This window comes from Sphingopyxis sp. H073, from assembly GCF_001468395.1.
In the GTDB taxonomy this organism is placed as follows: Bacteria; Pseudomonadota; Alphaproteobacteria; order Sphingomonadales; family Sphingomonadaceae; genus Sphingopyxis.
In genome coordinates, this window is sequence record NZ_LNSG01000014.1 from 1 (window position 1) to 54,166 (window position 54,166).

60 protein-coding genes and 1 riboswitch are annotated in these 54,166 nt (G+C 65.1%); of the genes, 34 read left to right on the forward strand and 26 right to left on the reverse strand.

Annotated elements, in window-relative coordinates; all coding sequences use genetic code 11:
• Positions 1 to 95: 95 nt before the first annotated feature.
• Both ATE64_RS19030 and ATE64_RS19035 read right to left on the reverse strand, forming a co-directional pair.
• Positions 96 to 611 (reverse strand): hypothetical protein, encoded by a 516-nt coding sequence (locus ATE64_RS19030; protein ID WP_197410185.1) that lies wholly within the window; start codon positions 609 to 611, stop codon positions 96 to 98.
• The gene (locus ATE64_RS19035; protein WP_058456826.1) at positions 605 to 835 is read right to left on the reverse strand and encodes a helix-turn-helix transcriptional regulator; all 231 of its coding nucleotides are present in this window, start codon (positions 833 to 835) and stop codon (positions 605 to 607) included. Before ATE64_RS19035 ends, ATE64_RS19030 begins: the two co-directional genes overlap by 7 nt.
• 67 nt (positions 836 to 902) lie before the next feature.
• On the opposite strand from ATE64_RS19035, the gene ATE64_RS19040 reads away from it, so the two are divergent.
• Genes ATE64_RS19040 through ATE64_RS19050 form a run of 3 tightly spaced genes read left to right on the forward strand, consistent with a single transcriptional unit; the run spans position 903 to position 3,315 of the window.
• Positions 903 to 1,874, forward strand: a complete 972-nt coding sequence (locus tag ATE64_RS19040; protein ID WP_058456825.1) for a site-specific DNA-methyltransferase — start codon at positions 903 to 905, stop codon at positions 1,872 to 1,874.
• On the forward strand, positions 1,871 to 3,073 hold the full coding sequence (locus ATE64_RS19045; protein WP_058456824.1) for a M20 family metallopeptidase: 1,203 nt from the start codon (positions 1,871 to 1,873) through the stop codon (positions 3,071 to 3,073). Before ATE64_RS19040 ends, ATE64_RS19045 begins: the two co-directional genes overlap by 4 nt.
• Positions 3,070 to 3,315 carry a GlsB/YeaQ/YmgE family stress response membrane protein gene (locus tag ATE64_RS19050; RefSeq protein WP_058456823.1) on the forward strand — a complete coding sequence of 82 codons (246 nt, stop codon included), beginning with the start codon at positions 3,070 to 3,072 and terminating at the stop codon, positions 3,313 to 3,315. Before ATE64_RS19045 ends, ATE64_RS19050 begins: the two co-directional genes overlap by 4 nt.
• Here the strand turns inward: ATE64_RS19050 and nadB are convergent.
• Both nadB and ATE64_RS19060 read right to left on the reverse strand, forming a co-directional pair.
• A complete protein-coding gene (nadB, locus tag ATE64_RS19055; RefSeq protein WP_058456822.1) occupies positions 3,312 to 4,898 on the reverse strand; it encodes an L-aspartate oxidase in 1,587 nt (528 codons plus the stop codon). The two genes, ATE64_RS19050 and nadB, sit on opposite strands and share 4 nt — an antisense overlap.
• A gap of 98 nt (positions 4,899 to 4,996) precedes the next feature.
• Complete coding sequence (locus ATE64_RS19060) at positions 4,997 to 5,920, reverse strand: ABC transporter ATP-binding protein (RefSeq protein WP_058456837.1); 924 nt, start codon at positions 5,918 to 5,920, stop codon at positions 4,997 to 4,999.
• A gap of 112 nt (positions 5,921 to 6,032) precedes the next feature.
• Here ATE64_RS19060 and ATE64_RS19065 point away from each other — a divergent pair, with 112 nt between their 5' ends.
• From ATE64_RS19065 to ATE64_RS19125, 13 genes are all read left to right on the forward strand, one after another.
• On the forward strand, positions 6,033 to 6,596 hold the full coding sequence (locus tag ATE64_RS19065) for a DUF4402 domain-containing protein (RefSeq protein ID WP_058456836.1): 564 nt from the start codon (positions 6,033 to 6,035) through the stop codon (positions 6,594 to 6,596).
• 43 nt (positions 6,597 to 6,639) lie between these two features.
• On the forward strand, positions 6,640 to 6,843 hold the full coding sequence (locus ATE64_RS19070) for a zinc-finger domain-containing protein (RefSeq protein ID WP_058456835.1): 204 nt from the start codon (positions 6,640 to 6,642) through the stop codon (positions 6,841 to 6,843).
• Between the two features lie 381 nt (positions 6,844 to 7,224).
• Entirely contained in the window at positions 7,225 to 7,785 is a 561-nt protein-coding gene (locus tag ATE64_RS19075; RefSeq protein ID WP_058456821.1) for a DUF4402 domain-containing protein, read from the forward strand.
• A 39-nt stretch (positions 7,786 to 7,824) separates the two neighbouring features.
• On the forward strand, positions 7,825 to 9,267 hold the full coding sequence (tldD, locus tag ATE64_RS19080) for a metalloprotease TldD (RefSeq protein ID WP_058456820.1): 1,443 nt from the start codon (positions 7,825 to 7,827) through the stop codon (positions 9,265 to 9,267).
• Positions 9,268 to 9,477: 210 nt separating this feature from the next.
• On the forward strand, positions 9,478 to 10,674 hold the full coding sequence (locus ATE64_RS19085) for a hypothetical protein (RefSeq protein ID WP_058456819.1): 1,197 nt from the start codon (positions 9,478 to 9,480) through the stop codon (positions 10,672 to 10,674).
• A 110-nt stretch (positions 10,675 to 10,784) separates the two neighbouring features.
• On the forward strand, positions 10,785 to 11,195 hold the full coding sequence (locus ATE64_RS19090) for a hypothetical protein (RefSeq protein WP_058456818.1): 411 nt from the start codon (positions 10,785 to 10,787) through the stop codon (positions 11,193 to 11,195).
• Between the two features lie 7 nt (positions 11,196 to 11,202).
• Positions 11,203 to 11,778, forward strand: a complete 576-nt coding sequence (locus ATE64_RS19095; protein ID WP_058456817.1) for a DUF924 family protein — start codon at positions 11,203 to 11,205, stop codon at positions 11,776 to 11,778.
• Between the two features lie 28 nt (positions 11,779 to 11,806).
• Positions 11,807 to 12,370, forward strand: coding sequence for a pyridoxamine 5'-phosphate oxidase family protein (locus ATE64_RS19100; protein WP_058456816.1), 564 nt, complete (start codon positions 11,807 to 11,809; stop codon positions 12,368 to 12,370).
• A complete protein-coding gene (locus tag ATE64_RS19105) occupies positions 12,370 to 12,600 on the forward strand; it encodes a DUF2007 domain-containing protein (RefSeq protein WP_058456815.1) in 231 nt (76 codons plus the stop codon). Before ATE64_RS19100 ends, ATE64_RS19105 begins: the two co-directional genes overlap by 1 nt.
• Positions 12,601 to 12,618: 18 nt before the next feature.
• The gene (locus ATE64_RS19110; RefSeq protein ID WP_058456814.1) at positions 12,619 to 13,311 is read left to right on the forward strand and encodes an endonuclease/exonuclease/phosphatase family protein; all 693 of its coding nucleotides are present in this window, start codon (positions 12,619 to 12,621) and stop codon (positions 13,309 to 13,311) included.
• Between the two features lie 162 nt (positions 13,312 to 13,473).
• A complete protein-coding gene (locus ATE64_RS19115; protein ID WP_003043080.1) occupies positions 13,474 to 13,812 on the forward strand; it encodes a P-II family nitrogen regulator in 339 nt (112 codons plus the stop codon).
• 17 nt (positions 13,813 to 13,829) lie between these two features.
• Complete coding sequence (locus ATE64_RS19120) at positions 13,830 to 15,299, forward strand: ammonium transporter (RefSeq protein WP_058456834.1); 1,470 nt, start codon at positions 13,830 to 13,832, stop codon at positions 15,297 to 15,299.
• Positions 15,300 to 15,599: 300 nt separating this feature from the next.
• Positions 15,600 to 17,960, forward strand: coding sequence for a TonB-dependent receptor (locus ATE64_RS19125; protein WP_058456813.1), 2,361 nt, complete (start codon positions 15,600 to 15,602; stop codon positions 17,958 to 17,960).
• A gap of 122 nt (positions 17,961 to 18,082) precedes the next feature.
• Here ATE64_RS19125 and ATE64_RS19130 read toward each other — a convergent pair whose 3' ends face one another.
• A complete protein-coding gene (locus tag ATE64_RS19130) occupies positions 18,083 to 18,664 on the reverse strand; it encodes a hypothetical protein (RefSeq protein WP_058456812.1) in 582 nt (193 codons plus the stop codon).
• Positions 18,664 to 19,092, reverse strand: a complete 429-nt coding sequence (locus tag ATE64_RS19135; RefSeq protein WP_058456811.1) for a VOC family protein — start codon at positions 19,090 to 19,092, stop codon at positions 18,664 to 18,666. Before ATE64_RS19135 ends, ATE64_RS19130 begins: the two co-directional genes overlap by 1 nt.
• Positions 19,093 to 19,133: 41 nt before the next feature.
• Here ATE64_RS19135 and ATE64_RS19140 point away from each other — a divergent pair, with 41 nt between their 5' ends.
• Positions 19,134 to 19,676, forward strand: coding sequence for a winged helix-turn-helix transcriptional regulator (locus tag ATE64_RS19140; RefSeq protein WP_058800187.1), 543 nt, complete (start codon positions 19,134 to 19,136; stop codon positions 19,674 to 19,676).
• Between the two features lie 24 nt (positions 19,677 to 19,700).
• Here ATE64_RS19140 and ATE64_RS19145 read toward each other — a convergent pair whose 3' ends face one another.
• The 9 genes from ATE64_RS19145 to ATE64_RS19185 form a co-directional block, all read right to left on the reverse strand.
• Positions 19,701 to 21,287 (reverse strand): GMC family oxidoreductase N-terminal domain-containing protein, encoded by a 1,587-nt coding sequence (locus ATE64_RS19145; protein ID WP_058456809.1) that lies wholly within the window; start codon positions 21,285 to 21,287, stop codon positions 19,701 to 19,703.
• Between the two features lie 95 nt (positions 21,288 to 21,382).
• Complete coding sequence (locus tag ATE64_RS19150) at positions 21,383 to 21,676, reverse strand: hypothetical protein (RefSeq protein WP_156416642.1); 294 nt, start codon at positions 21,674 to 21,676, stop codon at positions 21,383 to 21,385.
• A gap of 13 nt (positions 21,677 to 21,689) precedes the next feature.
• Positions 21,690 to 22,604 carry a sterol desaturase family protein gene (locus ATE64_RS19155; RefSeq protein ID WP_058456807.1) on the reverse strand — a complete coding sequence of 305 codons (915 nt, stop codon included), beginning with the start codon at positions 22,602 to 22,604 and terminating at the stop codon, positions 21,690 to 21,692.
• Positions 22,597 to 23,004 (reverse strand): hypothetical protein, encoded by a 408-nt coding sequence (locus ATE64_RS19160; protein WP_058456806.1) that lies wholly within the window; start codon positions 23,002 to 23,004, stop codon positions 22,597 to 22,599. Before ATE64_RS19160 ends, ATE64_RS19155 begins: the two co-directional genes overlap by 8 nt.
• Positions 23,001 to 23,435, reverse strand: a complete 435-nt coding sequence (locus ATE64_RS19165; protein ID WP_058456805.1) for a TIGR01244 family sulfur transferase — start codon at positions 23,433 to 23,435, stop codon at positions 23,001 to 23,003. The genes ATE64_RS19160 and ATE64_RS19165 overlap by 4 nt, the downstream gene beginning before the upstream one ends.
• Positions 23,436 to 23,488: 53 nt before the next feature.
• Positions 23,489 to 24,301 (reverse strand): sterol desaturase family protein, encoded by an 813-nt coding sequence (locus ATE64_RS19170; RefSeq protein ID WP_231729187.1) that lies wholly within the window; start codon positions 24,299 to 24,301, stop codon positions 23,489 to 23,491.
• Between the two features lie 75 nt (positions 24,302 to 24,376).
• Positions 24,377 to 25,435, reverse strand: coding sequence for an AraC family transcriptional regulator (locus tag ATE64_RS19175; RefSeq protein WP_058456804.1), 1,059 nt, complete (start codon positions 25,433 to 25,435; stop codon positions 24,377 to 24,379).
• Between the two features lie 15 nt (positions 25,436 to 25,450).
• Positions 25,451 to 27,226, reverse strand: coding sequence for a DNA helicase RecQ (gene recQ, locus ATE64_RS19180; protein ID WP_058456803.1), 1,776 nt, complete (start codon positions 27,224 to 27,226; stop codon positions 25,451 to 25,453).
• Between the two features lie 115 nt (positions 27,227 to 27,341).
• Positions 27,342 to 28,106 (reverse strand): SDR family oxidoreductase, encoded by a 765-nt coding sequence (locus tag ATE64_RS19185; protein ID WP_058456802.1) that lies wholly within the window; start codon positions 28,104 to 28,106, stop codon positions 27,342 to 27,344.
• A gap of 187 nt (positions 28,107 to 28,293) precedes the next feature.
• Here ATE64_RS19185 and ATE64_RS19190 point away from each other — a divergent pair, with 187 nt between their 5' ends.
• Positions 28,294 to 29,196, forward strand: a complete 903-nt coding sequence (locus ATE64_RS19190) for a LysR family transcriptional regulator (RefSeq protein WP_058456801.1) — start codon at positions 28,294 to 28,296, stop codon at positions 29,194 to 29,196.
• A 72-nt stretch (positions 29,197 to 29,268) separates the two neighbouring features.
• Here the strand turns inward: ATE64_RS19190 and ATE64_RS19195 are convergent, their stop codons facing one another.
• The 4 genes from ATE64_RS19195 to ATE64_RS19210 all read right to left on the reverse strand — a co-directional run bounded on the left by ATE64_RS19195 (position 29,269) and on the right by ATE64_RS19210 (position 31,652).
• On the reverse strand, positions 29,269 to 29,727 hold the full coding sequence (locus ATE64_RS19195) for a DNA starvation/stationary phase protection protein (RefSeq protein WP_058456800.1): 459 nt from the start codon (positions 29,725 to 29,727) through the stop codon (positions 29,269 to 29,271).
• A 120-nt stretch (positions 29,728 to 29,847) separates the two neighbouring features.
• A complete protein-coding gene (locus tag ATE64_RS19200; RefSeq protein WP_058456799.1) occupies positions 29,848 to 30,411 on the reverse strand; it encodes a hypothetical protein in 564 nt (187 codons plus the stop codon).
• 32 nt (positions 30,412 to 30,443) lie between these two features.
• The gene (locus ATE64_RS19205; RefSeq protein ID WP_058456798.1) at positions 30,444 to 30,773 is read right to left on the reverse strand and encodes a hypothetical protein; all 330 of its coding nucleotides are present in this window, start codon (positions 30,771 to 30,773) and stop codon (positions 30,444 to 30,446) included.
• A 228-nt stretch (positions 30,774 to 31,001) separates the two neighbouring features.
• A complete protein-coding gene (locus ATE64_RS19210; protein WP_058456797.1) occupies positions 31,002 to 31,652 on the reverse strand; it encodes a GGDEF domain-containing protein in 651 nt (216 codons plus the stop codon).
• A gap of 180 nt (positions 31,653 to 31,832) precedes the next feature.
• Here ATE64_RS19210 and purE point away from each other — a divergent pair, with 180 nt between their 5' ends.
• From purE to ATE64_RS19250, 8 genes are all read left to right on the forward strand, one after another.
• The gene (gene purE / locus ATE64_RS19215) at positions 31,833 to 32,330 is read left to right on the forward strand and encodes a 5-(carboxyamino)imidazole ribonucleotide mutase (RefSeq protein WP_058800188.1); all 498 of its coding nucleotides are present in this window, start codon (positions 31,833 to 31,835) and stop codon (positions 32,328 to 32,330) included.
• A 4-nt stretch (positions 32,331 to 32,334) separates the two neighbouring features.
• Complete coding sequence (locus tag ATE64_RS19220; protein WP_082657846.1) at positions 32,335 to 33,420, forward strand: 5-(carboxyamino)imidazole ribonucleotide synthase; 1,086 nt, start codon at positions 32,335 to 32,337, stop codon at positions 33,418 to 33,420.
• Positions 33,417 to 33,911, forward strand: coding sequence for a dihydrofolate reductase (locus tag ATE64_RS19225; protein ID WP_058456796.1), 495 nt, complete (start codon positions 33,417 to 33,419; stop codon positions 33,909 to 33,911). The genes ATE64_RS19220 and ATE64_RS19225 overlap by 4 nt, the downstream gene beginning before the upstream one ends.
• The gene (locus ATE64_RS19230; protein ID WP_058456795.1) at positions 33,908 to 35,086 is read left to right on the forward strand and encodes a dipeptidase; all 1,179 of its coding nucleotides are present in this window, start codon (positions 33,908 to 33,910) and stop codon (positions 35,084 to 35,086) included. The genes ATE64_RS19225 and ATE64_RS19230 overlap by 4 nt, the downstream gene beginning before the upstream one ends.
• Complete coding sequence (locus ATE64_RS19235) at positions 35,083 to 36,012, forward strand: bifunctional riboflavin kinase/FAD synthetase (RefSeq protein WP_058456794.1); 930 nt, start codon at positions 35,083 to 35,085, stop codon at positions 36,010 to 36,012. Before ATE64_RS19230 ends, ATE64_RS19235 begins: the two co-directional genes overlap by 4 nt.
• A 149-nt stretch (positions 36,013 to 36,161) precedes the next feature.
• Positions 36,162 to 39,188 (forward strand): isoleucine--tRNA ligase, encoded by a 3,027-nt coding sequence (gene ileS, locus ATE64_RS19240; protein WP_058456793.1) that lies wholly within the window; start codon positions 36,162 to 36,164, stop codon positions 39,186 to 39,188.
• The gene (gene lspA / locus ATE64_RS19245; RefSeq protein ID WP_082657848.1) at positions 39,185 to 39,721 is read left to right on the forward strand and encodes a signal peptidase II; all 537 of its coding nucleotides are present in this window, start codon (positions 39,185 to 39,187) and stop codon (positions 39,719 to 39,721) included. The genes ileS and lspA overlap by 4 nt, the downstream gene beginning before the upstream one ends.
• Positions 39,722 to 39,748: 27 nt before the next feature.
• Positions 39,749 to 40,168, forward strand: a complete 420-nt coding sequence (locus tag ATE64_RS19250) for a DUF3035 domain-containing protein (RefSeq protein ID WP_058456791.1) — start codon at positions 39,749 to 39,751, stop codon at positions 40,166 to 40,168.
• Between the two features lie 21 nt (positions 40,169 to 40,189).
• Here ATE64_RS19250 and ATE64_RS19255 read toward each other — a convergent pair whose 3' ends face one another.
• The 4 genes from ATE64_RS19255 to ATE64_RS19270 form a co-directional block, all read right to left on the reverse strand.
• On the reverse strand, positions 40,190 to 41,083 hold the full coding sequence (locus ATE64_RS19255; RefSeq protein WP_231729188.1) for a retroviral-like aspartic protease family protein: 894 nt from the start codon (positions 41,081 to 41,083) through the stop codon (positions 40,190 to 40,192).
• Between the two features lie 62 nt (positions 41,084 to 41,145).
• A complete protein-coding gene (locus ATE64_RS19260) occupies positions 41,146 to 41,814 on the reverse strand; it encodes a hypothetical protein (RefSeq protein ID WP_058456790.1) in 669 nt (222 codons plus the stop codon).
• A 29-nt stretch (positions 41,815 to 41,843) separates the two neighbouring features.
• Positions 41,844 to 43,772, reverse strand: coding sequence for a 1-deoxy-D-xylulose-5-phosphate synthase (dxs, locus tag ATE64_RS19265; protein WP_058456789.1), 1,929 nt, complete (start codon positions 43,770 to 43,772; stop codon positions 41,844 to 41,846).
• Between the two features lie 47 nt (positions 43,773 to 43,819).
• Positions 43,820 to 44,062 (reverse strand): hypothetical protein, encoded by a 243-nt coding sequence (locus tag ATE64_RS19270; RefSeq protein ID WP_058456788.1) that lies wholly within the window; start codon positions 44,060 to 44,062, stop codon positions 43,820 to 43,822.
• A 162-nt stretch (positions 44,063 to 44,224) separates the two neighbouring features.
• On the opposite strand from ATE64_RS19270, the gene ATE64_RS19275 reads away from it, so the two are divergent.
• A complete protein-coding gene (locus ATE64_RS19275) occupies positions 44,225 to 45,250 on the forward strand; it encodes a MipA/OmpV family protein (protein ID WP_058456787.1) in 1,026 nt (341 codons plus the stop codon).
• Positions 45,251 to 45,428: 178 nt separating this feature from the next.
• On the opposite strand, the gene ATE64_RS19280 is transcribed toward ATE64_RS19275, so the two are convergent.
• Entirely contained in the window at positions 45,429 to 46,319 is an 891-nt protein-coding gene (locus ATE64_RS19280; RefSeq protein WP_058456786.1) for a LysR substrate-binding domain-containing protein, read from the reverse strand.
• A gap of 133 nt (positions 46,320 to 46,452) precedes the next feature.
• On the opposite strand from ATE64_RS19280, the gene ATE64_RS19285 reads away from it, so the two are divergent.
• From ATE64_RS19285 to ATE64_RS19305, 5 genes are read left to right on the forward strand one after another with little or no spacing between them, the layout of a single operon-like run.
• Complete coding sequence (locus ATE64_RS19285; protein ID WP_058456785.1) at positions 46,453 to 47,079, forward strand: pyridoxamine 5'-phosphate oxidase family protein; 627 nt, start codon at positions 46,453 to 46,455, stop codon at positions 47,077 to 47,079.
• Positions 47,076 to 47,486 carry a VOC family protein gene (locus ATE64_RS19290; RefSeq protein WP_058456784.1) on the forward strand — a complete coding sequence of 137 codons (411 nt, stop codon included), beginning with the start codon at positions 47,076 to 47,078 and terminating at the stop codon, positions 47,484 to 47,486. The genes ATE64_RS19285 and ATE64_RS19290 overlap by 4 nt, the downstream gene beginning before the upstream one ends.
• Positions 47,487 to 47,492: 6 nt before the next feature.
• Positions 47,493 to 47,972 carry a nuclear transport factor 2 family protein gene (locus ATE64_RS19295; protein WP_197410186.1) on the forward strand — a complete coding sequence of 160 codons (480 nt, stop codon included), beginning with the start codon at positions 47,493 to 47,495 and terminating at the stop codon, positions 47,970 to 47,972.
• 28 nt (positions 47,973 to 48,000) lie between these two features.
• Complete coding sequence (locus ATE64_RS19300) at positions 48,001 to 48,222, forward strand: 4-oxalocrotonate tautomerase family protein (protein WP_058456783.1); 222 nt, start codon at positions 48,001 to 48,003, stop codon at positions 48,220 to 48,222.
• On the forward strand, positions 48,219 to 48,674 hold the full coding sequence (locus tag ATE64_RS19305; RefSeq protein ID WP_058456782.1) for a DMT family transporter: 456 nt from the start codon (positions 48,219 to 48,221) through the stop codon (positions 48,672 to 48,674). Before ATE64_RS19300 ends, ATE64_RS19305 begins: the two co-directional genes overlap by 4 nt.
• Before the next feature lie 135 nt (positions 48,675 to 48,809).
• Here ATE64_RS19305 and ATE64_RS19310 read toward each other — a convergent pair whose 3' ends face one another.
• Complete coding sequence (locus ATE64_RS19310) at positions 48,810 to 49,265, reverse strand: DUF6265 family protein (protein WP_058456781.1); 456 nt, start codon at positions 49,263 to 49,265, stop codon at positions 48,810 to 48,812.
• Between the two features lie 56 nt (positions 49,266 to 49,321).
• Here ATE64_RS19310 and ATE64_RS19315 point away from each other — a divergent pair, with 56 nt between their 5' ends.
• Together ATE64_RS19315 and thiC are read left to right on the forward strand one after the other, a co-directional pair.
• Entirely contained in the window at positions 49,322 to 50,032 is a 711-nt protein-coding gene (locus tag ATE64_RS19315) for a helix-turn-helix domain-containing protein (protein WP_082657849.1), read from the forward strand.
• A gap of 67 nt (positions 50,033 to 50,099) precedes the next feature.
• Positions 50,100 to 50,211: riboswitch (TPP riboswitch) on the forward strand.
• Between the two features lie 56 nt (positions 50,212 to 50,267).
• Entirely contained in the window at positions 50,268 to 52,160 is a 1,893-nt protein-coding gene (gene thiC / locus ATE64_RS19320; protein WP_058456779.1) for a phosphomethylpyrimidine synthase ThiC, read from the forward strand.
• Between the two features lie 20 nt (positions 52,161 to 52,180).
• Here thiC and ATE64_RS21340 read toward each other — a convergent pair whose 3' ends face one another.
• Positions 52,181 to 53,938, reverse strand: coding sequence for an ATP-binding protein (locus ATE64_RS21340; protein WP_167541784.1), 1,758 nt, complete (start codon positions 53,936 to 53,938; stop codon positions 52,181 to 52,183).
• Positions 53,939 to 54,166 lie beyond the last annotated feature (228 nt).

Below are 54,166 nucleotides of genomic sequence, written 5' to 3' on the forward strand. Positions count from 1 at the left end.
TGCTCGTCAGTCAGCCAATACAAATCACTCATCAGTCAGGCTCCTCACAGTGAGCCTGAATCACAGCGGCCTGCTCAAATCAATGGGTCCTGACCCTAGGCGGTGTGCGTCAAGCCTTGCTGGGGAGGGAAGCCGTAAATCAACTGGCCATTCTCGCAAACGAAGCGGGCTGGTATTTTGGGATTATTCAGGTCCCTCTTTCCTCGCTCCAACCAAGTTGCCTCCCACTTGGCAAAAAGTCCCTCAAGCTGAGGAGGAGACATGCGATAGACCGCAGACAACTCGATTCCACGATAGAAGGCGAACAGCCAATCGACTGACCTGAAGTGCCTCAAAATTGCATCGTTAAGATGATGGTGCGTCGAGAAGCTGCGGGTCAACGACAGGTTCATCGTCTTGATCTCAAACTCCCTTCCCGACCTGTCTATCGCGTCACTTCCCGCTCGACCTGCAACAATCGTCAAATCCAGCTCGATCAATAGCTGAAGAAGCTTCCCGCCGTTGTCCTGGAAAATGTCTGAAATCCCATGCGCGGAGGCGAGAGCCTGATACTCCCGTAACGCCGGGAACAAGCGATCGAGCCGCGCCTTGTCTTTATGTGGTTTCAGCATTCTTCTTGCCTTAGCAGTTCACTAACGCTGACGCCCAAAGCCACAGCCAAGCGCTCAATATTGTCCAGAGAGATGTTCCGCTCTTGCCTTTCGACCGAACCGACGAAAGTCCGATGCAAGTGAGCCAAATCCGCTAACGCCTCTTGACTCATACCCATCGATGAGCGCAGCCGACGCAAGTTCGTTGCCAGAATGTTCCTTGTGTTTCCACCCGATTTGTGCATGGTCACAGAGACGGCGCTTGATGCCTCTATGTCTACAGCATTTGAGTAGCAGTTAGGATGATTTTCGATGCAAAGTGCCTATCGAACTGAATTTGGTGAAGCTTTTTCAGGAGACTCACTAGATTTGCTTCGGCAGATGCAGAATGAAAGCATCGATCTTGTCATTACGTCACCCCCCTTCGCGTTACAGCGCGAGAAGGAGTACGGAAATAAAGATCAGGCAAGCTACATCGACTGGCTAACAGAGTTCGCCCAGCTTGTTTTTAAGAAACTGAAACCGAGCGGTAGCTTTGTGCTCGATCTTGGTGGCGCTTACCAAAAAGGCGCCCCTTCGCGTAGCTTATATAATTTCCGCGTGCTCATAAAGTTCTGCGACGAGCTTGGTTTTCATTTGGCTCAAGAATTTTTCTGGAACAATCCATCGAAGCTTCCGAGCCCCATAGAATGGGTGAATAAAAGAAAAATTCGAGTTAAAGACTCAGTAAATACAATTTGGTGGTTTAGTAAAACTGAATGGCCAAAGGCAGACATAAGCAAGGTTCTGGTTCCATATAGCGATCGAATGAAAAAACTTCTCGACAACCCTGATCGATATTATTCGGCTGCGCAGAGGCCGAGCGGCCACGGCATCTCAAAGGGCTTCGCTACGGACAATGGGGGTGCTATTCCGAGCAATCTCCTCAATATTGCAAACTCCGAAAGCAACGGTAACTATACGAAGGACTGTAAATTGATTGGGGCGCGGGTTCACCCGGCACGTTTTCCTGCCAAAATTCCAGAATTCTTCATAAAAATGCTGACGGACGAGAATGACTTGGTCGTGGATATATTCGGTGGTTCAAACACTACGGGTCGCGCGGCTGAAACTGAGGCCCGTCGCTGGATAAGCTGCGATTTGAACCCTGAGTATGTAGCCGCATCAGCACTGCGATTTTTGCCGAGCAGCATGTCCAAAGACGAAAAGTTCGACGTCTATACACGTATCGTGAATGGCGAGACTTTAGACTTACAGGACGATATGCCAATGGCTGCCGAATGAACGCTTCTAGTCCTTTTGTGGGGGACGCCGAAACTTTGCTCGGCGACCTCGTCGACCTCCGCCGCGCGATTCATCGCGAGCCCGAACTCGGGCTGCAGAACCCGAAGACGCTTGCGAAGATCAAGGATGCGCTCGCCGGGCTGCCGCTCGAATTTCGCGAGGGGCCATCGACGACCGGGCTGGTCGCGATCCTGCGCGGTCCCGCGAACGGGCGCACGGTGCTGCTGCGCGGCGATATGGATGCGTTGCCGCTGGTCGAGGAAACGGGGCTGGATTTCACGTCAGAGATCAGCGGCGCGATGCATGCGTGCGGGCATGATACGCATGTCGCAATGCTCGTCGGCGCGGCGAAGCTGCTCTGTGCGGCGCGCGACCGGCTGCCCGGCTCCGTGATGTTCATGTTCCAGCCCGGCGAGGAGGGGCATCACGGCGCGCGCTTCATGCTCGAGGACGGGATCATAGACCCGCTTCCCGACGCGGCCTTCGCGCTCCACATCATGCCCAATGCGCCGCACGGCATTTTCGCCGGGCGCGCGGGCCCGCTGCTCGCCTCGTCGGACGTGCTGTCGATCACCGTCAAGGGTGCGGGCGGCCATGCGTCGATGCCGCACGATGCGGTCGATCCGATCCCCGTCGCCTGCGCGATCGTCACCGCGATCCAGACGATGGTGACGCGCCGCATCTCGGTCTTCGATCCCGCGGTCGTGACGATCGCCAAGATCGCGGCGGGGACGACGAACAATATCATCCCCGAAACCGCCGAGATGCTCGGCACGATCCGCACGCTGTCGCCCGAACGCCGCGCGATGGTTGCGCGCGAATTGAAGCGCCTCGCCCCAGCGATCGCCGAAGCGCATGGCTGCACCGCCGAAGTCCAGATCGACGAGGGCTTCCCCGTCACCATCTGCGATGCACGCGCGGTCGCGTTCGGCCAAGCGGTCGTCGAGCAGACCTTCGGCGAGGAAGCCTGGCTGACGATGGACAATCCGGTGATGGGCGCCGAGGATTTCTCCTACGTCCTCGAAAAAGCCCCCGGCGCGATGTTCTGGCTCGGCGCGAGCGAGGCGGGGAGCGACTGGCGCCAATGCTGCGGGCTCCACAGCAACCATATGGTGCTCGACGAAAAGGTGATGGCGCGCGGCGCGGCGCTGCACGCGGCGCTCGCCGAACGGTTCTTGAACAAAGGATTCAACGCATGATCAACATCATCGGCGCGATCGTCTCGGGCCTGATCATCGGCGCCCTCGCGCGCTTCTTTTATCCCGGCGCGGTGCAGATGGGCTGGATCGCGACGATCCTGCTCGGCGTCGGCGGATCGCTCCTCGCGGGCTTCGTCACCTCGCGCGGCCGCGCCGACTTCCACCGCGCGGGCTGCCTCGCCTCCGTGATCGGCGCAATCGTGCTGATTCTCGTCGGACGGCTGCTCGGTATCGGCGGTTAAGGCACCAGTACCGTATCGCGCGCCTCGGCGAGCAGCTTCGGATAGTCGAGCGTGTAGTGCAGCCCGCGGCTTTCCTTGCGGTGGAGCGCGCTTTTCACGATCAGGTCGGCGCATTGCAGGAGGTTGCGCAGCTCGATCAGGTCGGTCGTGACGCGGAAGTGGCCGTAATAATCCTCGACCTCGCCGGTCATCATCTTGATCCGGTGCTGCGCGCGTTCGAGGCGCTTGGTCGTGCGGACGATGCCGACATAATTCCACATGAAGCGGCGGATTTCGGTCCAGTTCTGCTTGATCACGACCTCCTCGTCGGAGTCGGTCACCCGGCTCGCGTCCCACGGGCGGATCGCGGGCGGTACGTCGAGCTGGTCCCAGCAATGGATGATATGCTTCGCCGCCGCCTCGCCGAACACGAAACATTCGAGCAGGCTGTTCGACGCCAGACGATTGGCGCCATGAAGCCCGCTTTCGGTGCACTCGCCCGCCGCGTATAGCCCCGGCAGGTCGGTGCGCCCGTCGAGGTCGATCAATATGCCGCCGCAGGTATAATGCTGCGCGGGCACCACCGGGATCGGCTGCTTCGTCATGTCGATGCCGAGCGTCAGCAGCTTTTCGTATATGTTCGGGAAATGGCCCGCGACGAAATCGGGGTCCTTGTGGCTGATGTCGAGATGGACATAGTCGAGGCCGAAGCGCTTGATCTGATCGTCGTTCGCGCGCGCGACGATATCGCGCGGCGCGAGTTCGGCGCGCTCGTCATAGTCGGGCATATAGCGGTGGCCGGTGACGGGGTGCTTCAGGATGCCGCCCTCGCCGCGCACCGCCTCGGTGATCAGGAAATTCTTGACCTCCAGATTATAGAGGCAGGTCGGGTGGAACTGCATCATCTCCATGTTCGAGACGCGGCAGCCCGCGCGCCATGCCATCGCGATGCCGTCACCGGTCGCGCCGCGCGGCGCCGTCGAGAATTGATAGACGCGCCCCGCGCCGCCGCTCGCGAGGATCGTCGCACGGCCGACGTGCGCGTGGACCTTCCCGCTCTTCTCGTCGAGCGCATAGACGCCCCAGACGCGGCCCGAGCCTGAATAGCGTTCCTCGTGCCGGCCGGTGATCAGGTCGATGCACGCCTGTCCCGGCAGCAAGGTGATGTTGGGATGCGCCTCGGCAGTCTTCAATAATGCCGCCTGTACCGCCCAGCCGGTCGCATCGTCGACATGGACGATGCGGCGGTGCGAATGACCGCCCTCGCGCGTCAGATGCAGCGCCTCGGCTTCCTTGTTGAAGGGGACGCCCATCTCGATCAGCCGCAGAATCGCGTGCGGCGCATTCTCGACGACGAACTCGACCGTCTCGCGCCGGTTGAGTCCCGCCCCCGCGACCATCGTGTCCTCGATATGATTCTCGAACGTGTCGCCCGCGTCGAGCACCGCGGCAATGCCGCCCTGCGCCCAGGCGGTCGAGCCGCCGGTGAGCTCGCCCTTCGCGAGCACCAGCACGCGGCAATGGTCGGCCAGCGCGATCGCGGCGGTCAGCCCCGCGGCGCCCGAGCCGACGATGATGACGTCGTGGGAGAGATTTTCAGCCATTGGATTTCCGTTCGTGTCGAGCGAAGTCGAGACACCTCGCGACCTTGAGTCCCGCCGATGGGCATCTCGACTTCGCTCGATGCAAACGGAAAGAGAGGCTAGCCATTCGCCGCGCGGGTCAGGTTGAGGAAGACGTCCTCGAGATCGGCCTCGCGCGTCGAGACGTCGACGATACCGTGGCCCATCGCATTGACCGCGGCGAGCACCTCGCCCGCGTTCATGCGGTCCTTGTTGTAGCTGATCGCAAGGCCGCGCTCGCCCTCGCGCTCGACCTTCTCGAACGCCGGATGCGACGGCAGTACGGTGACATCGGCGTCGAGCGTCACGACGACGATCTTCTCGCGCGCCATGTCGACCAGTTCGCGCGTCGGTTTGTTCGCGATCAGCCTGCCATGGTTGATGATCGCGATCCGGTCGCAAAGCTCCTCGGCCTCTTCCAGATAATGCGTCGTCAGCACCACCGTGACGCCGCGGTCGTTGAGGCTCTGCACATACTCCCAAAGCTGCTGGCGCAGTTCGATGTCGACGCCCGCGGTGGGCTCGTCGAGCACGATGATCGGGGGCGAATGCACCATCGCCTTGGCGACGAGCAGGCGGCGCTTCATACCGCCCGACAGCGTGCGCGCATAGGCATCGCGCTTGTCCGACAGATGCACCGCGGCCAGCAGCGCATCCGAAATCCGCTTGTCCTTCGGAACGCCGTAAAGGCCTGCCTGATTTTCCAGCGTCTCGAACGGCGTGAAAAAGGGATCGAAGACGATCTCCTGCGGCACGATGCCGATCGAATATTTGGCGTTGCGGGGATCGGCGTCGATGTCGAAACCCCAGATGCTCGCATGGCCGCTCGTCTTGTTGACGAGTCCCGCGAGGATGTTGATCAAGGTCGACTTGCCCGCGCCATTCGGCCCGAGCAGTCCGAAGATCTGCCCGCGCGGTACGTCGAAACTGACATTGTCGAGCGCCTGCTTGCCCCCGGCATAGGTCTTGGAAACGGCGTCGATGCGGATGGCGGCTTCACTCATGGCCGCCTCCATAGCCGCGCGCCTTGCAGCGCGAAAGCCCTCTCGCGGCGGCGAATTCGAGCCGATCGCCGCGTTAACGCTAAATTGGAACCTCGTCGCTATCGGGGATGATGTGAGGACCAGCCACATCTTTCGCCCGCTGCGCAAGCAGCGCGGGCCCATCGCCCTTTCGGCCGCCATTGCGCTCCCGTTCGCCGCAACACCGGCGTTCGCGCAGAGCAGCACGCAGGCGCAGGCCGACGTCATCATACTCCGACCGCTCTCCTTCTTCCGGGTCAACGACCTCGATTTCGGCGATATCATCGCGTCGGGAACCGCGGGGACCGTGCGGCTCGCGCCCGACGGGACGCGCACCCGCACCGGCGGCGCGACGCTCGCCGGAAACGGCGGCGAACCCGCACGCTTTGCCGGGCTCGGCACCCCGAACCGTCAGGTCAATATCTCGCTCGGGTCGAACACGATCTGGATCACCGGGCCGGGTCCGCGGATGCGCGTGCGCGATTTCGAGATCGGATCGACCCCGACCGCGATCCTGTCGACGACGCCGACGCGCTTCACGATCGCGAGCGCGCTCGGCAACTATAATTTCCCGGTCGGCGCGACGCTCGAGGTCGGGGCGAACCAGACGCCCGGCGACTACAGCGGCACCTTCACGATCACGCTGAATTACCTCTGACAGGCGATTGCGGGCGGGCATCGCGCTTGCTAAAGGCGCGACGATGACCCAGCCCGCACCCCAGCCCGAGACGATCCGCACGCCCAAGACCCGCATCGCCTGCGACGGCACGGGCGACGGCCTTGCCAATGCCGCGCTCGGCCATCCGCGCGTGTGGCTGGAGATCGACCCCGACCAGGGCTTTGCCGACTGCGGCTATTGCGACCGGCGGTTCATTCTCGTCGGCGGTATCGCCGACAAGAGTTGAGCGCGACCGGCGGGGTCGCCGACCACGGCTAGGGTCAGGACCCATTAATTCCGCGATCGAGGCGTCGAAATGGCGAAGATATCGGGTTCGGGCGGGTGCAGCGGGTAGCATCGCTACCCGCAAGGCCGCGCGGGCCCGAGATCGAAGCCATTTCGGCGTCCCTGCGGGATTTGACCGATTTTTACCCATGGCTTCGTCGAAAAGTCTGGAAATATCGACATATTCCTGCGCCTTTTCTCCTCGCCCCAGGCAAAATCGCTTCAAACCTCGATCGCGGAATCAATGGGTCCTGACCCTAAGCTTAAGCGCGGATTCACCATCCCCGCGCATCTTCGATTCACGCGCCGACGCTATGGCTCTGTTCCAGACAGGAGCAGAATCGTGGGGATTCTCGGGACCAGCCATTCGCGAGCGGCGCTCCGCCGCCTCGCCATCATTTCCGTTGTCGCGGCGACCGCACTCGCATCCGCCCGGGCCCTCGCGGCCGACCAGACGGGCACGGCGGCGGTCGTCGTCGTGCGGCCCAACACGCTCGTCAAATCGGACGATCTCGATTTCGGCACGCTCGTGAGCGGCCCGACCGCGGGCACAGCGACGATCAATCCCGCCACCAACGTGCGCAGCACGACGGGCGGAGTGACCGCGGTCGGCACCCCCGCGCAACGCGCGGTGTTTCAGGGTACCGGCGGCATTTTCCTGATCATCGTGACCGGCGACAACAATGTCACCCTGACCCGCGCCGGCGGCGGCGGGTCGATGACCGCGACCCTCGTCCGCGCGATCACGACGAGCGGCGGCGGAATATCGATCCTCGGCTCGTCGGCGACGCTGCTGCCGAGCGGGGTGCAGACCTATTATGTCGGCGGCACGCTCACCGTCCCGGCGAACCAGCCCGCGGGCGATTACAGCGGGACATTCCAGCTCACCGTCAATTATCTCTGAGCGCTGGCGCCGCGGGACAGGCGCCCCTATATCGGGCGCATGACTAGCCCCACCGATCCCCGCCGCTTCCTCTATCGCACCGATGCACTCGACCCCGATCTGGCGCAGAAGCTCGCGCGTGAAGCGCTCGCCAAGGCCGACGACGGCGAGCTCTACCTCCAGTATCGCGCGACCGAGAGCTTCGGCTTCGACGACGGGCGGCTCAAGACGGCGGACTATTCGACCGACGCAGGCTTTGGCCTCCGCGCCGTGTCGGGCGAGATGACGGGGTTTGCGCACGCGAGCGACGTCAGCGCGGGCGCGATCCGCCGCGCCGCCGAAACGCTCGCGCTGCTCGATCCCGCTACGCAGGCCCCCGCCGGCCCGCCGCCGCGCACCAACCGCCACCTCTATGACGAGGCGAACCCGCTCGACCTCATCCCCTTCGCGAAGAAGGTCGAGCTGTGCCAGAAGGTCGACGCCGCCGCGCGCGCGCGCGATCCGCGCGTCGTGCAGGTCTCGGTCGCGCTCGCGGGCAGCTGGTCGGTGGTCGAGATCGTCCGCGCCGACGGTTTCCTCGCAACCGACATCCGCCCGCTCGTCCGCCTCAACGTCTCGATCGTGGTCGAAGAGAACGGCCGCCGCGAGAGCGGCTATTTCGGCCTCGGCGGCCGCTATATGTACGATCATCTGTTCGAAGAGGCGCAGTGGAACCGCGCGATCGACGAGGCGCTGAACCAGGCACTCGTCAATCTGCGCGCGGTCGATGCGCCCGCCGGCGAGTTCACCGTATTGCTCGGCCCCGGCTGGCCGGGCGTGCTGCTGCACGAAGCGGTCGGCCACGGGCTCGAGGGCGATTTCAACCGCAAGGGCACCAGCGCCTTTTCGGGCCGCATCGGCGAGCGCGTCGCCGCATCCGGCGTTACGGTGGTCGACGACGGCGCGATGGAAAGCCCGGTCGGCGGCGGCCGCCGCGGCTCGCTCAGCATCGACGACGAGGGCACGCCGACCGGCGAGACGATCCTGATCGAGGACGGCATCCTCAAGGGCTATATGCAGGACCGGCTCAACGCGCGCCTGATGGGGGTCGAACCCACCGGCAACGGCCGCCGCGAAAGCTTCGCGCACGCGCCGATGCCCCGCATGACCAACACCTTCATGCGCGGGGGCAACGACGATCCCGCCGAGCTCCTGAGCCGCGTCAAGAACGGCATCTTCGCCAAGAGCTTCGGCGGCGGGCAGGTCGACATCGTCTCGGGCAAATTCGTCTTCAGCTGCACCGAGGCGTACAAGATCGAGAACGGCAAAATCGGCGACTCGATCAAGGGCGCGACGCTGATCGGTGACGGGCCGAGCGTGCTCACCAAGGTCATGGGCATCGGCAACGACATGGCGATCGACGAAGGCATCGGCATCTGCGGCAAGGGCGGCCAGAGCGTCCCCGCCGGCGTCGGCCAGCCGACCCTGCTGGTCAGCGGGCTGACTGTCGGCGGGACGGCGTAACCCAATATCGTCATGCCGGGCTCGACCCGGCATCCATGACGCCATCGCCGCCATCGACCCCGGATCAAGTCCGGGGTGACGACTGTGGTGTGCGCCTGTGACCGCCCTCACTTGGCGCGGCGCGTTTCCCTGCTTATACCCCCTTCAAACACAAGAAGAATCGGGCCGCATCATCCGCGGGGGCAGCCTCCCCGCAACAGGGAGGATTTCATGCGTTCGAGCCTGCGTTTCGTTTCTGTCGCCACCATCGCCGCGATGCTCGCCGCCGTTCCCGGCTCGGCGCAAAAGTCGACCGGCCCCAAGGAACGCTATGAGATGGACGTCGCGACGATGTCGGGCTTTGCCGCGATGGCGGGCGGGCGCGGCGGCCTCGGCGGCGCGATGAGCATGGCTTTCGGCGGCGATCCCAACAACCGCGTCGCCTACCAGCTGCTGCTCCGCCTCGGCTCGGGCCAGGCGCCGACCGCGCCGCCGCCGAAGGGCGACCATTTCTTCCAGCCGCAGGCGAAGCTCGGCAAATCGGTGCCGCTGGTCGCGCCCGAACGCAAGGAAGGGACATATCCGACCGAATTCGAACGGCCTAAGGGCCGCCTGCTCCTCTACTGGGGCTGCGGAGCGAAGGCCGGTCCCGGCCAGCCCGTCGTGATCGACTTCGCCAAGGTCGCCGCCGGACAGGTTCCTCCGAACCTCTTTTCGAGCGCGGTGCCGGTGATCCGCGAGGTCAGCCAGGCGAACAGCAAATCCTACGTCGACTGGCCGAACAGCAAGGGTGGCAAGCAGCCCGGATCGGGATCGTCGCTGCTCGGCGCGCACCGCGTCGCGAGCAACATCGGCTCCGACATCAATTTCACCCTCGCACAGGACTATATGCAGGGGCTCAGCGCCTCGACCGCGATCCAGGGCGACCAGTCGGTGATGATCCGCTGGAATCAGGTGCCGAACGCGACCGGCTATGTCGCCTGGACGATCGGCGGCATGGACCGGCAGGACAAGGGCGGCGACATCGTCTGGTGGACGAGCAGCGCGTCGCAGCAGTTCGGCGGCGGCCTGTGGGACTGGCTGCCGCCCTCGGTCGTGGCGAACCTCATCACCAAGAAGATCGTGATGCCGCCGACGCAGACGAGCTGCCAGATCCCGGCCGAGGTCAAGAAGGCGTCGGGCGAGATGATGCTCGGCAACCTCAACGCCTTCGGTCCCGAAGCGAATTTCTCCTATCCGCCGAAGCCCGCGGGCAACGCGGTGTGGAATATCGACTGGACCGCGAAGGTGCGCTTCCGCTCGCATACGATGCTGCTGATCGGCGCCGACTTCGGCGGCATGGGCAGCTCCGGCGGGGGCACACCCGCCGAGCCCGAGAAGAAAAAGAAGTGCAAGGGACCGCTCGGCATCCCGCTGCCGACCTGCTGACCGGCCGGGCCGCGCGGTCAGGGTCAGGGCCCTGATCGCCGGTCATTCCCGGTTCATCGGACTTGGTATATAAGGCGCGCGGGTAGGGTTATTCAGACAGGAGTCGCATCATGCGCCCCATAATCCTTACGATCCTTTCCGCCGCTGTTCTCGCAGCCGCTCCCGCAGCAGCCTCCGCGCGCGAAAGTCTCGCCCCCGAAGACCAGCTCGCCAAGCTGCTCAAGGACCGCGTCGCGGGCGAACCGCAAAATTGCATCACGCTGTCGAGCGTCACGAGCAGCCAGGTGATCGACAAGACCGCGATCGTTTACAAGATCGGCGGAACCTATTGGGTCAACCGGCCGAAGGGCGCCGAATCGCTCGACGACGACGATGTGCTGGTGACCAAGACGACGGGTAGCCAGCTTTGCAGCATCGACACCGTCCAGCTCCACGATCGCTCGAGCCATTTCTGGACCGGCTTCGTGTCGCTCGGCAAGTTCGTCCCCTATCGCAAGGTCAAGACCGCGTCGGGCCAGTAAGCGCAGCATGGCCGACGAAACGCAGGGCGTCCCGTCGCCGCCCGCCGACTGGGCGGCGCGGCTGCTTGTTTTCTGGTTCGACGACCACGGCATCGACGACTGGTACGGCGGCGGCGCAGCGTTCGACGAAGCGGTCCGCGACCTCGCAGGCGACTGGCACGATGCGCTCCGCGCGCTGCCCGCCGACCATTTCCTGACCGATCCCGACACCGCGCTCGCCGCGGTGATCCTGTTCGATCAGGTGCCGCGCAACATCTATCGCAACCACGCCGACGCCTTCGCGACCGACGATCTCGCCCGCGCGATCGCACGCGGGATCGTCGCGCGCGGCTGGGACCGGAGCTTGCCCGAGATCCGGCGGCCGTTCGTCTATCTCCCCTTCGAGCACAGCGAGGATATCGCCGACCAGCGCGAATCGCTGCGGCTGATGAGCCAGCTCGCCGACCCGATGTTCGGTACCTATGCCCGCAAGCATTTCGACATCATCGACCGCTTCGGCCGCTTTCCGCACCGCAACGCGGCGCTCGGCCGCGCGACGCGGCCCGGCGAGGAAGCGGCGATAGAAGAGGGCAAGGATTGGTGATAGGGCCGGAGGGATACGGAGAGCAGCCATGGCAGACTTCACCGATACGCTGACCGACAAGCATATCGCCTTCATCGAGAGGCAGCCGGTCTATTTCACCGCGACCGCTGCGAGCGAAGGGCGGATCAACCTGTCGCCCAAAGGCTATGCGGACAGCTTCCGCGTATTGTCCGACCGCCAGGTCGCCTATCTCGACCTCGGCGGATCGGGCAACGAGACCCACGCGCACCTCGCCGCCGACGGGCGCATCACGATCATGTTCTGCGCCTTCGACCGCAGCGCGCTGATCCTGCGCCTCTATGGCCACGGCCGCGCGGTGTTGCCACAGGATGCCGAGTGGGATGCGCTGGCCGCGAATTTCACCCTGCTGCCGGGCACACGCCAGATTTTCGTCATCGACGTCGAAAGCGTCCAGACCAGCTGCGGCTGGGGCGTGCCGATGATGGAATTGAGCCAGGAGCGCGAGACGCTGCAGAAATATCACCGCCAGGCCGACCCCGACTTGTGGGTCGAGAAATTCCGGGAGCGCACGAAGAGCATCGACGGCCTGCCGACGCGCGCGACCGACCGCTATTTCGCAGGCGAAGCCTGATGGCGCTCGTCGAACTCGTCCGCCTGCCGAGCGGCGCCGAGGCCGAATTGCTGCGCGGCCGGCTCGAAAGCGCGGGCGTCCACGCCGTCTGCTTCGACGCAGGGATGAACATCGCCGAGAGCGTCGGACTGCTGATCCCGGTGCGCGTGATGGTACTCGACGAGGATCTGGCGGATGCGCGCGCGTTGATGACCGAATTCGAGGCGGTCGGGAACGGAAGCGCCGCCTGAGCGCTTGAAAAGCAGGTCATGATCAAGGTCGCCTCCTACAATATGCGCAAAGGCATAGGGCTCGATCGCCGCCGCGACCCCGGCCGCGTGCTGTCGGTGCTCGGCGAACTCGACGCCGATATCGTCGCGCTGCAGGAAGCCGATCGCCGGTTCGGGACGCGCGCGAGCGCGATCCCGCCGCATATGCTCGCCGAACATAGCGACTATGAAGCCGTCGAACTGACCGACCGGCCGCACAGCATCGGCTGGCACGGCAACGCGCTGCTCGTCCGCAAAGGCGTCGAAGTCGAGGAGAGCCACGCCCTCCACCTGCCGACGCTCGAACCGCGCGGCGCGGTCGCCGCGACCTTGCGGATCGGCGGGCAGCGGTTGCGCGTCGTCGGCATGCACCTCGACATTTCGGGGCTCCGCCGCCGACAACAGGCGCGTGCGATCCTCGACCATGTGGGCGCAGGCGAACCCTTGCCGACGATCCTGATGGGCGACTGCAACGAATGGCGGAACCGCGGCGGCTGCCTCGCGGACTTCGGGGCGCAGCATCACCTGGTCGACACCGGCCACAGCTTCCACAGCCGCAGGCCCGTGGCGAAGCTCGACCGCATCTTCGCCTCGCCCGAGCTCGAGCCCGTCGATGCGGGCGTGCATCGCAGCGCGCTTGCCGCGCGCGCGTCGGACCATTTGCCGATCTGGGCGCGCTTCAAGGCCCGATAATGCCTAAAATTTAGGCAAAGCCCTGCCTCGCTTGCCCAATCCGCGAACGATTACGTCTCTCGCGGACTCCAAAACCGTCACAAAATGTTAACTTTTGCGCACCCCGCGCAATCTGGCACGGCTGTTGCACCGCAACATGAGCCATAAGCAAAAGGGGGCATCATGAAGCTGATCCTGGCTATCATCAAACCGTTCAAGCTCGACGAGGTGCGCGAAGCACTGACCGGGCTCGGCATCGCCGGCATGACCGTCACCGAGGTCAAGGGTTTTGGCCGGCAAAAGGGGCAGACCGAAATCTACCGCGGTGCCGAATATGCAACCAACATGGTCCCGAAGGTGAAGATCGAGCTCGTCTGCGACGACGCGCTCGCACCGCGGGTCGTCGAAACGCTGCAGCAAAGCGCCGGGACCGGGTCGATCGGCGACGGCAAGATCTTCGTCCTCGACGTGGGTCAGGCCGTGCGCATCCGCACCGGCGAGACCGGCGAGGCGGCTCTCTAATGACGAAGGGGGAAAATATGACGTTCGCAAACAAGATTGCGGCGAGCGCGGGGGCCGCGGGCCTCGCGCTGTTCGCCGCGCTGCCCGTATGGGCGCAGGAAGCGGCGACGGCGGTCGCGGCGCCTGCCGCGCCGGCCGCCGAAGCGGCAGCGCCCGCCCCGTTCGTGCCGACGGCCGAGATGGTGAACAAGGGCGACGTGGCGTGGATGCTCGTCGCCTCGGCGCTCGTACTGCTGATGTCGGTGCCTGCGCTCGCGCTCTTCTACGGCGGCCTTGTGCGCGCCAAGAACATGCTTTCGGTACTGATGCAGGTGCTGACGATCGTCTGCGTCGCCGCGCTGGTCTGGTTCAGCTGGGGCTATTCGATGGCCTTCACCTCGACCGGCTCGCCCTTCCCGGCGCTGTTCGGCGGGCTCGACAAGGCCTTCCTTGCCGGCGTCGACGTCAACACCTTCGCCGCCACCTTCTCGAACGGGGTCTATCTCCCCGAATATGTCTTCGTGATCTTCCAGATGACCTTCGCCTGCATCACGCCGGCGCTGATCGTCGGGGCGTTCGCGGAGCGCGTGAAGTTCACGCCGCTGATCATCTTCACGGTGCTGTGGATGACCTTCGCCTATTTCCCGATCGCGCACATGGTCTGGTACTGGGCCGGACCGGACTTCCTCCACGCCGCGCCGACCGATTACGGCCTGCTGTGGGGCTGGGGCGCGCTCGACTTCGCCGGCGGCACCGTCGTCCACATCAATGCCGGTATCGCCGGTCTGGTCGGCTGCCTCGTGATCGGTCCGCGCATCGGTTACAACACCGAGCCGATGCCCCCGCACAATCTGGTCATGACGATGATCGGTGCCTCGTTGCTGTGGATCGGCTGGTTCGGCTTCAACGCCGGCTCGGGTCTCGAAGCCAATGCCTTCGGCGCGCTGGCTTTCATCAACACCTTCGTCGCCACAGCGGCGGCGGGCGTTGCCTGGGCGGTCATCGAGCAGATCGTGCACAAGAAGCCGTCGCTGCTGGGTGCGGTTTCGGGTGTCGTCGCCGGTCTGGTCGCGATCACCCCGGCGGCGGGCTTTGCCCACCCGGGCACCGCGATCATCCTCGGCGCCGTCGCCTCGCTGGTCTGCTTCTTCTTTGTCACCACGGTGAAGAAGAAACTCAAATATGACGACTCGCTCGACGTGTTCGGCATCCACGCGATCGGCGGCATCGTCGGCGCGATCGGCACCGGCTTCGTCGCCAACCCCGCCTGGGGCGGCCAGGGCTGGATCGACTATACCGCGCCCGTCGCCAAGGCCGGCGAGTTCGATCTCGCGGGTCAGGTGATGACGCAGATCTGGGCCGTCGGCACCACCGTGCTGTGGACCGGCACGGTCAGCGTCGTGCTGTTCCTCGCGCTCAAATATACCATCGGCCTGCGCCCGTCGAAGGACGTCGAGCAGGAAGGGCTCGACCTCGCCGAACACGGGGAGCGCGCCTACAATATGTAACGAGACAGGATACCCGCCGCCGCTCTCTCTCCTCTTTCAATCGGCGGCGGGATCCTACCCGGGTTCCTCCTGCGAACCACTGGCCGGGACTTGTTCCCGGCCATTTTTTTCGATTGTGGTCGGCCATTCATTGGCCGGCCTCTTTCTTGCGCGGCCTTTTCTGACCGTGGCCGCGATGCAACAGCGCCAAGCCATTTTTTCGGGCCCGATTCGTCCCCCATTGCCTTGCTCTCCGCAAAAGCGCAGCATCGTTACACGCCGGGGCAACATAGCCCCGCGGAAAGCAACTGGGAGGACATCATGGTTCGCACGACCCTGCTGGCGGGGCTTTCGACGCTCGCGCTCGCCATCACCACCAATGCGGCGGCGCAAGAGACACCCACCGAAACCTATGGCAATGACATCATCGTGACCGCGACCAAGCGCGACACGAGCATTCAGGACATTCCCTTCTCGATCAACGCGCAGACCGCCGAGGATATCCAGAAATCGGGCGCGGTCACGCTCGAGGATCTCTCGCGCAATGTCGCGGGTCTGTCGGTCCAGAACCTCGGCCCGGGGCAGAGCCAGGTTTCGGTCCGCGGCGTCTCGGCGGGGCAGGTCGTGCGCGACCAGCCGGGCGTCAAGGAGCAGGTCGGCGTCTATCTCGACGAAAGCGTGATCTCGCTCTCGCTCTTCACCCCCGACCTCGACCTGTTCGACCTGAATCGCGTCGAAACGCTGCGCGGTCCGCAGGGCACGCTCTTCGGTTCGGGTTCGGTGGGCGGTACGATCCGCTACATCACCAACCAGCCGAAGCTCGGCACGGTCGAGGGCGCGGTCGAGGGCAATATCAACCTCGTCGACGGCGACGATATCGGCGGCCACCTGAAGGGCGCGATCAACCTGCCGCTCGGCGACAAGGCGGCGCTCCGCGCGGTCGGCTATTACACGCGCTACGGCGGCTTCATCAACGCGATCGGCCCGGCGGGCGGTGACGATATTAACAGCGGCGAACGCTATGGCGGCCGTCTCGCGCTGACCTTCGAGCCCAGCGACAATTTCTCGATCACCCCGCGCATCGTCTATCAGAAGGTCAAGGCCGACGGCTTCAACCGGCAGGAGATCTACAATCTCTATGCCAATCAGTTCACGACCACCCGGCCGCAGGTGACCTTTGACGAGCGCGAGCAATATCTGTTGCTGCGCGAGGCGTTCGAGGACGAAACCTTTCTTGCCGACCTCAAGATCGACGTTGGCCTCGGCGGCGCGAAGCTGACCTCGGTGACGAGCTACATCAACCGCGACATCCTCGTCAGCCGCGACGCGAGCGCGCTGACCGGATCGGTGTCGGTCGACCTCGGCTTCCCCGATGCCGCGGTGCTGCTGCCGTCGAACCTCGTCGATACCACCGACCTCGAAACCTGGACGCAGGAAGTCCGGCTGGCGTCGGACAATGACAGCCCGTTCCAGTGGGTGGTCGGCGGCTTCTATTCGAAGATCGACCGCGTCTATATGCAGCGCCTGCCCACCCCGGGTTACGATGCCTTCACCGACGCGACGCTCGGCGCCGGCACCTCGGCGGCGGTCGCGAACGGCTTCCCGGCCAATTCGCCGTACAACGCCGACCTGCCCTATGATATCAAGCAGTTCGCGATCTTCGGCGAGGTCAGCTACGACATCACCGAAGCGCTGACCGCGACGGCGGGCGGCCGCTATTACGACTTCAAGGAAACGCGCAGCTTCACCTCGGGCGGCCTGTTCGCCAACGGCGACCGCCGCACCGACAGCACCAAGTCGGACGGCTTCACCCCGCGCTTCCTGCTGTCGTACGACGTGGCCGACAATGTGACGGTCAACGCGCAGGCGTCGAAAGGCTTCCGCCTCGGCGGCGTCAACGATCCGCTCAACCTGCCGCTCTGCTCGCCCGCCGACGCGGCGCTGTTCGGCGGCTTCCAGAGCTATGACGACGAAAGCCTGTGGAACTACGAACTCGGCGTGAAATCGGGCGGCCGCGGCTTCACTTTCAACGCCGCGGGCTTCTACAACGACATCAAGAATCTGCAGGTCACGCTCGACGCCGGCAGTTGCTCGTCGCGCATCGTGTTCAACGTGCCGAAGGCGCATTCGATGGGCCTCGAATTCGAACTGGGGCTGAACCCGACCGAAGGGCTCGATTTCAACCTGTCGGGCAGCATCATCGAGGCCGAATTCGACACCACCCTGCCCGGCGCACTGACGACCGCGACGGGCATTCGCGACGGCAACCGCCTGCCGTCGGTACCGAAGTTCCAGTTGTCGGCCTCGGGCAGCTATGAATTCCCGGTCTCCGACACGGCGAAGGCCTATGTCGCGGCGTCGTTCCAGCATGTCGGGACGCGCTACACGCAGCCGGCGGACCAGGAAAACAACCCGCGCACCTTCGTCCACGGGCTGCCCTTCGGCGGCGCGCCGGCGAATGCATCGACGACGGTCGATCTCGAACTACCCGACTATCAACTCGTCAACCTCAGCGCCGGGGTCGACTTCGACAATGGCCTGTCGCTGATCGCGTACATCAACAATGTGTTCGACGAGAATGCGCTGCTCTCGTTCGATCGCGAGCGCGGCGGGCGTGCGCGGCTCGGCTATTCGGTCGGCCAGCCGCGGACCTTCGGGATCACCGCGCGCAAGACCTTCTGAACGGTAAAGGGAGCGGGCTTCTCTTCGCAGACATCCGCTCCCGAAACTGCACAAAAGACTGCACAATTTTTAGGCGCGGGTGCCGCAATTTTAGCCTTCCCAACATGACATTAATATGGCATTCATTGCGTCAACAGTTTCAGGAGGGGAGAGCCTGAAAGGCTGGGCCGGGACGAAAGTTCCGGCCCTCTTTTTTTGTGCGCAGCAAATTGCTGCGCTCCAAACTCCCTATTTTCAGCCATTTGTGCGGCGATAGCGCAGCATGGCGAACAGCCGCCAGCTCCCGTCTTCCTGCAGAATCGAATCGCGACGGTCAGTATTCCGCCCTCTTCGAGAACATAGGTGGAGCGCCCGATCTCGACATCGGCGCTGCCCCATTGCGTCCACCATGCTGCACCCGAAATTCCGCCCGCGACGGGCCGGGTCCGACCATAGCTGTCGGCCCATTTTCCGCGCACGCGGCCCTTCGCGTCGAACGCATAATTTGCATCGGCCGAATATTGGACGGCCGGCGTTCCACCGATGCTCAAGCGATAGGCAAGGCGCGTCGCCCCGCCTCCGTCCGGCGCAATGTCGAGCGTTGCCGTCGCGGGCTTTCCGAACGCCTGCCCTTCCCCCGTCCAGTGGCCGTGCCACGCGGCAAGCGACGGCGCTTCAGCGGGTACGGCGGGGGCGATGAGCGCGGCGGCCCACCAGAGCGACATCACGTCGCCATTTCCGACTGCGAGAACATGAAGGCATTGCCATCGGGGTCGTAGAAGGTGAGCAGCTTCACGAGGCCCGGAATATGCTGGATGTCACCGTCCTGCCGGACGCCTTCGCCATCGAGATGCGCCTTTGCCGCCTCGATATCCGCGACCTCGAACACGTTCGTCGCGCCGCCGCCCTGCGTCACGGCTTCGACCTGGCTGAGCCCGATGTTCACCCCGGTCATCGGCGTCGCCAGTTCGCACCAGCCAATCGCGTCGGCGCGGTAGAGCAGCTTGCACTGCAGGACGCGCTCGTACCATAGGATCGACGCGTCGATGCTCGTGACGCCCATCGAACAGGTGAGCTCGGATCCGATCTGAAGCGCCATGTCATTCCCTCCCTTGCCGAAGCCGCGCGCCGACCGGAGAATCGCCTCGGCCATATCGCTTGCCTCTATAGTCCGGTTTGTATAGTTAGTTGCAAATGCGGTCAAGCAAGCCCGACCCTCTGCTCGCCCAGCTCGGCAGCCATCGCTGGCTTGTCCCGTTGCTCGCCGACCTCGCGGCGCACAAGGGCGCCCGCTTCGTCGAGCTGATCCAGCGGCTCGGTCTGTCGCGCGACAGCCTGACGCGCACCCTCGACGCCGCAGCGGCGATCGGCTGGGTGCAGCGCAACCCCGGTCACGGCCATCCGCTCCGCCCCGAATATATCCTGACCGAACAGGGTCAGGCCGCCGCCGCGCGCGCCGCAACGATTGCCGAGGCGCAGGGTGCGATCGGCCTGCCGCCGGGCGCCGCGACGCGCTGGGGCCTGCCGCTCGTCGCCGGGATCGGCGCAGGACACGACCGCTTCAATGCGCTCGCGCGCCTCCTCGCGCCCGCGACCCCCCGCGCGCTGTCGCAGGGGCTGACCGCGCTCGGCAAGCATGGGCTGGTGACGCGCGAGATCCTCGACCTGCGCCCGCCGGCAAGCCGCTACGATCTGACGAAGAGCGGCGCGCTGCTCGCCGCTGCCTGTGCTGCGTGAACACCGGCGAAAGCCGGGGTTCACTCAAGCCAGCGCCGCCTTCACGAAATCGGCCGCGCGTTCGCCGATCATGATGCTCGGGGCATTGGTGTTGCCCGACACCAGCCGCGGCATGATGCTCGCATCGGCGACCCACAGGGCGTGGATGCCACCCAGCTTCAGCGTCGGATCGACCACCGCATCGGCATCGCTCCCCATCCGGCACGTCCCCACGGGGTGATAGACGGTGTCGGCGCGGCTGCGGATCAGCGCGTCGAGCGCGGCATCGTCGTCGATGTCGACCGGATGCCGGTCGACGCCGGAATAGTCCGAAAGCGGCGGCGCGGCGACGATGCGGTGCATCATCCGTACGCCCGCCCGCAACGTCGCGAGGTCGCGCTCGTCGGTCAGGAAACCCGGATCGATCACCGGCGCCGCCGCCGCATCGGCCGACGCGAGCGTCACCGACCCGCGGCTCTCGGGACGCAGCACGCAGGCATGGACCGAAAAGCCGTGCCCCTTCACCTTCGTCCGCCCGTGATCCTCGAGCATCGCGGGGACGAAATGATACTGAATGTCGGGCGCGGGCAGGTCGGGCCGCGATTTCCAGAAGCCGCCCGCCTCGGCGAAGCAGGTCGTCATGATCCCGGTGCGCCGGGTGCGATGTTCGAAGATCGCCTTCACCATCCGCCATGTGCCGGCTAGGCTGTCGCCGAGCGGATCGGTCGAGCGCGTTTCCCAGCTCGACACATAGTCGATATGGTCCTGCAGGTCGGCGCCCACCGCCGGACGGTCGGCGACGATGTCGATCCCCTTGTCCCTGAGGTGCGCCGCGGGCCCGATCCCCGAGAGCATCAATATCTGCGGGCTGTTGAACGCCCCCGCCGACAGGATCACCCCGCCGCGCGCGCGCAGCGTCTCGCGTTTCGATCCGCGCCGGATCACCACGCCGGTCGCGCGGCCGTCCTCGACGACGATCTTCTCGACCAGCGCCCCGGTGCGCACCGCGAAATTGGCCCGCTCGCGCAGCGGTTCGACATAGGCGCGCGCTGCCGACCAGCGCTCGCCCGCCCTCTGCGTCACCTGATAGAGGCCGAACCCCTCTTGGTTGGCGCCGTTGAAATCGGCCGTTCGCGGCAGTTGCAGCGCCGCCGCGCTCTCGACGAAGCGCTTGCTCGTCACATTGGGCCAGCGCTGGTCCATGACGTTGAGCGGTCCATCGGCGCCGTGGAAGTCGTCGGCGCCGCGCTCATTTCCCTCGGCGCGCTTGAAATAAGGGAGCACGTCGGCATAGCTCCACCCCGTCGCGCCGAGCGACGCCCACTGGTCGTAATCGAAGGCATGGCCGCGGATATAGACCATCGCGTTGATCGCGCTCGACCCGCCGAGCCCGCGCCCGCGCGGCTGGTATCCGGTGCGTCCGTTCAGCCCCTTCTGCGGCACCGTCTCATACCGATAGTTCGACGCGTCGGGGATGAAGGGCATGAAGCCCGGCGTCTTGACCCGCACCGTGTCGTTGCGCCCGCCCGCCTCGACCAGACAGACCGTGCGGGTGCCATCCTCGGCGAGCCGCCCCGCCGCCGCACTCCCCGCGCTGCCGCCGCCGATGACGATGATGTCGAACTGATCCATGCTATCGACTCTCCCTCGTGCCGCCTGCAGCGGTCACCCGGATGCTTACATGAATGTCATTAGCGAGCGAAGCAAGCTGCGAGATGCAGCAGCCGTCAGAGACAGTTGCCGTTAAGGCAGGCAATGGCGAGGATGATCAGCGGAATGCTGAGCACTGCCGGGATCATCAGCATCGCGCAGCCGCCGGCGATGAGCCGGCCATCACCCTGTCGCCATGCAAGAGCCGCGCCCATCAAATAGAGCAACACAGCGCCGATGATCAGGTAGCCGGAAAAACCAACGGTAACGTCGACACCGGCATAGGCGCCTAGGAGGATAAGAATCAGCGGGACGGCTCCTGCGACCAGCGCGACCATATCCCAGTGTTTCCAACGTGCGACGCCGTTCATAGCAAACGACATCTCACTCTGCCGGCTCCTCGCTCGCCCGCCCCGCGACCCAGCGTTCCTTGATCATCGCGCTCGTCGCGCGGCTGCCATCGTGGCTCCAGCCGGGCTCGCGCCACATATAGGAGAGCTTGTGCCGCCACGGCGCGCGCCAGACATCCTTCGCGATCCCGACCCATTCATGCACCGCCGCCCAGACGATGTTGAAGCTGCCGAGCTGCTTGACGATGCCATAGCGCACCGGCTCGTCGTCACGCTCGGCGACGAAGCTGCCGAACATCCTGTCCCAGATGATGAAGACCCCCGCATAATTGGCATCGAGATAGCGCGGGTTGACGCCATGATGGACGCGATGGTGCGACGGCGTGTTCATCACCGCCTCGAACCATTTGGGCATCCGGCCGATCGCCTCGGTATGGATCCAGAACTGGTAGATGAGGTTCAGCCCCGCGCAGAAGAAGACCATCGCGGGCGGAAAGCCGATCAGGAACAGCGGCAGGCGGAACAGGAAGCCCAGGCTGATGAAGCCCGTCCAGGTCTGCCGCAGCGCGGTCGAGAGATTATAATGCTGCGAGCTGTGATGGATGACGTGGCTCGCCCAGAACCAGCGCACGCGGTGCGCGCTGCGATGGAAGACATAATAAGCGAGATCGTCGAGGAAGAAGCAGAGGATCCACGCCCACCACCATGTCTTGAAGTCGATCCCGATGTCGAACAGGCGGTACTGGTGCAGCCACACCGCCATCGCGATGACCATCCCGCCGACGAGCGCGCTCGCGACCTGGCTCCCGGTGCCGAGCAGCAGCGAGGTCAGCGTGTCGCGCGCCTCGTACCGGCTGCGGTCGCGGCGCAGCGCGACGACCATCTCGGCGATCAGCAGCAGGATAAAGGCCGGGATCGCGTAGGTGACGGGATCGGGCAGCTTATCCATGCCTCAACTCGCGCATCCGGCTCGCCCACATCCCCGCGTCCTTGCCCAATTGCAGCGTCACGGCGCCGAAGGTCTTCTCCGGCATCGTCAGCGTCAGGAAATCCTTGTCGAGCCGCCCGACCGTCGCCGCGTCGACCGGGCGCGCCGCGAAATGATTGCCGTGCGCGCGCACCAGCATCATCCGCCCTTCGGCGTTGCGCACGATCGCCGCGAAACCCGCGCGGTCGCGCGCGACCTCGGTGCCGCGAAACCCCGCCTCGGCCTCCTCGGCGAGACGGATCGCATGCGCCGCATCCTCGATCCGCGGGTCGGCGCCCAGCCCCATCCGCCCGACCAGCCAGGCGATAAACAGCACCGCGACCAGCGACGCGCCGGTCTGGATCAGGTCGGTCGCCGTCACTTCTCGCCTGCCAGCGCGTCCAGCATCGGCCGCAGCCCGGCGAGGTCATAGCCCGCCTTAGCAGCCGCATCGACGATCGCGCCGACTTCCGCGCCGCCGCGCGCCTGCGTCAGGGCCCACAGATGCGTCGAGCGCGTGCCCGACCGGCAATAGGCCAGGATCGGGCCCGTCGCGTCGGCCAGCAGCTTGTCCAGCGCATCGATCTGCGCATGGCTGAACCCCGAATGGCCGACCGGGATCGCGGCATAGGCGATACCCTCGGCCGCAGCGGCGTGGGCGATATCGCCCCCTTGCGGCGCCGAAGGCTCCTCGCCGTCGGGACGGTTGTTGACGATCATCGCAAAGCCCTGCGCCTTGGCCTCGGCAACATCCTCGATCGAGATTTGCGGGGCGACACTGAAGCCGGCGGACAGGGGTCTGAAATCGCTCATCGCTGCGATCTACTCCCGCCGCCCGCTTGCTGACAAGCCGGAAAGCAACCCTGTCAGGCGGTCGCCTCCGCCCGATCCGCAGCGTGCTCCGCCGGGCGCGAGACGACCTCATGGAACCGCTCGGCATATTTGGGATGCTCGGTCCCCATCCATTTGTCCCACCAGGTGAAATAGAGGCCGTAATTGGTGTTGAAGCCGCCGCTGTGATGCAGGTCGTGGTGCGTCGTCGTGTTGATCCAGCGCGTCGCCGGCGTCGACAGCCACCAGCGCGGGTGCAGCTCGAAACCGGCATGACCCATCGCGTTGCGGACGATCTGGAAGTTGATCCACAGGAACATGACCCACACCGGCGTCGCTACGAAAAAGAGCCAGATCGGCACGAACAGGATCATCACGAACGCCTCGGGGATGGCGAAGCTGTAGGCGGCCCAGGGCGTCGGGGTGATCGAGCGATGGTGCGCGCGGTGGAAACGTTTAAACAGTCTGGGATGGTGCATCGCGCGGTGGACCCAGTAGAAATAGGCGTCGTGCGCGACGACGATCGCCGCGAGCAGCGCCATGTCGCCCCAGATGCCGTAACTCCCCTCGAAACGGTGCAGCACCCCTGCATCGACGCCCCAGACGATGAACAGCGCGACGAACAGATATACGCCGACCGTCTGCAGCGATTGCAGGAATTCGCGGCGCTTGTCGGCGGCACTCGCCTCGCGCGCCTGGATCTTGCGCGCGGCGATGCTCGACCGGCGCAGCCCCCAGACGACCGCGCTGGTGACGCTCGCGGCGACGAGATAGCGGCCGAAGTCGAAGGCGAACATCGCCGGGCCCTTTTCGAGCAATATGGCGAGGGGAGGAATGGATGCGATCATGGCGTCGTCCTTTTCGGTGGATGACCGGCATGAAGCAGTTCTGCGCTGCGCCAGCCGCGCACAGTCGAAAATCGACTAGCCGATTCCGGAATCGGCGAGGCGGGCGGCGCGATACTCGCTCGGCGTCATCCCCTCGGCGTCGCGAAAGGCGCGGTTGAACGGGCCGAGCGAACCAAAGCCCGCATCGAGCGCGATCGTCAGGATCGGCACCTCGCGCTGCGCCGGATCGGCGAGCGCCGAGCGCACTTCGTCGAGGCGAAAGCCGTTGAGAAAGGCCGTGAAGTTGCGATGCCCCATCTCGCCGTTGATCGCGCGCCGCACGCGATATTCGGGCTCGCCGAGCCGCGCCGCGAGCGCTGCGATGCTGAACCCTTCGGCGCGATAGGCGCGCTCCTCGGCCATCACGACGCGAAGCCGCTGCGCGAGCGCCGAAGGCTCGGCGGGCCGCGCGGCCGGAGTCGGCGCGGCGTCGGGCACCGCGAACAGCTCGGCCGAGCGGAAGCGATAGAGGCCGATCGAAACGATGAAGGTCACGACGAGGATCGCGGCAAGCGTCAACGTCCGCGCCATATCGTGGCTCATATCGCGATAGTGAAACATCTCGAGGAAGCTGACCCAGATCACGAAGCCGCCGATCGCGCCGACGACACCGAGGCGGAAGCTGCGCCGCGCCTCGATTAGGTCGTTCGCGCGCCCACGCCACGCAATCCACATCCCCGCGATCGCAAAGGCGAACATGCCGATGCGCACGAGGATCCAGATCGCCGGGCTGAAATCGCCCGTCGCGGCGATCAGCACGACCTGGATCAGCGGCAGCGCACCGAACGCCGAGACGAGCGCCCAGCTTTGCCAGCCGATCCGCCGCCGGTCGTCGAACCACAGCCGCGCGAAGAGCCAGAACAGCGCGGGCACCATCACCGACAGCGCATCGGCGATCACATAGGGGAAAAGCGTCGCGCCGCCGGGATGCAGGACACGCGCCAGCAGGTAGGCGATGATGGTCCCGTTCATCGCGATCGCCACCCGCGCCGCCGGCACCGCGCGATGGTCGCGCCACAGGATCGCGATCCACAACAGGAACAGCACCGTCGCGCCGCCGCGAATCATCGGGTCGATAAGGTCGAGCGCCCCCATGCGCGCCCTGCTAGCTCAAAACTGGCGGATCACCGACAGGAAAGCGTCGCCCCACGCTTCGAGCTTCTTCGCGCCGACCCCCGGAATGCCGCCAAGTGCGCTCCGTGTCGCGGGCCGCTCGCTCGCCATCGCGCGCAGCACCGCGTCGTGGAAGATCACATAGGGCGGCACCCCTGCCTCGATCGCCAGCTCGCGCCGCGTCGCGCGAAGCGCGTCGAACAGCGGATCGCCGACAGGGTTCGCCGCCGCGCGCTCGCCGCGCGAGGTCCGAGTGAGGCGCCGTGCGGGTGGCTCGGCGATCAGCACCGGCACCTCGCCCTTCATCACCGCGCGCCCGGCGGGACCGAACATCAGCCCGCCATGCTCGGTCGTCTCGAGCGCCTCGCGCGCGACAAGCGTGCGGACCAGCGGCTTGATCAGCCGTGCCTCCTCGCCCGAGACGATCCCGAAGACCGAGAGCTTGTCGTGCCCCCGGCTCGCAACGCGCTCGTCGGCGCGGCCCGTCAGCACCGCCTCGACATGCCCCGCGCCATAGCTTTGCCCGGTGCGATAGACCGCGCTCAGCAATTTCTGCGCCAGCACCGTCGCATCAACCTGGCTCGGCGGGTCGAGGCAGGTATCGCAATTGCCGCAGCGTTCGGGCGGATTCTCGCCGAAATGCCGCAGCAGCAGCGCACGGCGGCACTCGACCGTCTCGACCAGCGCGGCGAGCGCGTTGAGCCTCGCGCGTTCGCCCGCGATCCGGGCGTCGGGCAGTTCGGACAGCCGCATCCGCGCACGTGCGAAATCCTCGGCGCCCCACAGCATCAGCGCCTCGGCGGGGTCGCCGTCGCGGCCCGCGCGGCCCGTTTCCTGATAGTAGCTTTCGATCGATTTCGGCAGCCCGGCATGCGCGACGAAGCGCACATCGGGCTTGTCGATGCCCATCCCGAAGGCGACCGTCGCGGTGACGATGCCGTCCTCCGACGCGACGAAATCATGCTGCACCCGCGCCCGCGTTTCGGGGTCGAGCCCGGCATGATAGGCCGCCACGCTGCGTCCCGTCGCGGCGGCGAGCTTCGCCGCCATTCTCTCGGCCCCGTCGCGCGTCGGGCAATAGATGATCCCCGGCCCCGGATTGGCGGCGATGAAATCGGTGAGCTGCTTCGCGGCGCTGATGCGCGGCGTCACGCGGTAGCGGATATTCCGCCGGTCGAACCCCGCGAGCACCAGCCCGTCGCCGGGAATGCCGAGCTGGACGAGAATATCTTCGCGCGTGTGCTTGTCGGCGGTCGCGGTCAGCGCGAGCCGCGGCACGTCGGGAAAGGCGTCGAGCAGCGGCCGGAGCAAGCGGTAATCGGGCCGGAAGTCATGCCCCCACTCCGAAACGCAATGCGCCTCGTCGATCGCGAACAGCGCGGGCGCGCGCGCCTCCATCAACGACCGGAACCCGTCGCCCGTCGCGCGCTCGGGCGCGATATAGAGGAGGTCGAGCGCGCCGTCGCGATACGCCTGCCGCGTGTCAGCGAAATCGGCATCGACGCTCGTCAGGCTCGCCGCGCGAATCCCCGCCGCGCGCGCGCCGCGCAGCTGGTCGTGCATCAGCGCGATCAGCGGCGACACGACGACGACGCAGCCGTCGAGCGCGACTGCGGGAAGCTGATAGGTCAGCGACTTGCCCGCACCCGTCGGCATCACCGCCAGCGTCCGCTCGCCCGCCATCACGCGATCAACGACCTCGGCCTGACGCCCACGGAAGGCGTCGAAACCGAAGGTGGATTTGAGCAGCGGGAGGAGAGCGGCGGCGGACATTGCCGGGTCGCGATAGGCAAAGTCGCGGGGCGGGGGAAGTCCCAAACCCGTCCGATCCCAAAGACAAAAGGGCGGGGCCCGCAGGCCCCGCCCTCTCGGCTCGCCGGGCGATCGATCAGCTGCGCGTGATCGATGCCCCGCCGTCGACCAGCGATGCGGTGCCGGTGACGAAGCTCGCATCGTCGGAGGCAAGGAAGAGCACGGCCTTCGCGATCTCGTTCGGCTGGCCGACACGCTTCACGGCGTGCAGGTTGGTCACGAAATCCTGCTTTTCGGGGCTGTCGTTGACCGCCTCGAACATGTCGGTCGCGACCCCGCCGGGGAGCACCGAATTGACGCGGACATTCTGCGGGCCATATTCGGCTGCCAGCGCCTGCGTCAGCCCGATCAGCCCGGCCTTGCTCGCCGAATAGGCCGCGCTGCCGGGGAAGGAAAAGCTGTAGCCGACGAAGGTCGAGGTGAAGATCACCGACCCGCCGCCATGCTTGACCATTTCGGCGATCTGGTGCTTCGCGGCGAGGAAGGAGCCGGTGAGGTTGACCTGCAGCGCGTCGTTGAAGCCCGCTTCCGATACCTCGGTGCTCGGGCCGGCTTCGCCGAAGACGCCGGCATTGTTGAAGCCGATGTCGAGTCGGCCGAAATTCTTCACGGCCGCAGCGACCAGCGCCGCGTGGAAAGCTTCGCTGCGGACGTCGCCGGCGACCGCGACGGCCTTGCCGCCCGCGGCGGTGATTTCGGCGACGAGGCTGTCGAGTTCGGCCTGACGGCGCGCGCCGACGACGACGCTGGCGCCCTCGGCGGCAAAAAGTTTCGCGGTCTCGCGGCCGATCCCCGAGCTGGCGCCGGTGACGATCGCGACCTTGTTCTGCAAACGGTTCATGACTTTTCTCCTGTTCGGCGGCGGGCCCGATGCCCGTGGTCGATGCGGAGTAAGTGGACTTTGCGCGTCGTTCGGAATAGACAGCAGTTCTTGGTTCTATAATTCGGAATTACCGAACAATGGATGAAATGCGCCTTCCGCGGCGAAAAGGTGATCCCCGGCGAAAGCCGGGGCCCATATCTCGACCATGATCCGCATCGAGGGAATCGCCGCCTTCGTCGCAACGGTCGAGCATGGCTCGATCAGCGGCGCCGCGCGCCAGCTTCGCCTGTCGAAATCGGTGGTGAGCGAACGCCTCGCCGAACTCGAACGCTCGCTTGGCAGCGCGTTGCTCCATCGCACCACCCGCAAGCTCAGCCTGACCGAGGACGGCGCCGCCTTCCTGCCGCGCGCGCAGCGCATCGTGCGCGACGTCACCGAAGCGGCCGCCGCCATCGCCGAACGCCGCGGCACGCTCGCGGGCCCGCTGCGCATCGCCGCGCCGGTCACCTTCGGCCATATGCACCTCGGCCCCGCGCTCTATCCGTTCCTCAAAGCCCATCCCGAAATCCAGCTCACGCTCGACCTCGACGACCGCCGCATCGACGTCGCGTCGAGCGGCCATGACGCGATCATCCGCCAGGGGGTGATCGACGACACGCGCCTCATCGTCTGGAAACTCGCCAAAAGCCGCCGTATCCTCACCGCGTCCGCGGCCTATCTGGCGGAGCATGGCATGCCGCAGAGCCTCGAAGATCTCGGCGACCACCGCGGCATCTTCTACACCAATCGCGGCGTCGCCGACTGGCACTTTCGCACCGCCGACGGCCCGATTGCGATCCAGGCCAGACAGGCGCTCGGCGTCAACAACGGCGACATGATCCGCGACGCGGTGGCGGCGGGCCTCGGCATCGCGATGCTCCCCGCCTTCATCGCGGGCCCGGCGATCAAGGCAGGCACGCTCGTCGCCATCCCGCTCGCCATCCCCCCCGACGAGGAATGGATCTACATGGCGCATTCGCAGGGCCGCGACCCGTCGGCAAAGCTGCGCGCACTGCGCGATCATCTGAAAGACGCGTTCGGCGACCCGCCTTATTGGGAGGTGGCCTAGACCGATCCGGGGTCGCGAATTGTCATGTGAAGCGGGCCGCCTCCACCCGATCGCGAACGACCATCGCCGACCTCAATAGCCCGCCGTGGCCTCGAGGAACCAGATCCGCTGCTGCGTCTCGTCGGCCCAGGCATCGACCAGTCCGCTCGTCGCGATATCGCCCTCGGCCTCGGCCGCCGCCTTCACGTCCTTGAGCTGGGCAAGCAGCGTCCGGTTGTCCTCGGCCAGCGTCCTGACCATCGCATCGGCGGTCACCGACGTGGCATCGTCGTCCTTGATCGACTGGCGGCGCGACACGTCGCCGATCGAGCGCAGCGTCGCCGCGCCATTCTTGCGAACGCGTTCGGCGATCAGGTCGGTGGTGCCAAGGATCTGCGTCGCCTGTTCGTCGAACAACAGGTGCAGTTCGCGGAAGTGCGGCCCCTGGACGTGCCAGTGATAATTTTTGGTCTTGAGATAGAGCGCGAAGCTGTCGGCGAGCAGCGCGTTGAGCGCATCGGCGACGGCGGGCTGATTGTGATTGTCGGGCATGGGATGATCCTTTCGTTGGCCCCTATGATGTAGGGCCGCGAACAGGCATTTTCCCATTGAACCTTTTGGTGGCTTTCATCGAATAAACCGATGAAACCAACGGTCATAAATGAGGCTCTGCTATAAGCCGAAAGCGGCCATTCCTGCGCGAACGCCCCACAGGACCAGGATCGCCGCGCCGGCATAGCGCAGGACTTGTACCGGCCGCTGCGCCGCGAGCGCCGGTCCGAAGGCGAGGAAAGGGAGCAACGCCAATATCCACCCGACCAGCCCGCCCGCGGCTGCCCAAAGCCCCGCGCCGCTCGTCGCCGCGAGCGCGCCGATCAGGAAATGGCTGCGATTGCCGAATTGCAGCGTCAGCATCCGCACCGCGAGCACCGCGGGCGCCGCATCGGACATCTCGTCCGCCGGCGGGCCGAGCCGCCCGCGCCACAGCAGCGCGGCCGCCGCGCTCAGCGTTGCAAAGGCGATCAGCAGCGAAACGATCCCCTGCCCGACCATCCGGTTCAGCGCCGCGCCCGCGATCGCGGCGACCAGCGCATTGGCGATGAACGCGCCAAAAGCGATGGCGACGACGCGCCGCCGGTCGTTCCGCGCGGCGAGCAGGTCCGAAAGCAGGAGTCCCGTCCGCCCGTCGGCATTGGCGAGCGCCACGGCGACGAGGGCGAGCATGATCGCATCCATGACAAACCGCCTGCGCCGTCAGGCGCGGCGCGTCAATGCCCGAGCCGCATCGCCACCGACGCGAGCCACGCTTCCTGCGCAGCGACGGGCAGCGGCCCGCGCGGCGCCAGCACCGCGTCGCTCATTGCGTCGAGATAGGTCAGGATCGCGGCGCGATAGCCGCCGCCCGCGACCGCCGATTCCAGCCGGCTCGCCAGCATCTCGACGGCAGCAAAGCCATTATCGCGCGCGAGGCAGCGAATATCATCGACCCCCTGCACGATCTGCGCGAGCGCGCAATGCGGCAGCGCCTCGGCAAGCGCGCCGATCTGTCCGCCGATACGGTCCTGGATTTCCTGATAATGGTCGGTCTGGATAGCCATCGTCCGCCCCCCTGGTTCCCCAAGGAACAGCATGCGCCCCAATGGTTAATCGGTAGTTAGGGTCAGGACCCATTGATTCCGCGATCGAGGTTTGAAGCGATTTTGCCTGGGGTGAGGAGAAAAGGCGCAGGAATATGTCGATATTTCCAGACTTTTCGACGAAGCCACAGGCAAAATCGGTCAAATCCCGCAGGGACGCCGAAATGGCGGAATTAATGGGTCCTGACCCTAGCGGTGGCGTACCGGAGAATCGGCGTCCTGCGACTGTTTGCTGCGGTACATGTCGCGATCGGCGGCGGCGAGAATCTCGGACTCGGTCGCCCCCGCCTCCAGCATCGCGACCCCGAAACAGGCCGACAGCTGGATCACGTGCCCGTCATAGATTGCAGGCTCGGCGCTCAGCACATGGCGCAGGCGGTTGACCTGCACGCGCGCGCCCTCTTCGGTCGACTGGTCGAGGATCAGGCCGAATTCGTCGCCGCCGATACGCGCCGCGACGTCGGTCGCGCGGATCGATTCATCGAGCCGCGTCGCGATCTGGAGCAGTGCAAAGTCGCCTGCCGCATGGCCGAAACTGTCGTTGATATATTTGAGCTGGTTGACGTCGATGAACACCACCGCCGCGCTTTCGGCGTGGCGTTCGAAGCGCGCGAGGCGCTGGTGGATCGCGGTCAGGAAATAGCGCCGGTTGAACAGCGGGGTCAGCGTGTCGCGCTCCGACACGCGTTCGAGCTCGGCGACCGCAATCTTCAGGATGCGGTTCTCCCGGCGCAACGCGTCGCGTTCCCTGCGCAATTCGCGCAGCTGGTCCTCGATGGAGTCAACGGATGCGAAGCCGGTCCGGTCGACCGCTATCCGTGCCCCCCCTGCGATATCCATTCCCTATCCCCGACGCATACCCTCTGGTCCGCCGGCACGATGCCGACACGATATGCGACGGAGACCCTAGCCGCCGAGTGGATACCAATCGGTAAACGCCGCGCATGGCATTTGGATGGCGTTGCCAGCGCGGCGGACAGACTCTAGGGGGATAGCAGGATCGGGATTCGGAGGGCTCTTGTGAGCGACGGGACGCCGCAGATAGGGGTGATCATGGGGAGCCAGTCGGACTGGCCGACGATGGCGCACGCGGTTCAGATGCTGGAGGAATTCGGCATCGCGCACGAGGTGCGGATCGTCTCGGCGCACCGCACCCCCGACCGCCTCGTCGACTATGCCAAAAGCGCATCCGCGCGCGGTTTGAAGGCGATCATCGCGGGCGCCGGCGGCGCCGCGCACCTGCCCGGCATGGTCGCCTCGATGACGCGCGTCCCGGTGCTCGGCGTGCCCGTCCAGTCGGCCGCCTTGAGCGGCGTCGACAGCCTCTATTCGATCGTCCAGATGCCCGGCGGCATCCCCGTCGCGACCTTTGCAATCGGCAAGGCGGGCGCGACCAACGCAGGCCTGTTCGCGGTATCGCTGCTCGCCAACGAATGCTCCGAACTGGCACAAAAACTTGAAGACTGGCGCGTAAAGCAGACCGACAGCGTCGCCCCGACGCCCGTGCGCGAGGGCTGAGCCCTTGCTGCCACCCGGTTCGACGATCGGCATCTTGGGCGGCGGACAGCTCGGACGCATGCTCGCGGTCGCCGCGGCGCAGCTCGGCTACAAGGTGCATATCTACGCCCCCGACGCCGAAAGTGTCGCCGCCGAAGTCACCGCGCACCACAGTCAGGCGGCATGGGACGACGAGCCGCGCCTCGCCGCTTTCGCTGCCGCCTGCGACATCGTCACCTTCGAGTTCGAGAATGTCCCCGTCGACACCGTCCGCTTCCTTTCGGGCCATGTCGCGGTGCATCCGGGCGCGAAGGCGCTCGAGATCGCGCAGGATCGGTTGGCCGAGAAGACTTTCGTCGCCGGGCTCGGCGGCCGCACCGCGCCTTTCGCATCGGTCCCCGACCGCGCCACGCTCGATGCGGCGCTTGGCGAGATCGGCGCACCCGCGATCCTCAAGACGGTGCGCATGGGCTATGACGGCAAGGGGCAGGCGCGGCTCGGGACGGCGGCCGACGCCGACACGGCATGGGAGACGATCGGCCGCCACGCCGCGATCCTCGAAGGCTTCGTCGCGTTCGAGCATGAATTTTCGGTGATTCTCGTCCGCGGCCTCGACGGCGAAGTCCGCTATTGGGATTCGACCGTCAATGTTCACGAAGGCGGCATCCTCGCGACCGCGAGCCTGCCAGCGCCGCCGATCGTCGCAGCCCAACAGGGCGAAGCGCGCGCGATGATGGCCGAGATCGCCGCCGCGCTCGACTATGTCGGCGTCCTCACCGGCGAGTTCTTCGCGACCGACGCCGGGCCGGTATTCAACGAAATGGCGCCGCGCGTTCACAACAGCGGCCACTGGACGATCGAGGGCGCGGTCGCGAGCCAGTTCGACAATCATATCCGCGCGATCGCCGGCCTGCCGCTCGGCAGCACCGCAACGCGCCAGCTTCCCGTCGTCATGCGCAACCTCATCGGCGCCGACATCGCCGCGATCCCCGCGCTGCTCGCCGACGAGAATTGCCACGTCCACCATTACAGCAAGACCGAAGTCCGCGATGGCCGCAAACTCGGCCACGCCACATGGGCGGGTGCAGCGCCCGGAGCACCTCCCGCATGAACCGCCCCGAAATAACGCTGATCCTCGCGCGCGCCGCCAACGGCGTCATCGGCGCCGACGGCAAGATGCCCTGGCACCTGCCCGCCGACCTCCGCCGCTTCAAGCAACTCACCATGGGGCGCCCGATGATCATGGGGCGCAAGACCTTCGACAGCCTGCCCGCGATCCTCGAGGGCCGCCGCCACATCGTCCTCACCCGCGATCGCGACTGGCAGGAGGAGGGCGCCGAGCCCGTCGCGACCGTCGAAGAGGCGCTGAAGCTCGCCAATGCGCCGCATGTAATGGTGATCGGCGGCGCCGAAATCTACCAGCTCTTCCTGCCGCTCGCCGACCGCATCGAACTCACCGAAGTCGCGCTCTCGCCCGCCGGCGACGCGTCGATCGCGGCGCCCGACCCGGCCGAGTGGCGGGAAATCGCGCGCGAGGACCATCCCGCCGCCGACGGCCGCCCGGCCTTCGCTTTCGTCACCCTCGCCCGGAAGCGCGGATGAAGCGTTGGCTCCTCGGCCTCGCGATCGTGCTGATCGTCGCCGCGGGGGCCTTTTTCGGCCTCGCGCCCGGCATGACCGAGCGCAGCCTCAACAAGATCGACGGCAAGCCGCTCGCCGCGGTCTCCGACCATGCAAGGGCGCTGCACAAGACGCTGACCATCGTCGACCTGCACAGCGACACATTGCTCTGGCAGCGCAGCCTGCTGACCCGCGCCGGCCGCGGCCATGTCGACCTGCCGCGGCTCGAAGACGGCAATGTCGCGCTGCAGGTGTTTTCGAGCGTCACCAAGACGCCGAAGGGCCAGAATTACGACGCGAACGGCGGCGACACCGACAATATCACCGCGCTCACCATCGCCCAGCTCCAGCCGCCGCGCACCTGGACCTCGCTGCTCGAACGCTCGCTCTGGCATGCCGAAAAGCTGCACCGCGCGGTCGCGAAGGCCGATGGCAAGCTCATCGCCGTCGCCGCGCCCGCCGACATCGACGCGCTGCTCGCCGCACGCGCCGCCAAGGCGCGTCCGGTGGGCGCGATGCTCAGCATCGAGGGGCTGCAGGATCTCGAAGGCGATATCCGCAACCTCGACCGGCTGCACGCGGCCGGCTTCCGCATGGCGGGGCTTGCGCATTTCTTCGACAATGACGTCGCGGGCTCGATGCACGGCATCAGGAAATACAGGCTGACTCCGCTTGGCCGCAAGGTCGTGCCGCGGATGGAAGAGCTCGGCATGATCGTCGATATCGCGCATTGCAGCCGCGCCTGCGTCGCCGACATTCTCAAGATCGCACGCCGCCCGGTCGTCTCGAGCCACGGCGGCGTACAGGCGACGTGCAAGGTCAACCGCAACCTCGATGACGAACAGATCAGGGGCGTCGCAGCGACCGGCGGCCTTGTCGGCATCGGCTATTGGGACGCCGCGATCTGCGACACCTCGCCCGCCAGCATCGCAAAGGCGATGAAGCATGTCCGCGACCTCGTCGGCATCCAGTATGTGGCGCTCGGCAGCGACTATGACGGCGGCACCACCGTCCGCTTCGACACGTCGAAACTGGTGCAGGTGACGCAGGCGCTGATCGACGCGGGCTTCACCGACGACGAGATCCGCGCCGCGATGGGCGGCAATGCGATCCGCGTCCTGCGCGCTGGTATCGTCCCGATGAAGGCGGCGTCGTGATCCGCCTCGACGGCCATGACCGTATCGAGGGCGCTTTGCGCGGCGGCGTCATCGCGCTCGGCAATTTCGACGGTTTCCATGCCGGGCATCAGGCCGTCGTCGGCCGCGCGGTGCGCCATGCAAAGGACGAGGGCCGCCCCGCGATCGTCGCGACTTTCGACCCGCATCCGGTGCGCTTTTTCAAACCCGACGTTCCGCCCTTCCGCCTGACCACGCTCGCACAGCGGCTCGAACTGTTCGGCGCGGCGGGCGCCGATGCGATGCTCGTCCTCCCCTTCGACGCGACGCTCGCGGCGACCACCGCCGAGGATTTCATCACCGAGCTCCTGCTGGGTCGCTACGGCGCCGCCGGCGTCGTCACCGGCGCCGATTTCACCTTCGGCAGGGGCCGCGGCGGCGATGTCGTGACGCTCGCCGACCATGCGCGCCGCCTCGGCTTCTTCACCGAGATGGTCGCCCCCGTCGACGACACCAACGACGTCGTCTCGTCGAGCCGCATCCGCGACGCGCTCCGGTCGGGCGACTGCGCCACCGCGACGCGCCTCCTCACCCGCCCCTTCACCGTGCGCAATGTCGTCCAGCACGGCGACAAGAACGGCCGCCTGCTCGGCTTCCCGACCGCGAACCTCGAAATGGGCAATTATCTTCGCCCGCGCTACGGCATCTACGCCGTCACCGGCCGCCTTCCCGACGGCCGCGTGCTGAAGGGCGCCGCGAACCTCGGCATCCGCCCCAGCTTCGATCCCCCGAAGGAATTGCTCGAACCGCATTTCTTCGATTTCGCCGAAGATCTCTACGGACAGGAAATCGACGTCGCCTTCCACGCCTTCATCCGCCCCGAGGCGAAATATGACGGGATGGACGCACTGATGGCGCAGATCGCGGCGGACTGCGATGCGGCGAAGGCGTTGCTGGCCGACATCTAGTTCATCGTCACCCCGGACCTGATCCGGGGTCCATGCGGCGCGGCGGGCATGGATTCGGGATCGGGTCCGGAATGACGAATGGTGGATGGGCTTGGGTCCCGCCCCCATTCCCTTTGCGCGCACGCGAATCTGCGCTAAGCGGCCGCACCATGACCGACAGCACCTCCGCTCCCGAAGCCCGCGACTACCGCGACACCGTCTTCCTGCCCAAGACCGACTTCCCGATGAAGGCCGGCCTGCCGCAGAAGGAGCCGCAGATTCTGGCGAAATGGATCGAGGGCAATCTGGAAGGGCAGATCCGCGAGAGCCGCAAAGGCCGCGATCAGTTCATTCTCCACGACGGCCCGCCCTATGCCAATGGCGACATGCACATCGGCCATGCGCTCAACCATATCCTGAAGGACATGGTCGTCCGCACCCAGACGCTGAAGGGCAAGGACGCGCCTTATGTGCCCGGCTGGGACTGCCACGGCCTGCCGATCGAGTGGAAGGTCGAGGAGCAATATCGCAAGAAAAAGCTCAACAAGGACGAGGTTCCGGTCGAGGAATTCCGCGCCGAATGCCGCGCCTATGCGCAGCACTGGGTCGACACCCAGCGCGAGCAGTTGAAGCGCCTCGGCATCGGCGGCGACTGGGACCATCCGTACCTCACGATGGATTATGAGGCCGAGGCCACCATCGTGCGCGAGCTGCTCAAATTCGCCGCGAACGACATGCTCTATCGCGGCGCCAAGCCGGTGATGTGGTCGCCGGTCGAAAAGACCGCGCTCGCCGAGGCCGAGATCGAATATGAGGATATCGTCTCGACCCAGATCGATGTGGCGTTCGAGATCGTCGAGAGCCCGATCGCCGAACTGGTCGGCGCGCATGCGGTAATCTGGACGACGACGCCGTGGACGATCCCGGTCAACCAGGCTTTGGCCTATGGTCCGGACGTTGAGTACGTCCTTCTCAACTGCACAAATCTGCCGAGCGGCGATGGAAGTTTTGTCGTTGCGCGTGAATTGGTGCCAGCCTTTTGCGCCCGCATCGGCGCGCAAGCACCCGACATGTCGACCGGTGCGACTGTAACGCCAGCCGACCCCTCAGCCCCGACGGTAGAGATCGAAGATCCGTACGGGAGCCACGCGGACAAATTCACGCGGTCGGAAGAGTTTTGCTTCAAAGGCTCCGACCTCGCCGGCACCATCGCCCGCCACCCGATGCACGCGCTCGGCGGCTTCTTCGCGCGCCCGCGCCCCTTCCTCGCGGGCGATTTCGTCACCACCGACAGCGGCACCGGCCTCGTCCATATGTCGCCCGACCATGGCGAGGATGATTTCGACCTCTGCAAGGCGAACGGCATCGACCCCGTTTTCGCGGTCGAGGGCGACGGCAAGTACCGCGCCGACTGGGGCTGGCTCGGCGGTCAGGGCTCGGTGATCAACCCCAAGTTCAACGCCCCCGACGGCCCGATCTGCTCGGACTTGCGCGACGCGGGCGCGCTGCTCGCGGCCAGCGCCGACTACAAGCACAGCTATCCGCACAGCTGGCGCTCGAAGGCGAAGGTCATCTATCGCTGCACGCCGCAATGGTTCGTGCCGATGGACAAGGTGATGACCCACATCGAGCCCAAGACCCCGCGCGAAAAGCGCTGGGAGAATGAGGGCGGCGCGATCAACCCGCATGAGGAGGATCTCTGCGACGCGCCGACGCTGCGCCAGGCCGCGATGCACGCGATCGAGCGCACGCGCTTCGTCCCCGAAAAGGGCCGCAACCGCATCGGCAGCATGGTCAAGGACCGCCCCGACTGGGTGCTGAGCCGCCAGCGCGCGTGGGGCGTGCCGATCACGCTCTTCGTCGATCGCAAGACCGGCCAGTATCTCAATGACCCGATCGTCAACGACCGCATCGTCGCGGCGGTGAAGGCGGGCGGCGTCGACGCATGGAACGACGCGCGCGCGCAGGAATATCTCGGCGATCAATATGACGCCGCCGATTACGAGCGCATCACCGACATCCTCGACGTCTGGTTCGATTCGGGCTGCACCCACGCCTTCGTCCTCGAAAGCGGCCGCTGGCCCGCGCTCGTCCGCCACGACGGCGGCACGCACAGCGCCGACCTCTATCTCGAAGGCAGCGACCAGCATCGCGGCTGGTTCCAGTCGTCCTTGCTCGAAAGCTGCGGGACGCGGGGCCAAGCGCCGTACAAGGCCGTGCTCACGCACGGCTTCACGATGGACAGCAAGGGCTTCAAACAGTCGAAGTCGCTCGGCAACACCACCGATCCCGTCAAGGTGATGGAGACCAACGGCGCCGACATCATCCGCCTGTGGGCGCTGTCGGTCGACTTCACCGAGGATCACCGCATCGGCGACGAGATCCTGAAGGGCGTCGCCGACCAGTATCGCAAGCTCAGGAATACCTTCCGCTACCTGCTAGGTGCGCTCGACGGCTTCAGCGAGGAGGAGCGCATCACCGACGTCGCGGCGATGCCCGAACTCGAACGCTATATGCTGTCGCTGCTCGCCGACCTCGATGCGAAGCTGGCCCGCGCGGTCGATGATTTCGACTTCAACACCTACACGCGCTTGCTCGCCGATTTCTGCAACGAGGATCTGTCGGCCTTCTATTTCGACATCCGCAAGGACGTCCTCTACTGCGACCTCGGCCCCGCCGCCCCGCTCGGCACCGACACGCGGCGCGCCTACCGCAGCGTGCTCGACATCCTGTTCCACGCGCTCGTCCGCTACGCGACCCCGGTGCTGGTGTTCACCGCCGAGGAAGTCTGGGGCACGCGCTATCCCGAAGCAGGTTCGGTCCACCTCCTCGAATGGCCGGTGCTGCCGTCGTTCGAGCACAACAAGGAACTCGTTCTACGGAATACCGAACTGCGCGAACTGCGTAGCAAGGTGACCGAAGCGATCGAACCTTTGCGTCGTGAGAAGATTGTGCGCTCCAGCCTCGAAGCAGAAGTCACGATGAGCGACCTCGAAACGATCCTGCGCGATCTCGATCCCAGCTATCTGGCTGAAACTTTCATTTCGGGCGCCGTGCATCTTGTACCGGGGCATGACGGGATCACGATCACGCCAACCCAAAACCACAAATGCGGCCGCTGCTGGCGCCACCTCCCCGAAGTGACCGAGGACGGCGCCTTGTGCAATCGCTGCGAGACGGTATTGGACGCCCGATGAGCATGCGTTCCCCCCATCTGCGTTTCGGTCTCGTCATCGCGGCGATCGCCTTCGTCCTCGATCAGGCCGCGAAATGGATCGTCACCGTGCCGCTGTCGCTCGAAACCAAGCCCTATGGCCAGATCGAGCTGCTGCCCTTCTTCAACCTGACCTGGGCGCAGAATTACGGCATCTCGCTGTCGATGTTCTCCGACCAGTCGCCGACGACGCGCTGGACGCTCGTCGCGGTGACCGGGATCGTCGCCGCCGCGGTCGCCTTCTGGATGACGCGCGAGAAAGCGAAGGGCGACGTCATCGCGCTCGCGCTGATCCTCGGCGGCGCGCTCGGCAATATCGTCGACCGCATCCGCCTCGGCTATGTCGTCGACTATGCCGACCTGCATTTCGGGAATTTCCGCCCCTTCATGATCTTCAACGTCGCCGATGCCTGCATCAGCATCGGCGTGCTTTTGCTGGTTGCGCGCGCGCTGCTCTTGGGCGAAAAGGCCCCTCCGGCGGCCGAGAGCGCAGGCGATCTGGCCGCCAAAGAGTAACGGGGCGAATTGGGAGTATTTTGTAAAGTGAACCGGACCACCGCCATTCTCGCCGCCTCGATTCTCGCGACGACACTTTCGGCCTGCGGGTCGAACAATCTGTTCAGCCGCGACCGTCCCGACGAATTCGCGGTGTCGCGTCAGGCGCCGCTCGTCGTGCCGCCCGATTTCTCGCTGACCCCGCCGGCGCCGGGCGCCGCGCGCCCCGGCAATGAATCGACCGCCGAACAGACGCTGAAGGCGCTCTTCGGCGGCCCCGCGCAGCGCAGCGCGACCGAAAACCAGATCATCGGCAGCGCCGACGGCCAGCGCGGCGACCCCGGCGTGCGCAGCAACGTCGGCAGCCCCGACACGCAGGTCGTCGACAAGGGCCTCGTCACCCGCGACATCATCTTCGCCCCCGAAGGCGACGGCCGCGACGCGCAGGCGGCGATCCCGGGCGCGTAAGTCGCAGCTAGGGTCGTGACCCTAGTCCGCCTCCGGCGGGCATAGCGCAACCGCCTTCGTCCGCTGGTCGATCAGCAGCGCAAAATGCTGCAGCGCATGGGCGCCAGCCAGCAGTTCGGGGTAGTTTTCCGACACGCGCACCTCGACGTTCGACAGCTCGGCACCGCCGATCCGGAACGGGCCGGCGACCGTCGCGCGTCGCGTGTCGACGGTCGAGTTCGTCAGGCGCCCTTCACCTGCCGCCGCGACCGGGCCGCCGCCGACGCGGTCGAACAGCGCCTTCGGCAGGACGAAGGCGACATTGGCGCCGGTATCCAGATTGGCCTCGGCCGCAACGCCGCCGATCGTCGCGGGCACCCGGAAGGCGCGTTCATAGGCGAGGACGCCCGGCGCACCCCGCGCCAGCCCGGCCTTGCGCGTGAAGCGCAACAAGCGCGACGGATAGTCGATGATCAGCAGGCCATCGCCGAAGAAGTCGCGCCCGATGATGCCGTCGAACCCCGCCTCGGCCGACAGGCGCGACGCATAATCGCGGGTAATCACCTCGAGGTCGCGGCGGACGAGCCCAGCCAGATCGAGCGACGCCAGATGCACCGTGTCGACGCGCGCCGAGGCGACCCCGTCCGACGTCTCGCCGCTGCCGTGGACAGGCAGGCCCAGCCGCGCAACCAGCCGGGCATCGGCGCGCGCCATCCCGCTCGCCCCGGTGTCGACCGCAAAGACGAAGGGTCCCTGCCCGTCGACGCGCGCCTCGATATAGATGCGGCCGTCGACGGTACGGAAGGGAATGCTGAACAGCGCGTCGGCGGCGGCCGATTGCACCAGCGCGCACGCGCCGGGTTCCGCAGCCTGCGCCCCCGTGCCCGCCATCGCCAGCATCGCGGCGGCCATCCCGCCCCATTTCCATCCGCCCATGTCAAACTCCCGCCGGGTCAAAGTGTGTTGTATTGATAATACACTTTGACCCGGCGGGTCAATCAGGCGAACAGGCTCGACAGCAATGTCATCGCAACCAGGCTCTCGACCATTGCGCGCGAGGCATGGCCAAAGGCCTTGAGCCGCCCGCATTTCAGATGCTGGTTGAACCAGGCGGTCTGCAAAAAGCCGAACCAGAGCAGCCCGAACAGCGCGAGCGCCCCGCCCGCCAGCACCGACCAGTCGTGCGCCAGCTTGATCAGGATCACCCCGCCGCCGAGCAACATCGCCAGCACCGCGGCGACATAGCATTGGCTGTAGAAGGGCGCGCGCAACGTGTCGCGATCCACCTGCAGCTTCTGCGCCCGCACCATCCGCGTCGCCAGCATCACCGGAAACAGGCTGAAACTGACGATACGCAGGATGATCAGGTCGGTGTTGTTGCTGACGAACGCCGCCAGCCCGACCTTGCTGGCGATCATGGCATCATCGCCGACCAGCGCGATCTCGGCCGCGTGGACGAGGATCAGCGACAAGAGCAGGAACAGCGGCGGTGACAGCGTATCGGTATATTGCTCGTCGGCCGCGTCGCCCTGCTCGACGTCCGAATAGTCCATCATTTGCAGGGGACGGACCAGCGTGCGCCACAGCGTGACCGGATAGAAGACCAGCCACGACATCACCTCGTACAGGAGGTCGTCGAGCGACTGGATGAGGTTGAAGAAGTTCATGCCGCCCCCGTTCGCGTGCGGCTACCGGTTCACGCCCGCGCGCCCGCTTCCTCGACGCCGGCGCTGTTGTGGCGCAGCGCCTTCAGCACGCAGTCGACGATCTGCGGCGCGTTGAGCCCCGCGGCATCATATTGCGCCTGCGGCGAATCCTGGTCCTGGAAGATGTCGGGCAGCCGCATCGTGCGCAGCTTGAGCCCCGCGTCGATCAGCCCTTCGTCGCTCGCCAAGGTCAGCACATGCGCGCCGAGCCCGCCGATGCTGCCTTCCTCGATTGTCACGCACACCTCATGGGCGGCGAGCGTCCTGCGGATCAGCTCCTCGTCGAGCGGCTTCGCGAACCGCAGGTCGATCACGCTCGTCGAAAGCCCGCGCGCCTCCAGCGTGTCGGCCGCTTTCAGCGCCTCGGCGAGCCGCGTGCCGAGCGAAAAGATCGCAACGGTCTTGCCGGCCCGCACGACGCGGCCCTTGCCGATCGCCAGCTTCTCGGGAACCTCGGGCAATGGCACGCCGGTGCCGTTACCGCGCGGATAGCGGAAGGCGATCGGGCCGGCGTCATATTCGGCCGCGGTATAGGTCATATGGACCAGCTCGGCCTCGTCGGCGGCCGCCATCACCACCATGTTCGGCAGGGTCGCGAGATAGGTGACGTCGAACGACCCCGCGTGGGTCGATCCGTCCGCCCCGACGAGCCCGGCGCGGTCGATCGCAAAGCGCACCGGCAGGTTCTGGATCGCCACGTCGTGGACGACTTGATCGTAAGCGCGCTGAAGGAAGGTCGAATAGATCGCGGCGAACGGTCGCATCCCCTGCGCCGCGAGTCCCGCGGCAAAGGTCACGGCATGCTGCTCGGCGATGCCGACGTCGAAGCTGCGGTCGGGGTGGGCCTTGGCGAATTTGTCGACGCCGGTCCCCGACGGCATCGCCGCGGTGATCGCGACGATGCGCGGGTCGCTGTCGGCCAGCTTCGCCAGCGTCTCGCCGAACACATTCTGGTACGACGGCGGCCCCGGCGGCGCCTTCGCCTGTTCGCCGGTGATCACGTCGAACTTCTGGACGCCGTGATATTTGTCGGCGGCGGCCTCGGCGGGGGCATAGCCCTTGCCCTTCATCGTCACCGCGTGGATCAGCACCGGACCATGGTCGCTGTCGCGTACATTCTCCAGCACCGGGATCAGATGATCGAGATTATGCCCGTCGATCGGCCCGACATAGTAAAAGCCCAATTCCTCGAACAGCGTCCCGCCCATCGCCATGCCGCGCGCGAACTCGTCGGTCTTCTTCGCCGCCTTGTGCAGCGGCTCGGGCAGCTTGCGCGCAAAGCGCCGCGCGATCTCGCGCAGCTCGACGAACGGCCGCGACGAGACGAGCTTGGCGAGATAGGCCGAGAGCCCTCCGACCGGCGGCGCGATCGACATGTCATTGTCGTTCAGGATGACGATCAGCCGGTTGCCCGCCTGCTTCGCGTTGTTCATCGCCTCATAGGCCATGCCCGCCGACATCGACCCGTCGCCGATCACCGCGATCGCGCGGCCGGGCTCGTCCTTCAGCTTGTTCGCGATCGCAAAGCCGAGTGCGGCACTGATCGAGGTCGACGAGTGCGCCGCCCCGAACGGGTCATATTCGCTCTCGCTGCGCTTGGTGAAGCCCGAAAGCCCGCCGCCCTGCCGCAGCGTGCGGATGCGGTCGCGGCGGCCGGTAATGATCTTGTGCGGATAGCATTGGTGCCCGACGTCCCACACGATCTTGTCGCGCGGCGTGTCGAACACATAGTGGAGCGCGACGGTCAATTCGACGACGCCCAGCCCCGATCCCAGATGCCCGCCGGTGCTGCCGACGGCCGAAATCGTCTCGGCGCGCAGCTCGTCGGCGAACTGGCGGAGGTCTTCGGGCTTCAGCTTGCGGAGGTCGGCGGGGACATCCACCGTGTCGAGCAGCGGCGTATGCGGACGGTCGGTCATCGCGCCGTCATAATGGTAACCGCAGAAACTGTCGAACGAAAAGGGGCCTAATCGCCGCTCGCCGTGCCACCTTCCTCTTCGCGCGCCTTCGCCGCATCGACCTGCGCGTAAAGCCCGCGCACCATCAGGTCGGTGAACACCAGCATCACCCCGACCGTCCCGACCAGCAGCGCGACCGCCGCGACCGGAAACGGGCCGATCGCCGCAATCGCGCCGCGCCGCATCGCGGCGGCAAGCAGCACCGCGACCGCCATCAGGGCATAGCCGACAAAGCGCCATGCGCGGGTCATGCTGAACCGGACCGTGCCCGCGGGCCAATCAACGATATGAAAGGATATTGGTGCATGAATGCCACGATGCAGGGGAAAGCAACCTCTCGCAAGACGAAGACGTTGCATTGATGTGACATTCGCCTACACCCCTTCACAGAGGGGCAAGATAACAGGACAGCCATGCCCGCTTGGATTTCGCTCTTTCGCCTCTCCCGGTCCGCACCGATCCTTGCTTTCGCCTGCGCCTTCGCCGCGCCCGCCGCGATGGCCGAGGAAACCTCGCTTCCCTATGATATCGTCGAACCCGCCGGCAGCGGAATCCCCGGCAGCGGCGAAGTCCCCGAACCGCCGTCCGCCGGCTATCTGCAGCGCGGCGATATCGACGACAATATTCTCCTCCCGACCCGCGGCGACGACATCGACGACGATGACGAAAGCCGCAAATGGGCGCGCGACTATTTCGCGGTCGCCGCGGGGGTGATGACGACGCCGAGCTACAATGGCTCGGACGATCGCACCCTGCTCCCCGCTTTCTACATCCGCGGCCGCGTCAGCGGTTTTTCCTTCTCGACGCGCGGCACCAACCTCCAAGTCGACCTGCTGCGCCAGCGGCGCGGGGCAAAGACCGACATCAAGTTCGGCCCGATCGTCAGCCTGCGCAGCGACCGCACCGGCCGCATCAAGGATCCGCAGGTCGAGGCGCTCGGCGAAAAGAAGCTGGCGGTCGAGGTCGGCGCGATGGCGGGGATCAGCCACACCGGCGTGATCACCAGCCGTTACGACCAGATCGCCTTCCGCGTCGTCGCGCTCAAGGACGTGTCGGGCCGCCACGGCAGCTGGGCCTTCTCGCCGACGATCGACTACGGCACCCCGCTATCCAAGCAGCTCTATGTCGGCGTGTCGGCGTCGATCAATTTCTACGGCAAGGGCTTCGGCCGCTATTATTTCGACATCGATCCCGCGGGCAGCGCCGCGAGCGGGCTTCCCGTCTATAACCGCGCGGGCGCGAAGGGCGGAGCGGGCAAATATACGCTCGGCCTCGCGAGCGCCTATGCGCTGTCGGGCGATCTCCGCAAGGGCTTCGTCCTGATCGGCGGCGCGCAATATGGCCGGATGCTCGGCCGCATCGCCGATTCACCGATCGTCAGCATCGCCGGCAGCCGCAACCAGTGGCTCGCGGGCGGCGGGATCGCTTATCAGTTCTGACGGGTAGTGGGCGAAAGCCGACATAAGTAGCTTCGTCACCCTGAACTTGTTTCAGGGTCCATGGCTCGCCGTTTCCTTGGTGCTGCGCTTGCCGAGAGCTAAGGCCATGGATGCTGAAACAAGTTCAGCATGACGAGCTTGGCACGACCGCTCCCCGCCCCAAAAGCGATACACCCCCTCAAACCAGCCCCGTCATCCGCATCCGCGCCTTCATCGCGGCGATGAACAGCCGCACCGACGGCAGCGCCGCGCGCGACGGTTCGAACAGCAGGTGGACCGGCAGCGCTTCGGGCTGCTCATCGGGCAGCAGCGAAACCAGCCGCCCCGCATCGACCGCCGCCGCGACCTGGTAACTCAGCAGGTTCGCAATCCCGACCCCCGCCTCGGCCGCCGCCAGCGCGGCGTCGACGGTGTTGACGACGAAGCGCGGCCGCCGTTCGAAGCGCCAGCGGCCGCTCGCGAGCTGCCATTCGTTCGTCGTGCGCGGCCCCTCCATCCCGATCAGCTCGTGCCCCGCAAGTTCCGTCACCACCCCCGGCGCCCCGCGCCGCGCCAGATAGGCGGGGCTCGCGACCAGCATCTGGCGCACCCGGCCGATCCGCACCGCCTTCAGCCCCGAATCGGCGAGCGGCCCGATCCGCACCGCAACGTCGATTCCTTCCTCGACGATGCGGACGTTGCGGTCGATCAGCATCATGCGCGCGCCGAGCGCCGCATGTTCGATCAGCAGCGCATCGACGACTGGCAGCACATGCAGCCGCCCGAACATCACCGGCGCGGTGAGGTAAAGCTGCCCGCTCGGCACCGCCTCGACCCCGCGCGCCGCGCGCTCGGCATCGGCGAGTTCGCCGAGCAGCCGCCGCGCCTCGCCCAGAAAGGCGCTGCCCGCGTCGGTCAGCGACACCGCGCGCGTCGACCGGTGGAACAATGCGGTGCCGAGCCGCGCCTCGAGCGCCGCGATCCCGCGCGTCACCGCGGGCGGCGAGCTGCCGATCTTGCGCGCCGCCGCGGCAAAGCCCCCCTCGCCCGCCACCGCGACGAACATTTCCAGCGTCAGCAGTCGGTCCATGATTATTCCATTTACCGGAATTAACTTGTTCGATCTTCCCTGATTATCACAATCTACGCAACGGCCTAAATCGATGCGGCGAACGGAAGCGTGCCCCCTCCAGCTTCCGTTCGCACTCTTGGAAGGACGGCAGATGGCGCAGAATTACCGGCATATCGTTTTCAGCGACGCGGCGAAGGCGCTGCAGGAACAGCATGGGTCGCGCATCTCCTATGCAAAGCTCGACACGCGCCCGGTCGGCGAGATCGACGTGCTTACCGCGAAGGAGATTGACTATATCGCGCTCCGCGACAGCTTCTACATGGCCAGCGTCACCCCCGACGGCTGGCCCTATATGCAGCATCGCGGCGGCCCCGCCGGTTTCCTCAAGCATGTCGGCGGCAACCGCATCGGTTTCGCCGATTATCGCGGCAACAAGCAATATATCAGCACCGCGAACCTCGCCGCGAACGACCGCGTCTCGTTGTTCCTGATGGACTATCCGAACCGCGAGCGGCTGAAGATCGTCGGTCACGCACACAGTGTCGAGCTCGCCGACGATCCCACGGCGGTCACCGCGTTGATGCCCGAGGGGTATCGCGCGGTGCCCGAGCGCGCCTTCTTCATCGACGTGATCGGCTGGGAGTGGAACTGCTCGCAGCATATCACGCCGCGCTTCACCGAGGCCGAAATTTCGGCGGCGATCAAGCCGATGGCCGCCGAACTCAACCAGCTGCGCGCCGAAATCGCCGCGCTCCGAGCAGAAAGGGATGACCAATGACGACCGCTTGTACGCAGGGCGCCCACCATATCGGCCTCGCCGTCCGCGACGTCGCCGAAGCGCGCGACTTCTTCGTCGAGGCGCTCGGCTTCGGCGTCGCCGCCGAGCGCCCCGACTATCCCGCGATCTTCGTCACCGACGGCACGACGCTGCTCACCTTGTGGCAGGTCGCCGATCCGGCGGGCGCGACCGCCTTCGACCGCCGCGCGAACATCGGCCTCCACCATCTCGCGCTCCGCGTCGCCGACCTCGACGCGCTGCGCACCGTCTTCGCGCGCGTCCAGAACCATCCGGGCACGGTGATCGAATTCGACCCCGAACCGATCCGCGAGGGTGCGACGACGCACCATTTCATCTGCGCGATGCCCGGTGGTATCCGGATCGAATTCGCGACCCCCTTCGCCTGAAAGGATATGCCGATGCCCCGCCCCCCGCTCCCGCCATTCGACCATGACAGCGCGACGCTGAAAGTCCGCCTTGCCGAGGACGGCTGGAACAGCCGTAACCCCGCGCGCGTCGCGCTCGCTTATACCGAAGACAGCGTCTGGCGGAACCGCTCGACCTTCGTCACCGGCCGCGAAGCCATCGTCGACTTCCTCGCCGGCAAATGGCAGCGCGAGCAGGATTACCGGCTGATCAAGGGGCTATGGGCCTTCACCGGCAACCGCATCGCGGTGCGCTTCGCCTATGAATGGCACGACGAGGCGGGCCAATGGTGGCGCTCCTACGGGAACGAGAATTGGGACTTCGCCGACAATGGCGAGATGCAGCGCCGCATCGCGAGCATCAACGACCTCGCCATTGCCGAATCCGACCGGCTGTTCCACTGGGATCGCGGCGAAAGCGGCCGCCGCCCCGACGACCACCCCGGGCTCGAAGAGCTCGGCCTCTGACATCTCCGTCCGCGAAAGGATCCCGGCCATGCCCTATGTCAACATCCAGATCACCCGCGAGGGCGCGACGGCCGCGCAAAAGGCCGAGCTGATCGGCGGCGTCACCGAGCTGCTGCAGCGCGTCCTCGGCAAGAATCCGGCGACGACGGTCGTGGTGATCGACGAGGTCGATACCGACAATTGGGGAATCGGCGGCCTTCCCGTCCTCGACTATCGGGCGAAACAGGCTTCGGGGGGACCGGCACGATGACGAGCGGCAACGCGACCGGATTCGCGATCATCATGTTGCTCACCGGCATCGGCATCCCGATCCTCGCCGCGCTCAACGGCGGCCTCGGGGTCCGGCTCGGCGCCCCGATGGCGGCGTCGATGATCCTGTTCGGGCTCGCCTTCCTGATCGCGACCGCGGGCGCGCTCGCGACCGGTTCGATCGGGCAGATCCGCTTCACCTCCGACATTCCGTTCCAGTTCTACTTCGGCGGCTTGTTCGTGGCCTTCTATGTGATCGCGGTGACCTTCATCGCGCCCAGGTTCGGGGTCGGCAACGCGATCTTCTTCGTCCTTGTCGGCCAGCTCATCAGCGCCGCGACGATCGACCATTTCGGCCTGTTCGGCGCGATGCGCTCGGCGATCGACGTCAAGCGCGTCGCCGGGATCGCGCTGATGGTCGCCGGCGTCTATCTCGCGCGGCGGACCGCGTGATAATCCTCCCTGCGGCGCAGTCGTGGGGAGGGGGACCGCTCGCGAAGCGAGTGGTGGAGGGGCTGCGCCATAGCCCTTCCGTCGGCGGCTGCGCCGCTGCCACCTCCCCATCGCTCCGCGACAGGGAGGATCGCCCTAGCGCCGCGTATAGACCCAGCGCCGCGCCTCCGACCCGTCGAGCAGCGATATCGTCGCGGTCAGCGTGTCGCCCTCGCGCGCATAGGTGATGCGCTGCGGATAGTCATGCGCCGCATTCTCGAAGGTCGCGCTCGTTCCATCGCGCGCGGCCAGCCGGAACGCCACCGGCGCCCCGCCGCCGGGCTGCGCCAGATAGCTGACGGCCCCGTCGGCGCCTGCCTGCAGCCGCAGAAACTCGAATTCGCGCAAGCTCCCGTCGCGCCCCGACCGGCTCGCGCCCAGCATCACCCCGCCGCGCGGCACCGTCCAATATTCCTCGGTCCAGCGCCCCCCGCTATCCTCGCTGCCCTCCTCGATCCACGATCCCGCCATCCAGCCGAGATCGTCGACCGTCGCGGCGGGCGCCGCCGCGGCCAGCAACAGCGCCGACAGCGCCACCATCATCCGCTTCATACGCGCCTCCCTTGTTCGCCCCTTTTGCCACGCGGCGCACGGGGCGTCTTGAACCGATGCGACAATCATCGTCTAATCCGCACATGGACTATCGCGAGTTCGCTCCGCCGCCGCATCTCGCGGGTCTGATCAAGCTGCGCTGGACGCTCGCGGCCGAGGGCGACCCCGGCGCATGGCTGCCGCAGCAAGCGACCCCCGACGGCTGCGTCGAGGTCATCCGCCGTATCCGCGGGCGGTCGCGTTGGGGCGGCGACCAGCCGTCATGCTTCGTCGTCGGCCTCGTCGACCGCCCGCAGCCGTTCGAGGTCAGCGGCGATGCCGCGTTCGAGGCGCTGCGCCTCTGGCCATGGGCGTGGGGGCTCCTTGACGACGCGCCGCTTTCCGCGCTCTACGGGCGCTGGGCACCTTTCAGCGCCGACTTCGCCGCCATCGAGACGCGGCTCGCCGCCGCGCCCGGTCTCGGCGCCATCGGTGCCGCGCTGATCGCCGCGTCGAGCGTGGCCGATATGGCCAAAAGGACCACGATGAATCCCCGCACGCTGCAGCGCTGGTTTGCCCGCCACGTCGGCCTGCCGCCCCGCGTCTGGCTCCGTGTCATCCGCTTCCAGAGTGCGTTCGAGACGCTGCCCGGCGAGCCGAACCTCGCCGATCATGCCGCCGCGCGCGGCTTCGCCGACCAGGCGCATATGGCGCGCGAGTTCCGGGCGCTTGCGGGCGTACCCGCGACGGCCGCTCGCCACCGCGCGCGCGGTCCGTTTCTGGCCTAGGCCGCCTGACTTTCCGCTGCGGCGCGCTGTCTTTCGATGGACAGCGCGCCGCCGCCCGGCTAAGCATCGCCCATCCCCGGGGAGCCGCGTCTGTGATGGCCGGTTGAGAGCGGAATAGACCGCGACCCGTTGAACCTGATCCGGGTAATACCGGCGGAGGGAGGGTCGGCTTCACCCCAAAGCGAAACGGGGCGTGAAAACCGTCTTTCGCTCCGGCTAACTGGAGCGACTGCACATGGCCGACATCGATTCCCGCCTCGACAAAGCGCAAGCCGAACCCATCGGGGTGACGACCGGACCCATTCGTGGCAGCCGCAAGGTCCATGTCGCCTCGCCCACCGGCAGCGGCATCCGCGTCGCGATGCGCGAGATCGACCTCGACCCGCACAGCGGCGAGCCCAGCGTCCGCGTCTATGACACCAGCGGCCCCTACACCGACCCCAATGCGAAGATCGACATCGCCGCCGGCCTGCCCGAACTCCGCGCCAGCTGGATCCGCGCCCGCGGCGACGTTCAGGAGGTGACCCAGCGCGAGGTCCGGCCCGAGGATAACGGCCAGCTCGGCCCCGACCGTTCGGGCGGCGTCCCCGCCTTCCCCAATGTCCGCAAGACCGTCCTGCGCGCCAAGCCCGGCGCGAACGTCAGCCAGATGCACTACGCCCGCCGCGGCATCATCACGCCCGAGATGGAATATGTCGCGACCCGCGAAAATCTCGGCCGCGAGCGGCTCGCCGAATATGTCCGCGACGGGCAGGACTGGGGCGCCAGCATTCCCGATTACGTCACCCCCGAGTTCGTCCGCGAAGAGGTCGCGCGCGGCCGCGCGATCATCCCGTCGAACATCAACCACCCCGAAAGCGAGCCGATGGCGATCGGCCGCAACTTCCTCGTCAAGATCAACGCCAATATCGGCAACAGCGCGGTCGCCAGCGACGTCGCTTCGGAGGTCGACAAGATGGTCTGGTCGATCCGCTGGGGCGCCGACACCGTCATGGACCTCTCGACCGGGCGCAACATCCACGACACGCGCGAATGGATTATCCGCAACTCGCCCGTCCCGATCGGCACCGTCCCCATCTATCAGGCGCTCGAGAAAGTCGGCGGCATCGCCGAGGAACTGACGTGGGAGATTTTCCGCGACACGCTGATCGAACAGGCCGAACAGGGCGTCGATTATTTCACCATCCACGCCGGCGTCCGCCTGCCTTACGTTCCCTTGGCGGCGAAGCGAGTCACCGGCATCGTCAGCCGCGGCGGCAGCATCATGGCGAAATGGTGCCTCGCGCATCACAGGGAAAGCTTCCTCTACGAACGCTTCGACGAGATTACCGAGATCATGAAGGCCTATGACATCGCCTACAGCCTCGGCGACGGCCTCCGCCCTGGCAGCATCGCCGACGCGAACGACGAGGCGCAGTTCGCCGAGCTCTACACGCTGGGCGAACTCACCAAGCGCGCGTGGGAGCAGGATGTGCAGGTGATGATCGAGGGGCCGGGCCATGTCCCGATGCACAAGATCAAGGAGAATATGGACAAGCAGCTCGAGGCGTGCGGCGAGGCGCCCTTCTACACCTTGGGGCCGCTCACCACCGACATCGCGCCGGGCTACGACCATATCACCAGCGGCATCGGCGCCGCGATGATCGGCTGGTACGGCACCGCGATGCTCTGCTACGTCACGCCGAAGGAGCATCTCGGCCTGCCCGACCGCGACGATGTGAAGGTCGGCGTCGTCACCTACAAGCTCGCCGCCCACGCCGCCGACCTCGCCAAGGGCCACCCCGCCGCCAAGGTCCGCGACGACGCGCTATCGAAAGCGCGCTTCGAGTTCCGCTGGCGCGACCAGTTCAACCTGAGCCTCGACCCCGACACCGCCGAGCAGTACCACGACCAGACGCTCCCGGCGGAAGGCGCCAAGACCGCCCATTTCTGCAGCATGTGCGGCCCCAAATTCTGCTCGATGAAGATCAGCCAGGAGGTGCGCGAGTTCGCAAAGCTGCAAAATCAGGACAGCGCCGGCTTTATCGCAGCGGAGGAAGCCGAGAAGGGCATGGCGGAAATGAGCCAGGTCTATGAGGATACGGGGCGCGAGCTGTATATGGGAGCGGGTGGCCGGGAGCATGACTAAGAACTCCGAACAAGCCCACTTTATAGGCTCAAAATCTGACGCACCTTATCGCCTAAACCGGCAAATCTATGGAAGGACGCCAAATCCTCCGATTTTGCCATCTTCTCAGTGAATCTCTTCTTCTCGGCGTTGTCGAACCTCAACGATTCTGAGCCGTCTGGGTCTATAATCCGCTTACAATGAGGAGATAGTAAATCCTCATCGAAAGCGTTTTCTATTCCCGCAGATGCTATTTTATTATTCAAATTTCGCGGGATAACGTATTTGAAAAGCCCCTCGGTTTCCTCAAGATTTGCCACCTGCCTCTCTGCGTCACAATCCCATATGAACAGTATTTTTCTGTTAAGTCCGATTGCAGATATCAATTTGTAATAGTGAACGAGCTGCTCTTTGGAAGATTTGTCGTCCAATCTATCGATAAACTTTATATTATCCAATCCAGAAATATTAAAATATCTATTTAGTATTTTTCTGTTGCTACCTTCCGTAAATATAATGACCCTATCCCCTGAGAAACTAAGGGCCTCTAATCCTTCGTCAAATGTAGCAAATCCTTCTGTTAAAATTGATAAACCTTCATTTTTCGAAATTTTGACAATCTTTTTCTGCCTATTTCCTGCCTGAACTGAATGAAGCGCACCCTCCGGAGCCAAGGCTACAGTCGTTGGAGAATGGGTTGCCATAATCACCTTTGTCCCTTTAGAAACGAAGGCGCGGCCTATGGCGTCTAGGAGGACCCTTATCATCGATGGGTGAAGAGATGCATCAACCTCACCTAAAAGTAAAACTTTCGGCAGCATAAATGACTCATTAGAGTAGTAAATACTTATGACGAGAGCCAATAAAACTTTTTCCCCTGACGAAAGGTTATCAAAATTACATATATCTCCAGATATTTTATTTCTTAGATTTGCGACAAAAGAGTATCCTTGGATGCTTTGAATTTTTATATGCTCCTCATCGGGAGTGGTAATTTCAAATCTAAACGCTTCTCGCGAAGCTGACATCTTTCCCATTTCATCGAGAAGTTTGTTTATTGGAACCCAAGGAGGTTGAAACTTTTTGCGGAAAATCGCTCTGCTCTTGGCCTTTGACGCGCTTCTCCCGGCTTCGAATTGGTTGTGGCACCAGTTAAATTCATCAATTATAAATTTGGAAAATATTGTACTCAAAGAAAAACCAAGTATACTTCCAGAATTTTGAACCGGAGAAAACACCTCATAGAATGTTTCTTGATCGATGACGTGGGGCGGTTTTGAACTTTTTTGGATTAGCGACCATATGGCTGGGTGCTGCGAACCTTTGGGAAGGCCGACCGTATCAGTAAGCCACAGCGTTAATTTTTCTCGATATTCATTTACATGGGATTGGATGGCTTTTCCACGCGGCTTAAAATTCCAAAAATCTTCCACGGAGTTGTAAAAACTTGCGACGTCCGGATAAGAAAACGTTGGTTTCCATGGAGAGGATAAAGATGCAAACAAGGTTTTTATCGGCGGAAGCCAATTTTGATGAAACTCTGTAAATCCCTGATTTGAAAGTTGCTGTATCTGATTAGGAACTTGCCCTTGGTTACTAGAAACGAAGAATGATTGGAAGTTGAAATACTGGATTTCGTCTGATCTGAAATTGTCTATTTGACAATTTCCGCTGTCGATTGCTTGAAGAAGATGGGTTTTACCTGACCCATTTCTGCCGGTTAGGATCGTAAATTCAGGCAATTCCACAGAATCAAATTGGCGGATTGATATATGTTCGCCTACAAATTTTAGTTGCATTGGCATTCCCCCAGACCTGCGTCTTAATGCTCGCTAGCTTAGCGTAAAACTGTTGTTGCCATAGTTCTTTTTGTCGGACTGTCGGTAGCGGTGGTGTTTACCAAACCCACGGATTCAAGGCGAAATGGAGAACGTGCCGTTCGGTACCGACACCATGCCACACCCTCACCCATGCGCGCCCGGAACCCCCTCACCATCACGGCCAAGCCGCCGCCGGAGGTTCAGGCG

Excerpts from the sequence above, each read along its gene's own strand:
- ATE64_RS19030 (WP_197410185.1), bottom strand. The coding sequence starts at position 611 with ATGCTGAAACCACATAAAGACAAGGCGCGGCTCGATCGCTTGTTCCCG.
- ATE64_RS19035 (WP_058456826.1), bottom strand. The coding sequence starts at position 835 with ATGCACAAATCGGGTGGAAACACAAGGAACATTCTGGCAACGAACTTG.
- ATE64_RS19040 (WP_058456825.1), top strand. The coding sequence starts at position 903 with ATGCAAAGTGCCTATCGAACTGAATTTGGTGAAGCTTTTTCAGGAGAC.
- ATE64_RS19045 (WP_058456824.1), top strand. The coding sequence starts at position 1,871 with ATGAACGCTTCTAGTCCTTTTGTGGGGGACGCCGAAACTTTGCTCGGC.
- ATE64_RS19050 (WP_058456823.1), top strand. The coding sequence starts at position 3,070 with ATGATCAACATCATCGGCGCGATCGTCTCGGGCCTGATCATCGGCGCC.
- nadB (WP_058456822.1), bottom strand. The coding sequence starts at position 4,898 with ATGGCTGAAAATCTCTCCCACGACGTCATCATCGTCGGCTCGGGCGCC.
- ATE64_RS19060 (WP_058456837.1), bottom strand. The coding sequence starts at position 5,920 with ATGAGTGAAGCCGCCATCCGCATCGACGCCGTTTCCAAGACCTATGCC.
- ATE64_RS19070 (WP_058456835.1), top strand. The coding sequence starts at position 6,640 with ATGACCCAGCCCGCACCCCAGCCCGAGACGATCCGCACGCCCAAGACC.
- tldD (WP_058456820.1), top strand. The coding sequence starts at position 7,825 with ATGACTAGCCCCACCGATCCCCGCCGCTTCCTCTATCGCACCGATGCA.
- ATE64_RS19085 (WP_058456819.1), top strand. The coding sequence starts at position 9,478 with ATGCGTTCGAGCCTGCGTTTCGTTTCTGTCGCCACCATCGCCGCGATG.
- ATE64_RS19090 (WP_058456818.1), top strand. The coding sequence starts at position 10,785 with ATGCGCCCCATAATCCTTACGATCCTTTCCGCCGCTGTTCTCGCAGCC.
- ATE64_RS19095 (WP_058456817.1), top strand. The coding sequence starts at position 11,203 with ATGGCCGACGAAACGCAGGGCGTCCCGTCGCCGCCCGCCGACTGGGCG.
- ATE64_RS19100 (WP_058456816.1), top strand. The coding sequence starts at position 11,807 with ATGGCAGACTTCACCGATACGCTGACCGACAAGCATATCGCCTTCATC.
- ATE64_RS19105 (WP_058456815.1), top strand. The coding sequence starts at position 12,370 with ATGGCGCTCGTCGAACTCGTCCGCCTGCCGAGCGGCGCCGAGGCCGAA.
- ATE64_RS19110 (WP_058456814.1), top strand. The coding sequence starts at position 12,619 with ATGATCAAGGTCGCCTCCTACAATATGCGCAAAGGCATAGGGCTCGAT.
- ATE64_RS19115 (WP_003043080.1), top strand. The coding sequence starts at position 13,474 with ATGAAGCTGATCCTGGCTATCATCAAACCGTTCAAGCTCGACGAGGTG.
- ATE64_RS19120 (WP_058456834.1), top strand. The coding sequence starts at position 13,830 with ATGACGTTCGCAAACAAGATTGCGGCGAGCGCGGGGGCCGCGGGCCTC.
- ATE64_RS19125 (WP_058456813.1), top strand. The coding sequence starts at position 15,600 with ATGGTTCGCACGACCCTGCTGGCGGGGCTTTCGACGCTCGCGCTCGCC.
- ATE64_RS19130 (WP_058456812.1), bottom strand. The coding sequence starts at position 18,664 with ATGTCGCTCTGGTGGGCCGCCGCGCTCATCGCCCCCGCCGTACCCGCT.
- ATE64_RS19135 (WP_058456811.1), bottom strand. The coding sequence starts at position 19,092 with ATGGCCGAGGCGATTCTCCGGTCGGCGCGCGGCTTCGGCAAGGGAGGG.
- ATE64_RS19140 (WP_058800187.1), top strand. The coding sequence starts at position 19,134 with ATGCGGTCAAGCAAGCCCGACCCTCTGCTCGCCCAGCTCGGCAGCCAT.
- ATE64_RS19145 (WP_058456809.1), bottom strand. The coding sequence starts at position 21,287 with ATGGATCAGTTCGACATCATCGTCATCGGCGGCGGCAGCGCGGGGAGT.
- ATE64_RS19150 (WP_156416642.1), bottom strand. The coding sequence starts at position 21,676 with ATGAACGGCGTCGCACGTTGGAAACACTGGGATATGGTCGCGCTGGTC.
- ATE64_RS19155 (WP_058456807.1), bottom strand. The coding sequence starts at position 22,604 with ATGGATAAGCTGCCCGATCCCGTCACCTACGCGATCCCGGCCTTTATC.
- ATE64_RS19165 (WP_058456805.1), bottom strand. The coding sequence starts at position 23,435 with ATGAGCGATTTCAGACCCCTGTCCGCCGGCTTCAGTGTCGCCCCGCAA.
- ATE64_RS19170 (WP_231729187.1), bottom strand. The coding sequence starts at position 24,301 with ATGATCGCATCCATTCCTCCCCTCGCCATATTGCTCGAAAAGGGCCCG.
- ATE64_RS19175 (WP_058456804.1), bottom strand. The coding sequence starts at position 25,435 with ATGGGGGCGCTCGACCTTATCGACCCGATGATTCGCGGCGGCGCGACG.
- recQ (WP_058456803.1), bottom strand. The coding sequence starts at position 27,226 with ATGTCCGCCGCCGCTCTCCTCCCGCTGCTCAAATCCACCTTCGGTTTC.
- ATE64_RS19185 (WP_058456802.1), bottom strand. The coding sequence starts at position 28,106 with ATGAACCGTTTGCAGAACAAGGTCGCGATCGTCACCGGCGCCAGCTCG.
- ATE64_RS19190 (WP_058456801.1), top strand. The coding sequence starts at position 28,294 with ATGATCCGCATCGAGGGAATCGCCGCCTTCGTCGCAACGGTCGAGCAT.
- ATE64_RS19195 (WP_058456800.1), bottom strand. The coding sequence starts at position 29,727 with ATGCCCGACAATCACAATCAGCCCGCCGTCGCCGATGCGCTCAACGCG.
- ATE64_RS19200 (WP_058456799.1), bottom strand. The coding sequence starts at position 30,411 with ATGGATGCGATCATGCTCGCCCTCGTCGCCGTGGCGCTCGCCAATGCC.
- ATE64_RS19205 (WP_058456798.1), bottom strand. The coding sequence starts at position 30,773 with ATGGCTATCCAGACCGACCATTATCAGGAAATCCAGGACCGTATCGGC.
- ATE64_RS19210 (WP_058456797.1), bottom strand. The coding sequence starts at position 31,652 with ATGGATATCGCAGGGGGGGCACGGATAGCGGTCGACCGGACCGGCTTC.
- ATE64_RS19225 (WP_058456796.1), top strand. The coding sequence starts at position 33,417 with ATGAACCGCCCCGAAATAACGCTGATCCTCGCGCGCGCCGCCAACGGC.
- ATE64_RS19230 (WP_058456795.1), top strand. The coding sequence starts at position 33,908 with ATGAAGCGTTGGCTCCTCGGCCTCGCGATCGTGCTGATCGTCGCCGCG.
- ileS (WP_058456793.1), top strand. The coding sequence starts at position 36,162 with ATGACCGACAGCACCTCCGCTCCCGAAGCCCGCGACTACCGCGACACC.
- lspA (WP_082657848.1), top strand. The coding sequence starts at position 39,185 with ATGAGCATGCGTTCCCCCCATCTGCGTTTCGGTCTCGTCATCGCGGCG.
- ATE64_RS19255 (WP_231729188.1), bottom strand. The coding sequence starts at position 41,083 with ATGGGCGGATGGAAATGGGGCGGGATGGCCGCCGCGATGCTGGCGATG.
- ATE64_RS19260 (WP_058456790.1), bottom strand. The coding sequence starts at position 41,814 with ATGAACTTCTTCAACCTCATCCAGTCGCTCGACGACCTCCTGTACGAG.
- dxs (WP_058456789.1), bottom strand. The coding sequence starts at position 43,772 with ATGACCGACCGTCCGCATACGCCGCTGCTCGACACGGTGGATGTCCCC.
- ATE64_RS19270 (WP_058456788.1), bottom strand. The coding sequence starts at position 44,062 with ATGACCCGCGCATGGCGCTTTGTCGGCTATGCCCTGATGGCGGTCGCG.
- ATE64_RS19275 (WP_058456787.1), top strand. The coding sequence starts at position 44,225 with ATGCCCGCTTGGATTTCGCTCTTTCGCCTCTCCCGGTCCGCACCGATC.
- ATE64_RS19280 (WP_058456786.1), bottom strand. The coding sequence starts at position 46,319 with ATGGACCGACTGCTGACGCTGGAAATGTTCGTCGCGGTGGCGGGCGAG.
- ATE64_RS19285 (WP_058456785.1), top strand. The coding sequence starts at position 46,453 with ATGGCGCAGAATTACCGGCATATCGTTTTCAGCGACGCGGCGAAGGCG.
- ATE64_RS19290 (WP_058456784.1), top strand. The coding sequence starts at position 47,076 with ATGACGACCGCTTGTACGCAGGGCGCCCACCATATCGGCCTCGCCGTC.
- ATE64_RS19295 (WP_197410186.1), top strand. The coding sequence starts at position 47,493 with ATGCCGATGCCCCGCCCCCCGCTCCCGCCATTCGACCATGACAGCGCG.
- ATE64_RS19300 (WP_058456783.1), top strand. The coding sequence starts at position 48,001 with ATGCCCTATGTCAACATCCAGATCACCCGCGAGGGCGCGACGGCCGCG.
- ATE64_RS19305 (WP_058456782.1), top strand. The coding sequence starts at position 48,219 with ATGACGAGCGGCAACGCGACCGGATTCGCGATCATCATGTTGCTCACC.
- ATE64_RS19310 (WP_058456781.1), bottom strand. The coding sequence starts at position 49,265 with ATGAAGCGGATGATGGTGGCGCTGTCGGCGCTGTTGCTGGCCGCGGCG.
- ATE64_RS19315 (WP_082657849.1), top strand. The coding sequence starts at position 49,322 with ATGCGACAATCATCGTCTAATCCGCACATGGACTATCGCGAGTTCGCT.
- thiC (WP_058456779.1), top strand. The coding sequence starts at position 50,268 with ATGGCCGACATCGATTCCCGCCTCGACAAAGCGCAAGCCGAACCCATC.
- ATE64_RS21340 (WP_167541784.1), bottom strand. The coding sequence starts at position 53,938 with ATGCAACTAAAATTTGTAGGCGAACATATATCAATCCGCCAATTTGAT.